The sequence below is a fragment of the Sphingopyxis sp. P1IMeth2 genome (assembly GCF_900185685.1).
GTDB lineage: Bacteria > Pseudomonadota > Alphaproteobacteria > Sphingomonadales > Sphingomonadaceae > Sphingopyxis > Sphingopyxis terrae_A.
In genome coordinates, this window is sequence record NZ_FYAT01000013.1 from 1 (window position 1) to 54,357 (window position 54,357).

A 54,357-nucleotide genomic window follows, 5' to 3' on the forward strand; every position below is an offset into this window, starting at 1 on the left:
CGCCTCGTCGACGCAGGAAAACCCCCAAAGCTCATCATCGTCGCCATCATCCGAAAACTCGTCGTCGCGCTCAACGCCATCATCCGAGATGAGCAGCCTTGGAAAGCTTGAAGACGGTTGCTCCCCATGGCTTCGCCAAAGGGAGGATCGGGTGGGACTGTTGCTGTGTGCCCCGGCCTTCGCCTGGGATCACGGGGCCGGGGGCGTGGAAACGGGAAGCGGCGGGGTTGCGCTGGCGGGGCTGGCGTCGGGGCGCAGCTGTCCCTATTTGTGCGGTTGATGAGCAATGGGGACAGAAGGATCGTCGTGATCGCGCGGCTGAAGCCCAAACCGCTGCTGGCGGGGGCGATCGTTTGCGCGCTGATATTGGCGGCGCTGGCGCTGGGGCAGGCGGAGCCGGTGCGCGGCGACGGCATGGGCGCGATGCTGCGGAACCTGGTCTTCGGCGATGCGGTGGCGACGACGGCGATGATCGCCGCGGCGATCGGCCTGTCGACCTGTTTCCGCCTGTGGCGCCAGCGCGACGCCTGGATCTTTCACGACGGTATGCGCCTCTATCGCGGCAACAGCCTGTCGTGGCCTCTGGCGACAATCCGCGATGTGGTTGTTGAACGCAGTGACATCGGCATCGCCTCGCTGCGGCTGGTCGTAGACGACGACAGCGAGACAACGCGCGAGCTGGTGAAGCTGCCGCTGCTCGAAGGCTCCCCCGAAGCGGTGCGCGGTGGCGTGCTGTTCGCGGCGGCGGGGGTGAAAGCGGTGCCGAGCGGGGTCACGGTGAATTGAGGGTGGCCGGGGGCGGGCCTTTCGGATTTCACACGAAGACGCTAAGCGGTCTGGCTTCCTCCCCATCGTCATTCCGGACTTGATCCGGCATCCATGGGCCATTGCGTCGGCTATAATGTCATGTCTGCCGCAATAACCGTCGCAGGTTTCGGATCAAACCGAAAACCCGCCCTTGTTCCGCCGGTTCGACCCCGCCGCCAGCACCTTCTTGCCCGTCGGGGTCAGCGTCCATTTCGCGCCCTGTTGCGCCACCAGACCCAGCTCGACGAGTTCGTCGCGGACGGGGTCGGTGGGGAGTTGGGGGCGGCGGTTCGACAGACCCTCCAGGCAGGCGCGTTGCGGCTGGCTGAGGATCAGCAATTTCAGTTTTTTCTTGTCGGTCATTTGCGACTTCTCTTTTCGATCATCGTTTCGTGCCGTGTGGCCCACCCCGCTTCGTCAAGCCAGCAAGCCGGCAAGCTTCGCTGCTCTTCCCCCCGGCCTGCGCCGGGGCAGGCTCTGAAGGAGAGGGGTTCGTTGGTTACTCCGCGGCGATGCCGGCCTGTTTGAACATGTCGTCGCCGCCATCGTCACTGCTCGCGGCGGCCGGGTCGTCGTTCGCCTTGGCCTTCTTGCGGCTGTCGAAGCTGGTCCACACGGTGTTCCAGTCGCCGCGCGTCGCGGCCTTCGAATATTCGGTGGCGCGCGTTTCGAAGAAATTGGCATGCTCGACGCCGTTCAGCAGCGGGGCGAGCCAGGGCAGCGGGTGTTCGTCGATCATGTAGATCGGCTGGAAACCGAGCTGTCCCAGGCGCCAGTCGGCGATGTAGCGGATGTAGCGCTTGATCTCTTTGGGCGTCATGCCGGGAACCGGGCCCTGTTCGAAGGCAAGGTCGATGAACGCATCCTCGAGCCGCACGGTCTTCTGGCAGCAATCGATGATGTCTTCCTTCACCGTCTTGGTCAGGCAGTCGCGTTCCTTGACGAAGGCGTGGAACAGGCGCGTGATGCCTTCGCAGTGCAGGCTTTCGTCGCGCACCGACCAGCTGACGATCTGGCCCATGCCCTTCATCTTGTTGAAGCGCGGGAAGTTCATCAGCATCGCGAAGCTGGCGAACAGCTGCAGCCCCTCGGTAAAGCCGCCGAACATCGCGAGCGTGCGCGCAATATCCTCGTCGCTGTCGACGCCGAAGGTGCCGAGATAGTCGTGCTTGGCGCGCATCTCGTCATATTCGAGGAACATGCCATATTCGCTTTCGGGCATGCCGATCGTGTCGAGCAGGTGCGAATAAGCGGCGATGTGAACGGTTTCCATGTTGCTGAACGCGGTCAGCATCATCTTGACCTCGGTCGGCTTGAACACGCGGCCGTACTTGTCGTGGTAGCAATCCTGCACCTCGACATCGGCCTGGGTGAAGAAGCGGAAGATCTGGGTGAGCAGATTGCGTTCATGGTCGCTGATCTTCTGCGCCCAGTCGCGGCAATCCTCGCCCAGCGGCACTTCCTCGGGCATCCAGTGGATCTGCTGCTGGCGCTTCCAGAAATCATAGGCCCAGGGATATTCGAAGGGCTTGTAGGTTTTGCGGGCTTCGAGCAATGGCATCGGCGTTTCCTCGGATCAGAATGGCGTGTGATTATTGGTCAAGACGACGTGACTCGGTGACGGGCAAACCCGCCTCGGTCGGAACATAGATCAGGCTGGCCTTGGTCCCTTCGAGCGCCTGAATTTGAAGGTAGCGCAGATACCCCTCGGGGCCACCAAGGCTGTTCTGCAGGATAGCGTTAGCCTGAGCGGCGCCCTTGGCACGAATAACCTCAGCATCGGCGAGCGAGATGGCGCTTTCCTTTTTTGCGCGAGCTTCAAGTATTGCGACTTGGCGCGAGGATTGCGCCTCGGCTAGCGCCGCCTCGCCCGCCAGGCGTTGCGAATAGACGCGATACTGCGGATAGCCGATCAGGAAGACGAGCAGTAGAATGATCGCTGCTCCGACCGCCGCGAGGGTACAACCCGCATTCTTGTTCATGGGGTTAGATCCTTATTGGCAGGCCAGACACTCGTCATAATCGGTGCTCTCGGCCGAAAGCTCGAACTTCGCCGCCTCGGGCGTGTTGTCGGCCTCGACCCCGCCCGCGAAGCCGGCGCGCTGGACCGATTTCGAGCGGAGATAATAGAGCGATTTGATGCCGAGTTCCCACGCGCGGTAGTGGAGCATGAGCAGATCCCATTTCTCGACGTCCGCCGGGATGAACAGGTTAAGCGACGCCGCCTGGTCGATATAGGGCGTGCGGTCGGCGGCGAGTTCGAGCAGCCAGCGCTGGTCGATTTCGAAGCTCGTCTTGAACACATCCTTTTCGTCCTGCGTCAGGAAGTCGAGGTGCTGGACGCTGCCGCCGCGCTCGAGGATCGAGTTCCAGATATTGTCGCTGTTCTTCGCCTTGTCGACGAGCAGGGCTTCGAGGTGCGGGTTGCGGATCGAGAAGCTGCCCGAGAGCGTCTTATGCGTGTAGATGTTCGCCGGGATCGGCTCGATACACGCGCTGGTGCCGCCGCAGATGATGCTGATCGACGCGGTCGGCGCGATCGCCATCTTGCACGAAAAACGCTCCATCACGCCCTGGTCGGCGGCGTCGGGGCAGGGGCCGCGCTCGTTGGCGAGCAGCATCGACGCCTGATCGACCTGCGCGCGGATATGCTTGAAGATACGCAGGTTCGACGACTTCGCCATCGCCCCCTCGAACGGCAGGCCGCGCGCCTGGAGGAAGCTGTGGAAGCCCATGACGCCGAGGCCGACCGAGCGTTCGCGGCTGGCGCTATATTTGGCGCGCGCCATTTCGGGCGGCGCGCGGTCGATATAGTCTTGGAGGACATTGTCGAGCATGCGCATGACATCTTCGATGAAGCGCTTGTCGCCGTTCCACTCGTCCCAGGTTTCGAGGTTGAGCGACGAGAGGCAGCAGACCGCGGTGCGATCGTTGCCGAGATGGTCGCGGCCCGTCGGCAGCGTGATTTCCGAGCAGAGGTTCGAGGTCGACACCTTGAGCCCGAGATCGCGATGATGCTTGGGCATCATGCGGTTCACCTGGTCGATGAAGATGATGTAGGGCTCGCCCGTCGCGAGGCGCGTCTCGACGAGCTTCTGGAACAGGCTGCGCGCGTCGACGGTGCCGCGGACGCTCTGGTCCTTGGGCGAGCGGAGGTTGAATTCCTTGCCGTCGCGCACCGCTTCCATGAATTCGTCGGTGATGAGGACGCCGTGGTGGAGGTTCAGCGCCTTGCGGTTGAAGTCGCCCGACGGCTTGCGGACCTCGAGGAACTCCTCGATCTCGGGGTGCGAGATGTCGAGATAGCAGGCGGCCGAGCCGCGGCGAAGGCTGCCCTGCGAGATGGCGAGGGTGAGCGAGTCCATCACGCGGACGAAGGGGATGATACCGCTGGTCTTGCCGTTGAGGCCCACGGGTTCACCGATGCCGCGCACCGCGCCCCAATAGGTGCCGATGCCGCCGCCGCGCGACGCGAGCCAGACATTCTCGTTCCAAGTGCCGACGATCCCTTCGAGGCTGTCGTCGACCGAATTGAGGTAGCAGCTGATCGGCAGGCCGCGGCCGGTGCCGCCGTTCGAAAGAACGGGGGTCGCGGGCATGAACCACAGCTTCGAGATATAGTCGTAGAGGCGCTGCGCATGCTCGGCATCATCGGCATAGGCCGAGGCGACGCGGGCAAAGAGATCCTGATAGGATTCGCCGGGGAGCAGATAACGGTCCTGCAAGGTTTCCTTGCCGAAATCGGTCAGCAGCGAATCGCGCGACGAATCAGTGACGACCTCGAATCGGCGCGCATGCACCTTGGGCTCCGACGAATCGTTGAGCTTTGCGGCGGGTGCCGCAGCCTTTGATTCGGCACCCGATTCGGGCGCTGCCGGAGCGTCATTCTTTGTCAGTTCCACCGTCGCCACGTCGCTTGTCTCCACCCGTTCGGTCTCGCGAAAATCCATGTTTCAATGCCCCGTTTTCCGACCGCGCAGCGGCGCAGTCTGTTCCCGTCTTGTTCGACTCAGGGCGAAGCCCCAGCCTAGCACCATTCGACCGCCGGGTGGCACTTATTTTCGGACGCAAAAAGCTGCTTCCCGCCCCCATATGGGATGGAGCGCGGAAATCCGCCACTTTCGGCCGCATACTAATTCTTGGGGTGCCCCCGTGGTCTACCCACCATCTATAGTGCCACGTCGGCGCGACGATGCAAGAGAGTAAATGACAGATTAGGGACTCGGTTCGTCGCTGATTTGATTCAACTCGTCGATGGAAAAGCACGCCTCAGGGAGCGATCGCCAGCGTTTCCGCGGGGTTCGGCCATATGTGGCGAAAGAGCATCGCTGTCGCAAAAAATCGGTGCGGCGGCACAAGATGTCGGGTGCCTCGGGAGAAGGGCTTTACCCCAAAAAGAAAAGGCCCCGGCAATGCCGAGGCCCAATCTTTGAAATTCGTTCGGGTTAAGCCGACGTGCCGCCGTTGCCGGAGCCGCCGCCACCCAGGAATCGCCAAAACCAACCCATGTCAGATCTCCTGTCGGTACTGCCCACGAAGAACAGTTAACGGAGCATATACCTTAATCGACATGGTAAATCGAGTCTTAACTATAAATTCCCGGCCAATCTGGCAGCTTAGGCGCGGCGGCTGTCGGAGGGGGTGGAGAGGCTGGCGAGCAGGTCGCTAATTAGCTGTGGTTTGCCAAGCAGATAGCCCTGGCCGATATCGCAGCCAAGCTGGTCGAGGAGCGCCATTGTCTGCGCATCTTCGATGCCTTCGGCGACTGCGGTGGCGCCCAGGCGGTGGGCGAGATCGATGGTCGATTTGACCACTTCGAGGTTGCGCTGCGAATCGCGCATGGTCATGACGAATCGCTTGTCGATCTTGATCTCGTCAGCCTCGATTTCGGTCAGATATTCGAGGTTTGACTGCCCCGTGCCATAGTCGTCGATCGACAGGCGCATGCCGGCGCGGCGGATCTGCGCGAGCGTCTGACGCGCCTGGAGGCTGTTTTCGATCTGCGCGGTTTCGGTGATTTCGATGGTCAGCCGTTCGGGCGGCAGATGATGCGCGCTAAGCATGACGCGGATCGTCGAGACGAGATCCTTGTGATCGAGTAGGGTCGCAGAGAGATTAACCGACATGTGAATTTCGGTGCCGAGTTTCTGCAACTGCGCCGCCGAACGGATCGCCTGGTCCATGACGAACAGGGTCAGGCGATAGATGTCCTGGCTCTTTTCGGCCTGGACGATGAATTCGTCGGGCGAGATCGGTCCGCGCGTGGGGTGCGTCCAGCGCACGAGCGCCTCGACCCCGACGAGCTGCCGCGTCGCGATTTGATATTGCGGCTGGAAGGCGACCCAGATGTCGCCAGCATTCAGCGCATCCTCGAGCTGCGAGTGGAAGCTGAGCTGCCAACCCGCATCGTCTTTTTGCTGCGGCGTATATTTGGTCCACAGGACGCGGCTGCGGATCGATTTTTCGGCGGCGACGAGCGCGGCGGCGAGACGCTGCGCGTTCGAGCCTTCGAACTCGTCATTGACCCCGAAAGCCATCGACACGTCGACCTTCAACTCGTCGATCGTCAGCGGCGCGTTGAACAGCGCGGCGAGCCCCATGAGTTGCGTCTCGATCTGGCTGTGCTGATAATAGGGGACGAGCCACGCGAAGGTGCCGTCGAGATCGTGATAGAGGGTGGTTCCTTGCGATGCGAGCTGAAGCCGGCGGGTCACCTGCCCGACGAGCTTGCTCAGTCCCTCGCCTGGAATGAAGGCGGCAAGGTCTTCGAAATTTACGACCTTAGCGGATATTACGGTCGCACTGCCGAAAGACTGCTGGGTGCGCAGTGCCTCGAAATTGGGCAAGCCGGACAAAGGATTCTCACGCTGCGCCGACCGGCGACGCCTCGACCGCGAAACATTGGCAGTAACAGTCGCAACGAAAAACAGGCCAGCACCAATCGAACTGCTGATCAGCATCGTCATCAAAACAAACTTGCCAACGATCAACGCCGAAACCGTGGCGGCGACTGCAAGATTGTACCACCGCGTCTGGCGTAGTGACAAGGCGGTGATAAGGGCGATGGCGGCGAGCGCGAAGGCCGGCGTCCAACCGATGTCGAACGGCGTGCCGCGCTTCAATGTTTCGGCGCCGACGACATGAACATAGGCGCCGGGCACGCGATCTTTGCCGGGCAGATAATGGATGTCCTGAAATGCTTCGGCTGTCGCGGCAAAGATGACATCCTTGCCCGCCAGTTCGCGCCTGCCGACCTTGCCCGAAAGCAGGTCAGCCGCGCTGTAGGTCGGAATGGAATCGACATTGTACGAATAGTCGAGCGCATAGACGCTCGCGGCAAGAGGATGATAATGCGCCATCATTGCCGAAAAGCTGGGCATCAACCGCCCGTCGACCGTTACCGCCGCAGGAATTCGCCAGACCTGCCAAAACGCGAATTCCCAGCCTATAACGCCAACCTGAAATTCATTTCCGAATGCTGGACCAGGCAGTTTATTCAGCTCGGCCGTCGTCCCGCGGACCGATTTTGTGGCCGCGGCAAGGATGATACGGTCATGCATTCGTTTTACGGCATTGGTAAGCAGCGGAAGGTCGCGATCGTTGCGGCGCCGTTCGTAGGTAAAGTCGACAAACAGCCGGTTGGCGCCGGCCCGGTCGACTGCATCAATGACTTGAGCGTGGCGTCCGACTGAAAAATCGTCACGGCCATATTTTTCGATTGTCCGGTCGTCGAGGGCGACGACGACGATGTCGCCCGACACTGGGCGCCAAGCGACAGCACCGACGGCGCTTTCTAGGATGCGGTCGACGGGTTCGGCGATCGACGACAGGCCCGCGGCCACGCTGAGCAACAGCGCCAGCGCGATCGTTCGCCAACTGATGAAAAGGCTCTTGACCTTAACTGGCACGCACGGGTCTCCAAAATGACCCGTTGGCATTAACTGAACCTGGTTAGCATCGCGTTAATCATGCCGGGAAACCGCGCCGCCCGATCGCGGTGCGCGGCGCGGCTTTTCCGGCGTCAACCAAGGCGCGGCAGTGGCTCCAGCGCGGCGTCGCCGGCGAGCGCCGAGGGCGCGAGGCCGGTGGCCGCGGGGACGATCTGTTGCAGATAGAAGCGCGTCGAGGCGATTTTCGCTTCGAGGAAGGCGGTATCGCTATCGCCCGCGTCGAGCGCGGCGCGCGCGCCCTGCTGCTCGACGGCCATCAGCCAGCCGCAGGTCGCGGTCGCGAGCATGGTGAGATAGGGGTAGCTGCCCGCGAGCCGGTCGGGCGCGTTCGCCTGTTCGAGCCAGTCGGTGACCGCGGTGCATGCCGCGGCAAGGTCGGCGAGTTCGGGATGGCCGGCGGCGCCGTGCGTGATGTCGGCGAGCAGGCTGCGCACGCCTTCGCCGCCCGCCATCCCGAGCTTGCGCCCGACGAGGTCGGCGGCCTGGATGCCGTTGGTGCCTTCATAGATCGGCGCGATGCGCGCGTCGCGATAATGCTGCGCGGCGCCGGTTTCCTCGATGAAGCCCATGCCGCCATGCACCTGCACGCCGAGGCTGGCGACCTCGCAGCCGATGTCAGTTGCGTGCGCCTTTGCCAGCGGAATGAGGACTTCGGCGCGCAGCGCGGCGGCTTCGTCGCCGAGTTTGCCGAAATCGGTCTGTGCCGACGCATAATAGATGAGCGCGCGCGCCGCCTCGGTCTGGGCGCGCATCCGCCACAGCATGCGCTTGACGTCGGGGTGGTGCTCGATCGTGACTGGGGTGCGGTCGGCGCTGCCTGCGAGCGATGACTGGACGCGCTCGGCGGCGTAGCGCTGCGCCTGCTGCGTCGCGCGCTCGGCGATCTGGACGCCCTGGCAGCCGACCATCAGGCGCGCGTTGTTCATCATCACGAACATCGCCTTCATACCGCCCATCTCGTCGCCGACGATCTCGCCTAGGCAATCCTCACCTTCGCCATAGACCATCACCGCTGTGGGCGACCCGTGGATACCGAGCTTGTGCTCGATCGAGGCGCAATGGACGCCGTTTGAGATGGTGGGATTGCCGGCGTCGTCGAGGCGGTATTTGGGCACGAGGAAGAGCGAGATGCCGCGCGTTCCTTCGGGCGCACCGGGTGTGCGGGCGAGAACGAGGTGGACGATATTGTCGGTGAGGTCATGCTCGCCGAAGGTGATGAAGATTTTCTGGCCCTTGATCTTGTAGAGGCCCGCATTGGGGCCTTCGGTAACCTTTTCCGCGGTCGAGCGCAGCGCGCCGACGTCGCTGCCCGCGGCAGGCTCGGTCAGGTTCATCGTCCCGTTCCATTCGCCGGTGACGAGCTTAGGCAGCCAGGTCTGGCGCTGCTCCTCGGTACCATAGGCAATCAGCGCGTGGATCGCGCCGGGGGTCAGGATGTTGCAAAGGGTGAAGCCCATGTCGGCGCTGCCCAGCGCTTCGATGATCACCGTCGCGAGGGTGAAGGGCAGATCCTGTCCGCCATAGGCGGCGGGGCCGTCGATGCTGCCCCAGCCGGCCTCGACGAACTGCTTATAGGCTTCCTTGAAGCCCGGGGGCATCGTGACCTTGCCGTCCTGCCATATCGGGTTCTGGACGTCGCCGACGCGGTTGAGCGGCGCATAGACCTCGGCCGCGAAGTCGCCGATGCCGGTGACGATCGCCTCGACCATGTCGGGAGTCGCCGCGGCAAAGCGGTCGTGCTGCGCCATCGCATCGATGCGCGCGATATGCTGGAGGACAAAGAGCTGTTCGGTGGTCGGCGCCGTATAGGTCATGGGGTTTCCCGCTTTTGGGGGTGATTCCGTTGCGCCCGGCGCTATAGCGCGGCATGGCCGAGCGTCAAAACGAGAGTGTGGCAACAAAGGTCGCGCCCTACGGGGCCGATGCCATTGCGCGCGCTGCGGAGCTTGTCGCGGCAGGGCGGCCGGTCGCGGTGCCGACCGAGACCGTCTATGGGCTTGCCGCCGACGCGCGCAACCCGCAAGCCGTCGCGCGCATCTATGCCGCGAAGGGGCGCCCCGATTTCAACCCGCTGATCGTCCATGTCCCCGACTTGGCGGCGGCCGAGCGACTGGGCGTGTTCGGCGCGACCGAGCGGGCGCTCGCGGCGGCGTTCTGGCCGGGGCCGCTGACGCTGGTGGTGCCGCGCACGGCCGATTGTCCGGTGGCGCGTATCGCGACGGCGGGGCTCGATACCATCGCGCTGCGTGTGCCGGAACACCGCGCGATGCAGGCATTGCTCGCCGCGACTGGCGCGCCGCTCGCCGCGCCGAGCGCCAATGCGAGCGGCCGCGTGAGCCCGACCAAGGCGGAGCATGTGCTGGCGAGCCTCGACGGCCGGGTCGCGCTGGTGATCGACGACGGCGCGACGCGCGCCGGGGTCGAATCGACGATCGCGCGGGTGAAAGACGGCGCGGCCGAGATGCTGCGGCCGGGGCCGGTGACCGCCGCGATGCTGGGCGCGGCGAGCGGCCTGCCGGTGACGGGCGTTGCGGGACCGGAGATCGTCGCGCCGGGGATGCTCGCTAGCCATTATGCGCCAGGCAAGCCCGTGCGGCTGGGCGCACACGACTTCGCGGCGGACGAATATGGCATCGGCTTCGGCGCGCTGGCCGGCGACTATAATCTGAGCGCGGCGGGCGACCTGACCGAGGCTGCGGCGCATCTGTTCGATGCGCTGCACGCGGGGGCGGCGAGCGCGAAGCCGCGCATCGCGGTGGCGGCGATCCCGGCCGAAGGGCTGGGCGCGGCGATCAACGACCGGCTGGCGCGCGCGGCGGTCTAGGCAGCCGCCGGCTCGATCGGATCGAGCTGCGGGGTCTTGCGCGCGACGATCAGGCAGGCGGCGACGATCAGCAGCGCGCCGGCGATGGTCGGCAGCGTCACCGGTTCGGCGTAGAAATACCAGCCGAACATCATCGCCCAGAGGAAGCCGGTATATTCGGTCGTCGCAAGGATCTGCGCCTCGGCGCGGGCATAGGCCCAGCTCAGGAGCAGCAGCGAGATCGTCGCGAGAATCGCGGCGCCGACGATGTGCGGCGCATGGGCGCTGCCCGGCGGCAATGCGAACCACGGCGCGCCGAGGCCGAGGAACAGGGTGACGAACAGATTCTGGTAGAAGGCGATTTCCATCGGTTCGGCCATCTTGGCCTGCCGCCGCGCGAGGATGAGGTTGTAGGCATAGAAGATCGCCGACAGGAACACCGCACCGACCGCGAGCAACGCCTCCGCCTCATATTGCCCCTGTCCGAGCTTGCCCGCGACGATGACCACGACGCCGACCAGCCCGAGCAACGAAGCGGCGATCGATCGCGGGCCGATCTTCTCTCCCAAGAAGATCGCCGCCATGTAGAGCGTCATCAGCGGCGCCACGAAGGCAAGGGCGATCGCTTCGGCCATCGGCAACCGCGCGAGCGCCCAGAAGAAGGTGATTGCCATCCCCGCGACGAACAGCGCGCGCACCGCGTGGATCTTCATCGTCGCGGTATCGGGCCAGGCGGCCGGTCGAGAGGCGAGGTAGAGAAGGCCGCTAAACAGGGTGCCGGCGCCGGTCCGCCAGAGCACGGCATTATAGGCGCCGATGTCGATCGACAGCCCCTTCATCAGCACATCCATCGCCGAAAAGGTCGCGATCCCCGCGCAGGCGATCAGGAAGGGGATGACGGGCGAGGGCGAATCGGGGCGCATGGGTGGTGCTGTAGAGCCGGATGACATGGGTTGGAATCGTCATTGCGAGCGACGCTAAGCAATCTCAAGCTATCGGCCTTGTACAAGGCCGATAGCTTGAGATTGCCGCGTCGCCTTCGGCTCCTCGCAATGACGAGCTGAATAAGTCGAGCGGCGCTTTCTAATCGATCCCGTCGGTCCCGCGGATGAAGGCCGCGGCGTCGTCGTGCATCTCGCCGAGCAGCGCGGGGTTCACGTAAACCATGTGGCCCGAGGGGTAATATTTATAGACTATGTTCGCCTGCAATTGCTTGGGTACGGGCAAGTGCGCGAGTTCGTAGCGGCCGGCGAAATAGGGCGTCGAAATGTCGAAATAGCCGCCCGTTACCAGCAGCTTCAGCTTCGGATTCTGCTTCATCGCGACCGCCAGGTCGGGGAGGACGTTGGGGAGCGCGATCAGCGGCTGGCCGGCGCCGGGCGGCTGGTGCTTGTAATCCCAGCTGCCATAGACATCGAGCCCGCCTTCATAATGCTTGCCTGCGCCATAGCCCAGGGTGCCGCGGACATAATCGTTGAACGCGGCGGTGTAGGCGGCGCCGATCGCGCTGCCCTGCGGATCGTAGGATGCGGTCTTGCTCAAGGGATCAAGCGTTGCCCCGGTGAAGCGGGTGTCGAGCGTGCCGGTGGTTTCGCTCTTGTCGGCGAGCAGCTCCTTTTGCAGCGCGCCATATTCGATGCGCAAATTGGTCTTGAGCAGATAGTCGACCGGCAGGCCGGTATATCCGTGGAGCCTGGCCGCCATCGCCTGTCGTTCGGCATCGGGCAGGTTATTGCCCTTGAGCAGCGCGAGCGCATAGTCGCCGGTCGCAAAGGCCTCGACCTCTTTCAAAAACGGCGCGAGCTCGCGTCCCGCGCCCGCGCGCTTGTGATACCAGGCGGTCGCGGCATAAGTCGGCAGCGAGACGATATAGGGAAGGTCCACCCCCGGATTGACTTGCGGATCGTCGGGAACGAGATCCCAGTTCAAAATGTCCGAAAGCAGGATCACGCCGTTGAGGTCGATGTCCTGCCGTTGCAGCGCCAGCGTCATCCCGGCGGCGCGCATCGTCCCATAGCTTTCGCCGTAAAGATATTTGGGCGATTTCCAGCGGCCGTATTTCGACAGGAAATCGCGGACGAAGACCGTGAAGGCGTGGATATCCTGATCGACGCCGAACCATGCCTTTTCCTTGTCCTTGCCGGCGACGCGGCTGAAGCCGGTGCCGGGGGCATCGATAAAGACGAGGTCGGAGACGTCGAGCAGGCTGTGCTCGTTGGGAACTGTGCGATAGGGCGCGCTGCCATGAGCAAGATCGGGGGTTTCGACGCGCTGGGGGCCATAGGCGCCCATGTGGAGCCACAAGGTCGGCGATCCGGGCCCGCCGTTGAACAGAAAGGTGATCGGCCGCGTTTCGGCGGGCGCGCCCTCTTTGAAATAGGCGGTGTAGAACATTGAGGCTTCGGACGCCGGAACCTCGGCGGCTGCATCCTTGTTGCGCTTGCGTTCGATGGCGACGGTGTCGTCCCAGCCCCTGGGGTGGACGATCAGCGTGCCCGCGACGGCGCGATAGGGGATGGCGACGCCGCCGACCTCCACCGAACCGCGGCTTTCGACCTCGGTGGGGGTGAACATCGGTTCGTCGGGGGCGGGACTCTCGGCGGCTGCGCGCGGTTCGCGCGACTGCGCCGTGGTACAGCCGGCGAGGGTGAGCGCGAGCGCGGCGGCGGCGATGAATTTCATACGGTCGATCTCTGCATTAGGTCGTCATTGCGAACGGAGCGAAGCAATCCAGGGTGGTTTGCACTACTCTCGATTGCCACGTGGCTCCGCCGCTCGCAATGACGAGAAGGGCCTATCGGAAAGTCGCCTGCCCCGCGCCGTCGATGTTGAGTTTCTGACCCGAGCAATAGGGGTTGGCATCGCTGACGAACCAGAGCACCGCCGCAGCGACGTCGGAGGGATCGGACACGCGGCCGAAGGGGAATTTGGCGTCGAGATGGTGAATGTCCGGATTACCCGTGATCGCCTGCGCCAGTCGTTCGCCCATGTCGCTGATCGTCAGGCCCGGAGCGACAATATTGACGCGCACGCCGTTCCGCAGTTCTTCCTTGGCAAGCGCGAGGGCGAGCGCTTCGCCCGCGACCTTGGCCATGGTGTAGGGCGCGCTGTTGGCGCTGTGCTGGAGCGTGGCGACGCTGGAAATGACGATCACGTCGCTGCGCGCATGCTGGCGAAGCTGCGGCAGCGCGAGGCGGCTCAGCCGGTGCGCGCCGACCGCGTGGACGGCAAGGAGTTTTTCGACCTCGGCGGCGTCGGTGTCGGCGACCGTCCGGCCGCGGCTGGCGATGCCGGCATTGTTGATGAGGATCGACATCGGCCCGAAATCATCCTCGATCGCAGCGACCATCGCGGCACTCGCCGCCTCGTCGGTGACCGACGCCTGATAGGCCTTGGCCTTGCGGCCGAGCGCCTGGATCGCCGCGACGGTTTCGGCTGCGGCGTCCGCGTCGCGGGTGTAGTTGACCGCAACGTCGGCGCCCGCCCCGGCGAGCGCCAGCGCGATGCCGCGTCCGATCCCCCGCGATGCCCCGGTGACGAGCGCGGTGCGACCGCCAAGGTTCATATCCGCCATCAGTTTTCCTCTCCCATAAGTTCGTTATAGATGTCGTCGTCGCTGCGGCTCGCGGCGTTGCGCCATCTGGGCGCCGCCTTGCGGTTGAGCACGCGGCCGTCGCCGTCGAGGATCGCGACGGTCGGGGTGCCCTTGATCTTGAAGCGGAAGCGCGCCGGAACGTCGGGATGCCGGACCAGGCCGGCGTGCGGCATCCCGACATCGGCGAACACGACGATATAGCGGCTCCGCACCGGGGCGAACCGATCTGTCGCGAGCAGATTGGCGAGCCACGCGCTGTCGTGGCAGGTGCCCGTCCCCATGACGAGCAGCACGTGCTTGCCCGCTGCTCTGGCGGCAGCGAGCGCGGCGTCGATGGCGGTCATCGGATCGTCGTCGGGATGGAAAGCGTCGGTCTTGTAGGGTTCGGCAAAACCGGGCATCGCGCGCGCCGCCGCTGCGGCGGAAAGAGGGGATGTCAGAGCGAGCGCGGCGGCAAGCGCGAGGGCGAAGCGGCGGGTCATCGCGCGACGGTAGCAGCGCGCGCGAAGAATCGGAATGACGTTTCCGTCAACGTAAGCTAGCCTGATCGGCATGAGCTGGAAAAAGGAAGTCGACGAGCTTTCCGCGCGGCGCGCGATGGCCGAAAAGATGGGCGGCGAAGAGAAGGTCGCGCGCCAGCACAGCCGCGGCAAGATGGACGCGCGCGCGCGGCTCGCCGCGATCGTCGATCCGGGCAGCTTTCGCGAGATCGGCAAGATCGCGGGGCGGGGGGCTTATGGCCCCGACGGCACCCTTGAAGACCTCGCCGCGTCCAATTTCATCTTCGGGCGGGCCAATATCGACGGGCGGCCGGTGGTCGCGAGTGCCGACGATTTCACCGTGCGCGGCGGCGCGGCCGATGCGGCGCTGCACCGCAAGTTCATCCAGTGCGAGGCGATGGCGCACGAATATCGCCTGCCGCTGATCCGCATGATCGACGGCACCGGCGGCGGCGGGTCGGTGAAGACGCTGGAGGATATGGGCTATACCTATATCCCGCACGTACCCGGCTGGGACGAGATCATCGCCAATCTCGATGCCGTGCCGGTCGTCGCGCTGGCGCTGGGGCCGACCGCAGGACTGGGTGCCGCGCGCGTCGTCGCGAGCCACTACAGCGTGATGGTACGCGGGCTGTCGCAATTATTCGCGGCGGGGCCCGCGGTCGCCGCGGCGATCGGCGACACGCTCGACCGCGAGGAGCTGGGCGGGGTCGACGTCCATACGCGCAACGGCGTCGTCGACGACGAGGTGGCGTCCGAGGCCGAGGCCTTTGCGCGGGCGCGCTGGTTCCTGTCCTACCTGCCGTCGTCGATCCATGAGCGCGCGACGCGGACGCCGTGCAGCGACCCGGTCGTCCGACGCGACGAGGCGCTGCTGTCGGTCGTTCCGCGCGAGGCAAAGCAGGTCTATTCGATGCGGCGCATCGCGGGAGCGGTGTTCGACCAGGGCAGCTTCTTCGAAATGGGCGCGCGTTGGGGGCGAGCGGTGATCACCGCATTTGCGCGATTGGACGGTTATCCGGTCGCGGTGCTGGCGAGCGATCCCACCTATCTGGGCGGATCGTGGGACGCCAAGACGAGCGAGAAGGCCGAGCGCTTCGTGAAGCTCGCCGACCAGTTCCGGCTGCCGATCGTCCATCTGGTCGATAATCCGGGCTTCATGATCGGCGGCGAGGCCGAGCGGACGGGGACGATCCGCTATGGCGTGCAGGCGATGAACGCAATCTACCGCGCGAGCGTGCCGCTGGCGTCGGTTGTGGTGCGGCGGGCCTATGGCATCGCGGGCAGCGCGATGTCGAACGCCGAGCGCTTCCAGTACCGCTTTGCGTGGCCCTCGGGCGACTGGGGCAGCCTGCCGATCGAGGGCGGGGTCGAGGTCGCGTACAAGAGCGAGCTCGAGGCGGCGGAGGATCCAGCGGCGCATCTGGAAGCGATCCGCGAACGGCTCAACCTCGTCCGCTCGCCGTTCCGCACCGCTGAGAAATTCGGGGTCGAGGACATCATCGATCCCAGGGATACGCGGCCGCTGCTTTGCGAGTTCGCCGAGCTGGCGTGGCGGGTGCTCGATTAAGGCGTTTCAGCCCTCCAGCTTCTCCCGAAACCGCCGGCTGCCGCGGAGCATCTCGCCGCTTTCCATCTCGACCTCGAAATCGCCGCTCTTATGTGTGACGACGCGCCGGACCGCCTGTTTGCGGACGATGCGTCCGCGGTGGATGCGGACGAAACCCGCGTGGGCCAGTTCGGCTTCGATCGCGCTCAATGTCGCGCGGTGGAGCAGGCGCTGGCCACGCCATGCGATCTCGACATAATTGCCCGCTGCGGTGACATGCTCGATCTCGGCGACCGGCAAGTGGTGCGTTACCGATCCGTCGCCGACCGCGAGCGTCGTCGGCGCGACGATTGCGACCGGCGGCATGGCGTAACGGTCGATCAGCCACTGCATCAGGAACATGAGCAGGATCAGCTCGGCATAAGTCGCCAGATCCTTGCGCAATTCATAGAAGACCGGCGTCCCGTCGGGCGATTCAAAATGATAGGTGCCACCCGATAGCCGCCACGCGAGCATGCGAAAGCCGACCATCAGCGCGATATGCGCGAGCGACACAGGAAAGGCGAGCGCGGCATGGATCGCGACCGCCGTGCGCCAGCCGAAGCGCGGTGGGCGGACGGTGCGGACGCTGAACCAGCAGACGATCATCATCAACGCCCAGGCGAGCAGACTGGTGCTTTCGTAAGTCCATGCGGTCGCCGCGGTCACATCGACGCCCGCCGCGCGGCGGTCGGCAAGATAGGAATAGACGTTCGAGGTGATACGGATGAGTCCGTAGGCAAGCAGCGCCCCGAAGGCGAGCAAGGTCAGCGCGCGCGGGCCGAAACCGCTCGTCCCGGTCGCGCCGCCGCTCGTCCCTCGCCCGTCCTTCTCCGTCACATCGGCTCCGCAATTCGTCCCGCCGCCGTCGCCCGGCTGCCGCCATCCCGATTAGCGGCTGCGGCGGGGCCCGGCAAAGGAGATTTGGGTATGGTGACGACACGGCATTATGGGATGGACTGGTTGCGCATCGGCGCGTTCGCGTTGCTCATCCTCTATCATATCGGGATGTATTTCGTGCCTTGGGGGTGGCATGTCAAAACGCCGCATCCGATGGACTGGGTGCAAATCCCGATGATGGCGACGAACAGTTGGCGATTGCCGCTGCTCTTCCTCGTGTCGGGTTATGCCAGCGCCGCGCTGTTCGCCAAGCTCGGCGGCGCGGGGGCATTCCTGCGGTCGCGTAGCGCACGGCTGCTGATCCCGCTCGCCTTCGGGATCATCGTCGTCATTCCGGTGCAGCCGTGGATCGAGTTGGCGACCCAGCATGGTTATGCGCATGGTTTCGGCTACTTCTGGGTCCACGACTATTTCCGCTTCGGAACGCTCGACGGGATCGTGCTGCCGACGTGGCAGCATCTGTGGTTCGTCGTCTATCTGTTCGCTTACACGCTGCTCGCGGTCGCGGCTCTTGTGCTGGTGCCCGAGCGGGCGCGGACCAAGATCGCCGATGGTGCGGCGCGGTTGTGTGGCGGCTGGGGGTTGCTGATTGCGCCGCTCGCTATATGGCTCGCCATCCTGTTCGCCTTTCCTGGCTATCACGAGACGCACGCGCTGGTCGACGACGGGCCGAACCATCTCCATTACCTGGTTCCCTTCTTTATCGGCTGGCTACTTCGCGAGCGGCCGGTGCTTTTCGAAAGCGTCGCGCGCCGCTGGCCGGCGGCGGCGCTGCTCGCGGTCGCCGCCTATGGCTATATCGCCTGGGCGATGTGGAGCACGCCGGACGAAGGCCCGGTCCCGGCGGGAATCGTGACGATCTTCATGGTCGTGCGACTGGTGCAGGGCTGGGCGACGATCGTCGCGCTGGTCGGGATTGCCGACCGCTTTGCGAACCGCGACCATCCAAGGCGCGCCATGCTCGCCGAGGCGGTGTTCCCCTTTTACATCATCCATCAGACGATCATCGTCGTCGTCGGCTGGTGGCTGTTGCAGGGGCAGGTCGCGGCGTTGCCGGCCTTCCTGATCCTCGTCGCGGCGACGGTCGCGGGATGCTGGGCCTTTTATCTCGGCGGACGGCGGATCGACTGGCTGCGGCCGCTGATCGGGCTTCAGCGCCGCGCGTGACAGCGGCGCGGCTTTGTGTCAGCTTCCCTGCAAGAAAAAGGGGAGGCTGACATGCAGATCGTTAGAGGATTGGCGGCGATCGTCGGGGTCGCGATGGTGCTGATGGGCTTGCTGTGGATATTGCAGGGACTCGACATCGTGCGCTGGCCCGCGAGCAGTTTCATGCTGGGCGACATCGTGTGGACGCGCAACGGCGCAGTCCTGGCGGTGCTGGGCGTCGTCCTGATCTGGGTGGGGCGCAAACGCGCCTGATCATCCATCGACTACAATTGTAGTTGATCTGTATTGCAGATATGATACAGCTTCGTCGGACGGCGCGGCGCCGGACGGGGACCGGTCGCGCCGAATATCCTTTCGATGGAGACCGATATGATGCCTGGCCGTTTTCCCCTGTCCCTGCTGTTGCTCGCGGCGAGCCCCGCGGCACTAATGCTGCCTATACCCGCCGCGATGGCGGCCGATGCCGGTGCGGCGGTGCCGTCCGACGTCGTCGCCGAACATTATGCCGCGCAGCTCCAAGCCAATTATGTCTATCCCGATATCGGCAAGCGTTACGCCGCTGCCCTGCGCGCCGGGATTGCGGCGGGGCGCTATGCCCCCCTGACCGGCGCGGCGCTCGCCGAGGCGCTGGGCGCGGCGGTGCAGGGCGTGTCGCCCGACGGGCATCTGCGCGTGAAGCCGCCCGAGGGCGCGGATGCGGCGCCCGGAACGCCCGCCGCGCCGCGCCCGCAAAAGCCCGCGATCGAACAGCCCGGCTGGATCGCGCCGGGCATCGCCTTCATCCGCTTCAACGTCTTTCCGGACGACGCGGCGGTCACGCAGGCGGCGGCGCAGTTCATGGCCGATCACGCCGACGCCAAGGCGATCATCTTCGACATAAGGTCGCACAATGGCGGCGGGATCGAGCAGATGGACGTCATCTTTCCCTGGCTGTTCGCCAAGCCGACGCGGCTCGTCGCGATGGCAACGCGCGCATCGGTCGACGCCGAAGGCGGCTCGCCGATTGACGGCATTTCCTCGATGCGGCCGGTCGCAGGCGACCCGGCCATGGTGACGCGCGAACATTGGGCGATGCCGAACGGCGACCCGCGGCTGACGCAGGCGAAAGTCTATGTGCTTACGTCCGGCGCGAGCGCGTCAGCGGCTGAACATTTCGCGCTGGCGATGAAGGCGAGCGGGCGCGGGGTGCTGATCGGCGCGCCGACCGGCGGCGCCAATCATTTCGAGCGCGGCGAAGAACTGGGCGGTGGTTTTACCGCCTTCATCCCGGTCGGGCGGACCTATGATCCGGCGACGGGCAAGGATTGGGAAGGCGCAGGGGTGCAGCCCGATATCGCGGTTCCGGCTGCGGCGGCGCTGGAGCGCGCGCTGACCGAATTGGGGATTGCGCCGGGCGAGGCGAAGCGCCTGTCCGACGCGCACATGCCGAGCTGGCCGATGGAGCGGCGCCGCCGCCCCGGTGCGTCAGGCAGCTGACGGCGCAGCGCGGGCGAGGGCGGGAAGCGCGTCGCCATCGACGCGCATCACCGTCCATTCGTCCATCATCCGCGCGCCGAGGCTATGGTAGAAGCCGATGGCGGGGGCGTTCCAATCGAGCACCGACCATTCGAGACGCGCGCAGTCGCGCTCCACGCAAAGCTGCGCCAGATGCGCGAGCAGCGCCTTGCCGAGTCCGGCGCCGCGCGCTTCGGGACGGACGAACAAATCTTCGAGATAGATGCCCGGCTTGCCCTCGAAGGTCGAAAAATTGTGGAAGAAGAGCGCGAAACCTTGCGCCACGCCATCGACCTCGCCGATCACTACTTCGGCATAAGGGCGTTCGCCGAACAGCTTGGCACCGAGTGTGGCGTCGTCGAAGCGGACTTCGTGGGCTAGCTTTTCATAGTCGGCGAGCGCGCGAATCAAGTCGGCGATCAACGGCAGGTCGGCGCGGGTGGCGGAGCGTATGGCAAGGGTCATGCCGGCGCTTTGTCGGGCAGCAGAGCGGTTGTCAATTTTCGGGGGCGGGGATGTCTGGAAACGACCGATACTGTTGAAAAGTCGGCCGCCGCACGGCGCCCGTCGAATTTTAGTAATAATGATTCATGAAGTCCCGGCTGCGCGAACGATCGATGCGCATAGGTAAATAACTTGATTCCAATATTGCCCGCCAAAACCCCTTTCGGACTTTTTCAACAGCATCGACCGATTGCGGACATTGCAGCTTCCGCTACGCTATGCGGATGACAGAATGTCCAGATACCGAGGCAATCGCGGAAGCGTGGATAGCCGAGAGACTTGCAAACCTCACGGTCGCTCAAGGAGAGCCCATTGAGGTTGAGTATACAGATTTGCTCGATGGACTGATATTCGCGCAACCCTCTATGGCATGGGAGGCCCTCAAAAACATCTCACGCGATGAGCGGGTAGACCCGGTCGACGATGTTTTTGGAATGGGGCCGCTCAGCTCGTTCATTTTTCAGTGCGGCGTCGACTTCCGCGAAGAGATTCATGATTTCTGGAAGCTAAATTACAGATTCCGAGAGCAATATAAGATGGTGGTGTTTAGGGATATTGCTGAGGCAATCATTGCGCCAGACAGCATTGTGGGTGCTGCCTAAAACGTATGATATATCAATGTCAGCTTTCCACGGTGGGTTCAACGGGTCGCCGCAACACGCTCGGCGAACATTTCAGCTGGTGTCTGGTACATCAAGGTTTTTCTTGGTCGCTCGTTGAGCTGGCGAGCGATGGCGCTGAGTTTGGCCTGGCTGTGCAAGGAGAGCTCGGTTCCCTTGGGCAGGTACTGGCGCAGCAGGCGATTGGTGTTTTCGTTGGTGCCGCGCTGCCACGGGCTTTGGGGATCGCAAAAATAGACTTCGACCTCGGTAGCCAAGGTGAAGCGCCGCGGTGATCGGCAAGCTCCTTGCCGCGGTCCCAGGTCAGCGACTGATAGAGCTCGCGAGGCAGTTTGCGCGCCTGTTTGATCAGGGCCGTGACGACGCTGGCGGCATCCTTGTTCGCCACCTTGGCCAGGATCACATAGCGCGACTGGCGTTCGACCAGCGTCACGATATGGCTGTTTCGCGCGCCCGAGATGAGATCGCCCTCCCAATGTCCGGGCACGGCGCGGTCCTCGACCGAAGCGGGGCGCTCGCTGATCGATATCGCATCCTTGATTTGGCCAAGCCCGTCGCTCTTCAAGCTGGCGTGTCGCGAGCGGCGGATCGTGCGCTTCGCCCGCAGATGCTCGAGCAACTGCTTCTTCAGGACGTCGCGCGCCTGGATGAACAGGCTTTTGTAGATCGTCTCGTGTGACACGCGGTGCTGCTCTCCGTCGGGAAAGCCGCGCTTTAGCCAGCCAGCGATCTGCTCGGGCGACCAACTGCGGCGCAGCTTGCGCGATACTGTTCGGCGCAAGGCGGGATAGCAAGCCAGCTTGCACCGCTTGGGCCGCAGCGCGCGGTCCCACGCCGCCTGATCCGAAACGGTCCCGCGATACCGATCGCGACCGCCACCCCGCCCGACCTCCCGACTGATCGTCGAAGGCGCCCGACCAAGCTCGGCTGCGATCGCTCGGAGCGAGCGGCCGGCGACAAGGCCTCTTGATATCTCCTCGCGCTCGCTCAGGCTGAGCGATCGCTCCGACCGCTTGCGCTCCGACGGACGAATGCCGCCCGACGGCGACAGCACCGAGAAAATCGACGACGACTGCCGATCAAACCGCCGCCCGATCGAACTCATCGACTCCCCGCGCTGCCACCGGTCCCAAATCTCGGATCGCTGTGCCGCCGAGTAATAAATCCGCTGACGCTGCTTCATCCCAACACTCCTTCTCCTCAAAGAATGAAGTGTTGCGACGACCCGTTGAACCCACCACCCGATTCTGTTGAAAAAGTCGGCCGCGGCGACGCGCACATCGATTCTCAGCAAGAATGATTCACGGCTGCTCGGGCTCGCGAATGATTGATGCTCACAATGCACTAGGCCGATTCCGATGTTGCCCGTCAAAACCCCCTTCGGACTTTTTCAACAGCATCCACCCCATTTCAGCCGTTCGTCGCCGAAATGGAAAGCACGACCGGAAGCGACCGATTGCGGAACTTACACCCCAATGCGAAGAGGGGCCGCATGGACCTAATTCACGAAATGATCAGTCCGAACGGCGAGAGGAAGGTGCGCGTCTACAAACGGACGGATGGCTTTTTCGAGTATGAAGAGGTTTTTGAAGCGTTCGATCAGATCGCCGGGACCTACTGGTCGTCCGGATATCAATCCGGTATGTTCGGCACAGAAGGCGCCGCGATGGCGGAGATTACTGCAACGACGCCTTGGCTTCGGAGCGGCGCCTGACGACCGATTGCAGACATGTTTGGCCCCGGTAATGTCGATATGGAAATCTTGATCGTAGATCTTGCACAAACGGCCATTGAGCATGTGGACGACCGCCATGGTCGCGCGGCAGCTTGGATCGTCGCAATTTTAAGCATTTCGGTCCTGATTAGCGTACCCGTTTCAATCGTGCTGTATCTCATAAACTAACGTCCGCTCCCACCCCAAACTGCCACCCCGCGACCGTCAGAACTGCCGCGCCACCCTTTCGGCGACGTCCGGCGCAACGCCGGCGCTGTTGAACACTTCGTGCGCGAGGCCGGCGGCGAGGGGAAGGTCGGCTTGTTCGCGGTACAGCCGCTTGTAGGCGAGGACGCTGTGGCGCGACTGGGCGGCGATGGCTTCGGCGAGGGTGCGGGCTACAAGGTCGAGCCGCTCGTCGGCGACGCAATGATTGGCGAGGCCGATGCGGGCCGCCTCGTGCCCGTCGACCGGCAACCCGGTGAAGCTCATCTCCCGCGCCTTCCATTCGCCCACGCGGCGCGGCAGGCGCTGGCTCATCCCCCAGATGGGGACGAGCCCGAACTTGCCGTGCGTATCGGCGAAATGCGCGCTTTCCGCCGCGATGATGATGTCGCCGGCCAGCGCCAGTTCGAGCCCGCCGGTAAAGCAGCCGCCCTGCACCGCGACGATCACCGGTTGCGGCAGCTCGGCGAGGCGGGTGACGATCGACGCCTGATAATGCAGCCGCGGCGCTTCGACCCCGCGTTCCTTCAGGTCGTTGCCGGCGCAGAAAACCGGCCCGTTCGCGCGCAAAATGACCGCTCCGATCGCATCGCCCGCGGCCGCGAGGTTCGAAATATGCGCGTCGAGTTCAGCCCATAGCGCGAGGTTCAGCGCATTGCGCTTGTCGGCTCGATTGAGCGTCAGCGTCGCGATCCCGCCTTCGTCGGCGCGCAATACCAGATCCGTCATCACCCGATCTCCATCCCGTTTCGCGCCAGCATGGGCGGTCGCTGTGGGCAAGTCCAGTCGGTGCCGACGACGACGCCGACGGCGCCGCTCGCGGCGGCGGACCCGGTGGGCGCATGGCGGCGCGTGCTTAACGCTCTTTTCAGCATGCGGCGCTATTTAGACAAGCGAGGGACCGCTCGACTGGAGGGTGGTTCATGCCTTTGACGCAGGAAATGCGCCGATTGCGCGCCGAACATGCGGCGCTCGTCACCCTGTCGGGTTTCATGATCGAATTTGTTGCAGCGCGGCGCCCGCCGCGGCCGACCGAGCTGGCCGCGGTGCGCGGCATGTTTCGCGACACGCTGGTGCGCCATCTGAAGTGCGAGGATTGGGCGCTATATCCGCGGTTGCAGGCGAAGAGCGAGCCGGTGCTTGCCGAACTTGCCGCGCGCTTCGTCGACGAGATGGGCCATATCGCCGAGGCGTTCGAGGCCTATGACAGCTATTGGACCCAATTGCGCGTCGAGGCCGACTGGCCTGGCTTCTGCGGCGAAACGCGCGCGATCCTCACCGCGCTGGGCGACCGGATCGCGCGCGAGGAAAGCGAGCTTTACCCGGTGGCCGAAACGCTGTTCAAGGCCGAGGCGCCGCCACCCCGCGAGCGTGGGCGCCGCACGGCCTGAGAGCGCCGGTCAGGGGCGGATCGACACTTTCCAGGCGAGCGCGACGCGCCAACCCTGATCGAAGCCGGGGGTGGGCTGGTTCCACGCATCGGCGAACTCGACCCCGATCGTCGCATTGTCGCGGTAGGACAGGCGCACCCCGCCGCCCCAGCTTCCCAGATCGAACCGGCTGCGCGATGTCGTGGGGCGCGCGAGCAGCGTCACATCGGCATAGTCGGCGAAGGCATAGACCTCGCTCTTCGCCAGCGCGCCCTTCGCCAGCGGGCGCAGCGCCAGTTCTCCGAAGCCTGCATAGCCGCGGTCGCCGCTAACCAGCCCGTCGTCGAAGGCGCGCCCGAAGCTGGCGCCGCCGACGCTGAAGCGCTGTGCCGCCGGCAGGCGGTCCCGCGTCCAGCGTCCGGTGGCGGCCGCGCGCAGCACGACGCGCTTGCCGATCGCCTGATTCGCCTCGACCGCTGCGTCGGCATGGAGGAACCCCGCTTCCCCCACCGCCGGATCGACGTGCGCGCCCGCAATGTCGAGGCCGCGCGAGACGCCGAGGTGGGCGCCGACGACGCTGCGGTCCTCGGTCAGGCGAAAGGCCAGCGCGCCGCTCGCGGTCCAGCTTTTCTCCGCCGCGAGAGTGGTGCCGAACAGGGCGTTGCGCGAATCGAGATAGTCGAGCCGCCCCGACAGGGTGAGCGTGCGCCGCGTGCTGCGGATCAGCGGGTGGGTGACCGCCAGCCCGCCGCTCCACGCCTTGCCGTCGATGGCGAGCGCACGCGGCCGGGTGCGCAGCGCCGCGACCGACAGCTCGGCGCGCGTGCCCGCGGCGCCCAGCGGCGTCGAATGGCGCGCGGTGATATAGAGCAGCGATTTGAAATCGACCGCCGCCGCGCCGCCGAGCTGGCTCTCGTCGCCGCTGCGCAGGAGGCTGTAGCCGCGCGCGGTCGCCTCGACGATGCCGTCGCGGACATAGGGGCTCGACCGCGTCGTGAAGCCGACGCCGAGCGTCGGGCGGCTGGCGTCGACCGCCAGATCGAGCGCCACCGCGCCGGGGCTGTCGCCGAGCGCCAGCGTCGGGGTGACCTTGGTGCCCGGAATGTCGGCGATAGTGCCGAGCGCGCGTTCGAACCGGGCGCGCGGCAATGGGGCTTGCCCTGGCAGTGGTGCGGCCATGCGCGCGATTAGCGGGGCGGGGCCGCCCTTCGCATCGCCGCTGATCGTCACGCGGCTTATATGCCCCTCGGCCGAGGCGACGGTGACGACGCCGTCCGCAAAATCCTGTTCGGGGATGACGAGCGTGAACAGCGCGACGCTCGACCGGTTGTAGGCGCGCGTCATCGCGGCGGCGAGGCGCTTCAGATTTTCGGTCGAGGCGGGGCGGCCGATATAGCGCTCGGCTGCCTTGGCGACATTGGCGGGAACGCCTGCCCCGATGAAGCGGACTTTGCGGATCGCGATGTCGGGGCGCCCCTGCGGCGCCGTGCGTGCCGGCGACGGCGCTGCGATCTGGGGATCGGGAAGCGGGAAAGGCCGGTCGCTGGTCGGGGACAGCGGCGGGCGCCCCGGTTCGAGCGGGGTGGTCGACGATTGGGCGGCGGACGCCGCGGCGGGCAGGAGCATCGCTGCTGCCAACGCCGCGGCGCCGCACCGGTTCGGGCTGCGCATGATCGCGATCAATCCCCGCGCGGCGGCTTCAACCCGCCGAGGAGGCCGCCGACACCCTGGGTGACGCCCGAGACCAGACCGCCTTTTTCGGTGCCTGAACCCCCGGCCTGACCGCCTGCCTGACCGACTACGCCGCCGACGGTGGTGCCGACCGTGCTGGTCAGCGTGCCGACCAGATTGCCCGCCCCGCTGCCCGGTGTGCCGGTCCCCGGCACCGCGCCGCCAAGACCTCCGAGCAGATTGCCGCTGCCGCCGGGTTGCAGCGTCACGAGGTTGCCGTTCGACCCGACCCCGACGGTCAGCAGCGATCCGTTGGTCTGGCCGGGCGATAGGATGCTCGCCCCGATCAGCGGCGAGGCGTCGGGCGACCCGATCGCGGTGGCTTTGCCGATCGTCGCGGTGACAAGTTCGCCGGGCGCGGCGGCAAGGCCGTCGAGCAGATATTGCTGGCCGTTGCCCGTCTGGACGAGCGCGACGCCGGTGCTCTTGACCACGCCGACGACCGTGCCGACGAGGTTGGTGCCGCCGGGCAATTTGCTGTCGACCGCATTGGCGAGGAGCAACGTCTTGTCGGCGACGACATTGACGAGGCCGCTCGATTTGACGAGCACGCCGCCGATCACCGGATTGACGTTCGCAGGGTCGCCGGTGTTGGCAAGCAGGCCGGTGCCCGCGATACCGCCCGGCCCGACCAGACCGCCGACAGCCAGCGCGCCCGCATCCCCAAGGCCGAGCGCGCCGCCGGCGGGGCCAGCGGGGCCTTGCGGTCCGGCGGGCCCTTCGGGGCCTTGCGGGCCGGCAGCGCCGGTCGGTCCGGCCGGGCCGACCGCGCCGACGCGGTAGCTTCCCGACGATTCGCAGGCGCCGAGCGCCAGACAGACGGGCAGGGCGATGAGCAAGGAAATGCGACGATCAAGACGCGTCGAAACCATGGACGTTCTCCTTCACGCGTGGATATGGTCCCTGTCCAGAAGACGCCGCCTCCCCGAAAAAAGTTTCGTCTTTTCCAATGGTTAATTCGGATTTCGGCGCGCATGTTGCCGCTTGGGCCAAGCAAATGCGCGCCATTCGGCCGGTTCCGGAAATATCGGGCATTAACCCTCTATTTCGCGACGGGACGTTGCGCGCGCGGCGCGGGGTAGCGCTTCTGTTCCGCTATGGCACGCAAGGCGCGGCGGCATGGCAGGGCGCCGCGGCGCTTGATTTGCGAGGCTGGCTCGCCTAGCGGCAGCGGCCAGAACACGGAGATTTCAGATGACCGATACGCCCCCCGACCGCCTGTCGACCAACCCCCGCTCGCCTCATTTCGACATGGAGGTGCTGCAACGCGGCATCGGCATCCGGTTCAAGGGCCAGGAACGTACCGACGTCGAGGAATATTCGATCTCGGAAGGCTGGATCCGCGTCGCGGCGGGCAAGTCGAAGGATCGTTTCGGCCAGCCGATGACGATCAAGCTGTCGGGCCCGGTCGAAGCCTGGTTCGAAGATGCCGGGGCCGAGAGCGACGAAGCGTCGGACGACTGAACGGCCTTTCGCCATTGCAAGCGCAGCGAAGCAATCTCCGGCTGTCGATCTGGAGATTGCTTCGCTGCGCTTGCAATGACGATTAGCGGTTAGACTTTGCTCAGTTCAACTCAGCGCAGCGAAGCGGCGACGACGTCGAGGCCGTTGCCCGGCTTCCAATTGTTGCTCGCCCACACCGGTGCGTCGAAGGTCGAGCTGTCGGGCGCGCTGTCGCTGTCGGGATAGATGAAGCCCTGCACCGGGTTGGCGCGCAGGCCGAGATCGCCGATCGGCGCATACCAGACGCGCACCGCGCTCCAGTCGCCAGCGTCGCTGACGTCGACGACGCGGACGTTGCGCTCGATCTGGCCGCGGCGGCCGTTGATCGGCGACCAATTGGCATGATCGATCAGGATTTCGCGGTCGCTGATGACCTTTTTCACGACGGCGACATGGCCCAGCGGCATGCCGCGGGTCGCGGCGAATGCCATGACGGCACCCTTCCGGGGTTCGTGGCCACGCTTATATTCACCGGCCGCCTGCGACCACCAGGTCTTGGCATTGCCGCGGATTTCGACACCCGATTCCGAACGGGCGAAGGGGACGCACTGGAGATAGCTCTGCGCGGCGGCAGGAAGGCTGACGAGCAGCGAAGCACACAACGCAAATGCACCCAGAAAGCGGCGATGAAGCATGAAAGGCGACCCCCCATTGGCTTGTCTTCAAGCGTTGCAGCGTCTCTGCCACAGGCTTTCGCAACCACCACCCGTCTAGCGGTGAGTTGCGCCGTTGGTGCGGTGGGTGGGGGAACCTTTTGTTAAGCCGTGCAATTCGTCGCTCAGGCTCTTCGCTTCGTCGCCGAACGGGCATTTCGGCGCCGCGGCGGACCGATGCGGAAGCGGTGAACCGAGGGCGCTCAGGCCGCCGCGGTCGCGATCGATTCGGGCGGCCGGAACAGCGTCAGCACGTCAGTTGCCGGCATCGGACGGCCATAATAATAGCCTTGGATATTGCTGCACCCGAGCGTGCGTAGCGTGTCGACCTCGACTTCGGTTTCGGCGCCTTCTGCGGTCGTAGACATGCCGAGGCTGTCGGCGAGCGCGACGACGGCGCGGATGATCGCGATCGATTCGATGCTGCCCTTTGCGGCGCCGACGACGAAGCTGCGGTCGACCTTGATGGTCGAGAATTGCGTCTTGCGCAGATAGCCGAGCGATGAATAGCCGGTGCCGAAATCGTCGAGCGACAGCCGGACGCCGAGGCCGATGAGTTGGTCGAGCAGCTGCGCTGCGCCGCCGCCGTCGCGCAAAAAGACGCTTTCGGTCACTTCGATCTCGAGCCGCTGTGGAGGCAGGCCGCTCTGCGCGAGCGCGGAGACGACAACCGAGGCGAAATTGGGATCGGTGAGCTGTTCGGCCGACACGTTGATCGCGATCTTCAGATTCGACGGCCAGCGCATCGCTTCGGCGCAGGCGGTGCGCAGCACCCATTCGCCGATCGGGCCGATCAGGCGGCTGTCCTCGGCCAGCGGAATGAAGCGGCCGGGCGATACGCTGCCGAGTTTCTGGTTGGTCCAGCGGATCAGGGCCTCAAAGCCGTTGAGCGTGCCGTCCTCGGCGGTGACGACGGGCTGGTAGTAGAGTTCGAACTCCTTGCGATCGAGCGCGCCGCGCAATTCCTGCTCCATCACGCGCCGTTCCTCGGCCTGGGCGTGAAGCGAGGCGACATAGGCGGCGACGACATTGCCGCCCTTGTCCTTCGACTTGTAGAGTGCAAGGTCGGCGTTGCGGGTCAGCGTTTCGACCGTATTGCCGTCCTGCGGCCCGATCGCATAGCCGACGCTGGCGCCGACGAAGAGCTGGTGATTGTCGACCACATAGGGCCGGCTGATCGTCGCGATGATCCGCCGCGCCAGATCCTCGATCTCCTTGGACGAGACGATATTGTGAAGCACGACCGCGAATTCGTCGCCGCCCAGGCGGCCGCAGGTCATGCCCTGTTCCATCATGCTCTTGAGCCGCGCGGCGACCTGCGCGAGCAATTTGTCGCCGACCGGATGGCCGAGCGTATCGTTCACCGCCTTGAAGCGATCGAGGTCGATCATCATCATTGCACAGCGTGATTTCGCCTCGAGCGCGTGGGTCAGTGCGCGCGCCAGGTCTTCGTGCAGGCTCAGCCGGTTGGGCAGGCCTGTCAGATTGTCGAAGCGCGCCATCTTGGCAATCTGTTCGGCGGTGGCATGTTGTTCGGTGACGTCTGATCCGACGCCGCGGAAGCCGAGGAACTTGCCGCTCTCGTCGAGGCGCGGCGATGCCGACAATTCCCACCAGCGGCGCTTGCCGGCGATCGTCACGGGGACGATCAGGTTTGAAAAGCTTTCGCGTCGCTTCATCCGTTCGGCCATGTCGTGCAGCGCCTTGGGAAAGGTCGCGCTTTCCCATGCGTCGCCCGACAGCGCCCGAAGCAGCGGAATGCCTTCGAGTGCCTCGGCGCTGCCGCCGAGCGCATAGGCAAGGCGCGGCGATACATGGACCAGCCGGCGCGAATTGTCGGTCTGCCACAGCCAGTCGGCCGAGGTGTCCTCGAACTCGCGCAGCAGCAGGCTGACCGTCTCGGACTTTTCGTGCAGCACCGTTTCGGCCCGGCGGATACGGATGTGCGTCTGCGCAAAGCGAAGGCAGAAGGTGGCGAGGAGCAGCCCCGCAACCATCGTCACGCCGGTCAGCTGCGGCGCGCCTGCCGCCGCGGTCGCGAGCGAGGCCGAAAGCGTGACGGGCGCGATATAGAGAATGCAGGTCAGCGGCATGCTGTGCGCGACCATCGTCAGCGCGAGCATCAGCAGCAGCGCGATCGTCCACAGCGAAAGGACGTGGTCGAGCGTGGGCGTCAGACCCTGCAACCAGAAGGCGCCGCCCCAGAGCAGCGCCGAATACAGCGCATGGCGATGACAAAGGCGAAACTCTGCCGCGGTCGCGAATTTGGGATCGTCGAGCGGCAACCTGTCGAAGGTGCGGAACGACCATATCGAAAAGGCGAGCGTGACGAGGAGCCACCCGACGACGACCGGCCACGCCGTTTCCATCATCATGGTGAACCCCGCGACCAGCGCCATACCCCCGTTGAGAAGGAGGCGCAGTGCGCCCCGGCCGCGCAGCGGCGCGATCTGGAGCTGGCGCAGGTCGCCGACCGCTTCGTCCTGCCGGGTCAGGCCCAACAGGGTGCGCAGCGGAAGATCATCGTCCGAAATCTGGTCGCTAAACAGGCTTTTCACGCCGCTTGCATAGCGAAAGCGGGTTACCCGAAAGTAACCGCGCGCTTCGCTTCGTCGCATTTTCTGTACCGAAGCGGAACAGAATTGGCGCTGCGCACCGTTCGGCTCAGGCGGCGATCCGGAAGGGCTGGATCTCGCCCGCCAGATATTGCGCGCGCGCCTTCGAGCGGCTGAGCTTGCCCGAGCTGGTTCGCGGCAGCGTGCGCGGCGGGATCAGCTCGACGAGGCAGTTCATGCCGGTGATCGCGCGGACCCGGTCGCGGATCGTTTCGTGCAGCGCCGCGCGTTCCTTTTCGTCGCTGGTGCGGCATTGGACGAGCACCGCCGGCGTCTCTTCACCGCCCGGCGTGGTGATCGCGAAGGCGGCGATGTCGCCCGACTTGAAGCCCGGCAATTGTTCGACCGCCCATTCGATATCCTGCGGCCAGTGATTCTTGCCGTTGATGATGATCATGTCCTTGGCGCGGCCGACGATATAGATGTAACCATCTGACAGATAACCCATATCGCCGGTATCGAGCCAGCCGTCCTTCATGCAGGCGGCGGTCGATTCGGGATCGCGATAATAGCCGGTCATCAGCGACGGGCCGGTGCACCACACCTTGCCGACGGTCTGGTCGGGAAGGATATTGCCGTCCTCGTCGCGAACCTCGATCGTCATGTCGCGCACCGCGCGGCCGCAATTGACGATCGCGCGGTAGCGGGTCGGACGTCCGGCGTCGCCGCTGGCCCCCGACAATTCGGTTTCCTCGACCAGTTCGACGACGATCCCCTCGCCCGGCGGCATGATGCTGACCGCCAGCGTCGCTTCGGCGAGGCCGTAGCTCGGCAGAAAAGCGCTCGCCTTGAAACCCGCGTCGGCGAAGGCGTCGACGAAGCTTTGCATCACGTCGGGGCGGATCATGTCGGCGCCGTTGCCGGCGACGCGCCAACGCGACAGGTCGAAGCGGTCGGCGACATGCGTCTGACTGGAAATACGGCGCGCGCAGATGTCGTAGCCGAAGGTCGGCGAATAGCTGAGCGTCGTGCCGCTGTTCCGGCTGATGAGATCGAGCCAGGCGAGCGGACGGCGGGCGAAATCCTCGGTCTTCAGATAGTCGACCGAGACCTGGTTCGCGACCGGCGACAGGAAGCAGCCGACGAGCCCCATGTCGTGATACCAGGGCAGCCACGAAATGCAGCGGTCGCTGTCCCGCAATTCCATTCCGTGCGCGTGCGCCGCGAGATTGTTGAGCAGTGCCGCATGGGTGACGGCGACCCCGTGCGGGAAGCGCGTCGAGCCACTGCTATATTGCAGATAGCAGGTTTCGTCGGGCTTCTGTTCCGGCAGGTCCGCGACGGGGGCCGGGCGCGCCGCAAATTCGCTCCAGTCCATCGGCTGGACGCCGCGCTGTTCGGCGGCTTCGGTCGCCATGGCGGCGATTTCCGGCGGGAAGAACAGCATCTTGGGGTCGCAGCTCGTGAGCTGGACGACAAGCTGTCCGACATAGGAATCGCGCCCGCCGAAGCTGGTCGGCAGCGGCAGCGGCACCGGCCAGGCGCCGGCATAGATGGTGCCGAAGAACAGCGCGGCAAATTCGGCGCCGGTTTCGGCGACCAGCGCGATGCGGTCGCCGGGCTGTACCCCCGCCGCCACGAGGCGATAGGCAGCCTCGAGCGCATCGGCCTTGAGCTCGCTATAGGGATAGGGGCGGATCAGGCGCCCGCGCGGATCGTGAAAATTGAGCCCGCGCGTACCCGCGGCGGCATAGTCGAGCGCTTCGCCGACGGTGGCGAAGTTCGAAAAGCGGCGCGGCTGGGCGCATTCGGTCGGGGTGGGGACAAGCGCCTCCACCGCAGGAGCGGAATTTTCGGTCATAAGGGGTGTCGAATCCCGGGAAACGGGGGATGCGGCAACAAGCATGTCATCTTCCGGTGCCATGATGAGCGTGCGCGATCCCTGACTGTTTGAACATAATCGCCCATTTTTCCGGGCTTTCCGCCGGGCATAGGGGCTCTGATCGTTCTCAATCGGACCCGACTGTGGCATAAACATGGCATATGGCCAACCGCCGCACTCCGTCCGACCGAAGCAAAAAGCCGCTCGACGCATCGCGACTCGACGAATTGGCGCTCGCCTATGTGGCGCGATTCGCCACCAGCCGGGCGAAATTGCTGCGCTATCTGGGGCGCAAGCAGCGCGAGGCCGAATGGACCGATGCGGCCGATCCGCGTGCCGCTTGCGACGCGATCGCCGACCGTATGGAGCGGCTGCGCTACCTTGATGACCGGCAATACGCCGCGATGCGCGGCGCCGCGATGACGCGGCGCGGGCTGGGCGCGCGGCGCGTGCGCGCGCAGCTTTTCGTCGACGGCATCGACGAAGCGGATGCGGGCGAGGCGATCGACGCCGCCGAGGGCGCGGCGATGGCTTCAGCCCTCGGATTTGCGCGTCGCCGCCGCTTCGGTCCGTTCGCGCGCCAGCCGCTCGACGATCCCGCGCAGCGCGAGCGCCAGATGGCCGCCTTCGCGCGCGCCGGCCATTCGCCGGCGCTCGCGCGGCGCATCCTCGCTGTCCCGCCGGGGGACGCGGCGGCGCTGGCCGCGCTGGACGCCGAGGCGGCGCTCGATTAGGCAGCGGCGCTGAACGTCCGGTACCCCGAAACCGGCGACAAGAAGGCGACCAGAAAGTCGACAAGGAGATGCCGATGCGAGCCATGCTGACCGCCCTCATCCTGGCGCTCGCGCTACCCGTCGCGGGCTGCGACAAGGGCGCCGAGGCCGAAGCCGGCGCCGAGGCGACGGTGCCGCTGATCATCGCGATGGCGGGCACCACCCACCGCTTTCGCGTCGAGGTCGCGCGAACCGAGGCCGAACAGGAAAAGGGGCTGATGTTCCGCACGTCGCTGCCCGCCGATGGCGGCATGCTGTTTCCGTTCGCCAAGCCGAAGATCGCCAATTTCTGGATGAAGGACACGCTGATCCCGCTCGACATGATCTTCGTGCGCGCCGACGGCAGCATCGACCGGATCGCCGAAAACGCCATCCCCGAATCGCTCGATCCCGTCGTCAGCGGCGGCGAAGTGGCGGCGGTGCTCGAGCTGGCGGGCGGTACCGCGGCGAAGCTGGGGATCGATGAAAGCGCCAAGGTGACGTGGCAGGACGCAAAGTAGGGGCGGGGCAGGCGCTAATGGCGCCGCTTTTCGCCAAAGACCGCTTGCGAAGCCCGCACGCTTGCCTGTAAACGCCACCGCCATGAGCATCTTGGGCAAGATTTTCACCTGGTGGGACGGCGCGACCGTCGGCACGCTGCTGAGCAGCTGGAAAAATGGCGAGCAGGTAGGCGAGGACGGCCTTGGCAACCGCTATTTCCGGTCGCGCGACGGCAAGCGCCGCTGGGTGCTCTACAAGGGATCGAACGACGCGAGCCGCGTGCCGCCCGAATGGCACGGCTGGCTGCACGGCACCTTCGACGAACTGCCGTCCGACGTGCTGCCCGCGCCACGCCCCTGGCTCGCCGAGCCGACTGCAAATCTGACCGGCAGCCTGGGTGCCTATCGCCCCGCCGGCGCGCTCGAACGCGGCGGGCATCGCGCCGCCGCGACTGGCGATTACGAGGCCTGGCGGCCCGGCGCCGACTGAGCGCCGTGGCGACGCCGCTTTTCCGTTCCGCGCTGATCGCGCTGCTCGCGGCGACGACGCTGGCCGGCTGCGATCGCGGCAACCAGACCAAGACGACGAGCAACATCCCGCAGATCGCCAAGTCCGAAACCGTGCCGCAGGAAGTCGGCGGGATCGAAGGCGCGACCCCGATGGCCGAACGCGTTGCAGTGGTGGGCCTGCTCAACAAGCGCAACGGGCTGGTGCAGGATCTGACGATGAAGCCGGGCGATACCGCGCGTGTCGGCCGCGCGATCGTTCGCCTGCGCGCCTGCGAACAGACGGCGCCGTGGGAAGATCCCCCCGAAACCGGCGCCTTCGTGCAATTGTCGGTGCAGGATCAGCGCGACAATAAATGGTATCGCGTCTTTTCGGGCTGGGTGTTCAAGGAACGCCCCGAGCGCAATGTGATCCAGCACCCGATCTATGATGTCTTCGTCAAAAGCTGTGCGATGACATATCCGGGCGGCGAACCCGTCGCGCGCTCCGCACCCAAGGCAGTATCGGCGCCCAAGGCATCGAGCGCCGACCAGTCGCCCGCCGGGAATGGCGGCGAGGGTACTCCGGCTCCGGCCGCTCCCGCGGCGGCGCCCAAGGCCGCATCGCCGGCCCCCGACAGCACCGAGTAAAGCCGCGCGAGATAGGCGGCCTGGGGCATTTCGATCGCGCCCAGGCTGGCGAGGTGCGGCGTCATGAACTGGCAATCGAGCAGCTCGAAGCCCCCGGCACTGAGCCGCGCGACGAGATGCGCGAGCGCGATTTTCGAGGCGTCGCGCATCCGGCTGACCATCGACTCGCCGAAAAAGGCGCGCCCCAGCGACACGCCATAGAGGCCGCCGACCAACTCCCCGTCGTACCAGCATTCGACGCTATGGGCATGGCCCATGCGGAACAATCGTTCGTAGCTCGCACGGATCACCGGGTTGATCCACGTCGTCGGCCGGTCGTCGGCGGCTTCGGCGCACAGCGCCGTCATCGCGGGAAAGGCGGTGTCGGTGGTGACGCGGAAACGGTCGGCGAGCAGCAGCTTGCGCAGGCTGCGCGACAGGTGAAAGCCATCGAGCGGCAGGATCGCGCGCAGCCGCGGTTCGACCCAATGGACCGACGGGTCGTCCGCCCCGTCGGCCATCGGGAATATCCCCTGCGCATAGGCGCTGAGCAGCAGCGCGGGGTCGATCGTTTCGAGCGGCTTGCTCAGCTTGCCGGCTTCACGAACTTCAGCGTCATGCGGTCCGATTCGCCGATCGCGACATATTTTTCGCGGTCGATATCCTTGTTGGTCAGCGTCGGCGGCAGGCTCCACACGCCCTTTTCATAATCGTGCGTGTCCCGGGGGTTGGCGTTGACCTCGCTTTCGCCCGCCAGCGTGAAGCCGGCGGCTTCGGCAAAGGCGACGACCGACGAGCGCTTCATATCGCCGCTCTTTTCCTCGAGTGCCGAATCCATCGCCTCGGGCAGGCGGTGGTCGACGACGCCGAGTACGCCGCCGGGCTTCAGCATCGCATAGATTTGCTGGAATGCTTCGGCGGTCTTGTCCATGCCGCCGAAGCGCCAGTTGTGGACGTTGCGAAAGGTCAGCACCACGTCGGCGCTGCCGTCGGGCACTTTGGGTCCGGCACCGGTTGCAGGAAATTCGGCGAGCTTGACCGCGCCATAGGCGTCGGGCTTGGCCTCCTGCCATTTGCGGACCGTATTCAGCCCGCGCTCCCACGGGGCCGCGGCATAGAGCGTGCCGCCACCGCTTTGGGTCAGCGGCGCCAGAATCTCGGTATACCAGCCGCCGCCCGGCCACAGCTCGACGACCGTATCGCCCGGCTTCACGCCGAAGAAGGCTAGCGTTTCGGCGGGATGGCGCGCCGCGTCGCGCGCGACGTTGGCGGGGGTGCGGGTCGGCGCCGCCACCGCTGCGGCGATCGCGCCGTCCGGCGCGGCACCGTGTGCACCATGATCGCCATGTCCGGCGTGCGGATCGGCCATCGCGAACGCCGGAGCGGTGGCGGCAAGAAGAGCGGTTGCAATAATCGGAAGCGAACGCATATCGGCACCTCGTCACTGGGGGGGGGGGGGAAGATCCCCTGTTTGCGAAGGGTTGAGCGTCAATGCAAGTGTCGATGCTGTCGGTGAGCGTAACTGCTGCGATCCTGTTCGGTGTCGCCGAACTCGCCGAGTGGCGCCGCCGCAATCGCCACGACGTCGACAACGTCGGTTTCATGCCGTGGCGCGGCATCGCGCTGGTGAGCGTAGCGGTCGCGATCGTAGCGGCGGCGCTGGCGCTCAAGCCCTAAGCGTCACCTCCCCCCGCAGGCGGAGTTTACAGGCAGGCCTCGAGGTACGGCTGATCGAAGCCGTACTGGCGCGCCTTTTCCAGCGTATAGGGACGCAGGCCCATCGAGCGATATTCGCCGATGATCTTTCCGTCCTTGTCCTCGTCCAAATATTCGAACTTGAACAATTCTTGGGTGACGATGACGTCGCCTTCCATGCCGATTACCTCGGTCACGTTGGTCACGCGGCGCGAGCCATCGCGCAGACGCTTGATCTGGACGATCAGGTCGACCGAGTCGGCGATCTGTTTCGAGATCGCTTCCTTCGGAATCTTGATGTCGCCCATCAGCACCATATTTTCCATACGGCCAAGGCATTCGCGCGGGCTGTTCGAGTGCAGCGTACACATCGACCCGTCGTGACCGGTGTTCATCGCGGCGAGGAGGTCGAAACACTCCGCGCCGCGGACTTCGCCCATGATGATGCGGTCAGGACGCATACGCAGCGCGTTCTTCACAAGGTCGCCCATGTGAATGGCACCGTTGCCTTCAAGGTTCGCGGGGCGCGTTTCGAGCGGCAGCCAGTGCGGCTGCTGTAGCCGCAATTCGGCGGCATCCTCGATGGTCAGCACGCGCTCGCCGGGGTCGATCATCTTGGAGAGCGCGTTGAGCATCGTCGTCTTACCCGAACCCGTACCGCCCGAGATGACGATGTTGAACCGGCTCGCGCCTGCGATCTTCAGCGCGGTGCACATCTTCTGGCTCATCGCGCCCCACTGACAGAGCATGTCGAGCGTGATCGGCTTGGCCGAGAATTTACGAATCGAGATCGCGGTTCCGCGAAGCGAGAGCGGCGGCACGATCACGTTGACGCGGCTACCGTCCTTGAGACGGGCGTCGGCGAGCGGCGTTGTCTGGTCGACGCGGCGGCCGACCTGGTTACAGATGCGCTGGGCGATCTGGAAAAGATGCTGTTCATCGCGGAACTGGATCGGTGCGATGACGAGCTGGCCCTTGCGCTCGACATAGGTCTGATACGGGCCGTTGACCATGATGTCGCTGATGTCGGGGTCGGAGAGCAGCTCTTCGAGCGGGCCGAAGCCGAGCAATTCGTCGACGAGCACCTTTTCGAGCGCGAATTGCTCGCGGCGGTTGAGCGTGATGCGCAGCTCGGCGAGCACTTCGAGGATGATCGGGCGGAATTCCTCGGTCAACTCGTCCTTCGACAGCGTCGCCGCGGCCTCGGGATCGACGCGTTCGAGCAGGCGCGGCAGCACCTGTTCCTTGATTTTGTGGACGCTGGCTTCGAAGCCCTGCGCCTTTTCGGGCTCCATCGCCTCGGCGGTCGACCGCTGGTTCAGCCGCTCCATCGCCTCCATTTCGGGGCTCAGGTTCGACGGCGGCGGGGGTGCCTCGGCGGCCGGCGTGTCGATCGCAGGAAATTGCGCGCCGCCGGCCATGCCGGGGCCAGCCTGCATCGGCTTGGCCACGCCAAAGGCGGGGCGGCCTGCGGTTCCGGGACGGCGTCCGAATGCACTCATCGCTTCTTCCTGCTTCGACTCTACAGACTGGGAAATCGGCCACATTTGATGGCCAAACCCCCATTCGACACGGTGAATAAATCGGAAACTTTGATATTGTCCTAATGCGCCGCCCGGCTTTTCGGGAACCGACCGGCAAGGGGTGACGCGGCGTGCGGAAGCGCGCTATCAGGTCGCCGATGCGCGAGAAGGAATTACGCTTTGCCCTGATCTGCTACGGCGGCATCAGCCTTGCCGTCTACATGCACGGCATCACCAAGGAAGTGTGGCGGCTCGCGGCGGCGTCGCGCACCTTTCACGACGAGGCGGAACCGGCGGCGGTCGATGCCTATGGCGAATTGCTGGTCGCGCTCGCGGCGCGCAGCGGGATCAAGCTGCGCGTCCTTGCCGACATCATCGCGGGCGCCAGCGCGGGGGGGATCAACGGCATTTTCCTCGCGCGGGCAATGGCGACCGGCCAGTCGCTCGACCCGCTCACCGAATTATGGCTCGACGATGCCGATGTCGACCGGCTGATCGACCCGGATGCGCGGCCGTTGTCGGCGGCAACCAAATTCTGGGCGGTGCCGATCGCCGGCTGGGCGATGAAGCGGCGCGGCAATGTCATCGACCGCACGGTGGGCGAGGGCGCGCAGGACGAGGTGCGCGCCAAGCTGTCGCGCTTCGTGCGCGCGCGCTGGTTCGAACCGCCCTTCGGCGGACAGATTTTCTCCGGCCTGCTGCTCGATGCCTTCGATGCGATGGCGTCGGGGCCGCAGGGGCGGCCGCTGCTGCCGGCGGGTCAGCCGGTCGACCTGTTCGTCTCGGTGACCGACTATGCGGGGCACAGCATGCCGCTCGCGCTCAACAGTCCGCCGCGCGTGACCGAGCAGGAACACCGGCTGATCATGCATTTCCGGCAGGACGGCCGCGCGGGCAAGCGGCTCGACGACGTCCCCGGCCTCGCTGCCGCGGCGCGCGCGACCGCCAGCTTTCCCGGCGCCTTTCCGCCCTTCACGCTGCGCGAACTCGACAGCGTGCTCGAAAAGCGCGGCATCGCCTGGCCGGCGCGCGCCGATTTCGTCCGCGTCCAGCTTCCGACGGGGAGCGAGGCCGACCCCTCCGACCGGGTGCTCATCGACGGGTCGGTGCTCGCAAACGCGCCGTTCCGTCCGGCGATCGCGGCGCTCAAGCAGCGGCCGGCGCGGCGCGAGATCGACCGGCGCTTCGTCTATATCGATCCCAAGCCCGATTATCGCTCGATCAGCTTCGGCAAGCCTGGCGAGGCAGGCGAGGGCGAAGCGCGCCGCCCGCCGGGCTTTTTTTCGACCATCCTCGGCGCACTGTCCGAAATTCCGCGCGAACAGCCGATCCGCGACAGCGTCGAGGCGATCGAGAATATGTCGCGGCGCATCCGCCGCATGCAGCGCGTCGTCGATGCGATGAAGGTCGAGGTCGAGGAGCAGGTGGCGGCGCTGTTCGGCACGACCTTCTTCCTCAACACCCCGACCCCGGCGCGGCTCGACCGCTGGCGCGCAAAGGCGCAGGCCGAGGCGGCGGCGCGCGCCGGCTTCGCCTATGCGCCCTATGGCCACCTCAAGCTCTCGGCGGTGGTCGAGGAGCTGGTCGCGCTGATCGACCGGCTGGCACCGCCCGAGGGCGACATCCATCAGCGCAACCGGCGCGACGCCGTGTGGGACGAAATCCGCAGCCGCGGGCTCGACCGCATTTCGGGCAAGCGCGGTTCGGGCGCGAGCACCGACGCGATTGCCTTTTTCCGCACCCACGACCTTGGCTTTCGCATCCGGCGTCTGCGCTTCCTCGCGCGCGAACTCGACGCCGCGGTCGAGGCAAAGCGCGATGCGCCCGATCCGGCGTGCGAGACGATGCGAGGCGCGATCTACACCGCGCTCGGCCTCTATCTCGAACGCGAGGGCGACCAGTGGCTCGAGCGGCTCGACGTGCCCGCCGACGCCAGCGCGGCGCAGTGGATCGACGCGATCGCCGAACGGCGCGATCTGGTCAGCGTCGATGCCGATGCCGATATATTGATCGCCGCCGCGCTCGGCAGCCTGCCCAAGGACGACCGGCGCACGATGCTGCTCGCCTATCTCGGCTATCCTTTTTACGACATTGCCACCCTGCCGCTGTTGCAGGGCGAGGGGTTCGACGAATTCGATCCCATCAAGATCGACCGCATCTCGCCGTCGGACGCGACCGCGATCCGCACCGGCGGCGCGGCGTCGATGCTCAAGGGGATCGAGTTCAACAGCTTCGGCGCCTTCTTCAGCCGCGCCTATCGCGAGAATGACTATCTGTGGGGGCGGCTCCACGGTGCCGACCGGCTGATCGACATCGTCGCGTCGAGCGTCGGCGGCGAGGGTGCGCTGCGCACCGACGAACTGGCGGCGCTCAAACGCCGGGCTTTCTACGCGATCCTCGATGAAGAGGAACCGCGCCTACCCAAGGTCGCGGCGCTGATTGCCGAATTGCGGGGCCAGATTGGGTAACTCACCCGTCATTGCGAGCGAAGCGAAGCAATCTCCAGCTATCGAGGTGGTAGGACGATGGCTGGAGATTGCTTCGTCGCGGCGCTCCTCGCAATGACGAGGTGAGAAGTATGGAAGCCTAATCCGTCAGATCGTCCCACATTTCCTTGAGCCGTCCGAAAAAGCCCTGGCTTGCCGGGCATTCTTCGCCGGTCTCGGTTTCGCGGAACGCCTGCAGCAATTCCTTCTGCTTGGCATTCAGCCGCGTCGGGGTTTCGACGTCGATCTGAACCACCAGGTCCCCGTGGCCGCGACCGTTGAGCACGGGCATCCCGGCGCCGCGCTGACGAAGCTGCTTGCCCGACTGGATGCCCGCGGGAATGCTGATGTCATGCTTGCGCCCGTCGAGGCCGGGGATGGTGATGCAGCCGCCGAGCGCGGCGGTGGTGAAGCTGATCGGCGCGCGCGTGAACAACGTCGTGCCTTCGCGTTCGAACAGCTTGTGCCGCGCCATGTGGAGGAAGATGTAGAGGTCACCAGCCGCTGCGCCGCGCGCGCCGCTTTCGCCTTCGCCCTGCAGGCGGATGCGCGTGCCTTCATCGACGCCGGGCGGGATTTCGACGGTCAGCGTCTTGCGCCGGTCGACACGGCCTTCGCCGTGACAGGTGCCGCACGGGTCGGTGATGACCTCGCCCGATCCCTGGCAGTGCGGGCAGGTGCGCTCGACCATGAAAAAGCCCTGCTGCGCGCGGACCTTGCCGTGGCCGTTGCAGGTGGTGCAGCGGTGCGTCGCGGTGCCGGGCTTCGCGCCCGACCCGTCGCAGACGTCGCAGCGCGCAGCGACATCGACCTGAATCTCGCGGCTGCAGCCGCCAAAAGCGTCTTCGAGCCGGATTTCCATGTCGTAGCGCAGGTCGGCGCCGCGCGCGGGGCCGCGCTGCTGCTGCCGACCGCCGCCGAAAGCCGACCCGAAGATCGATTCGAAAATGTCGCCGATATCGCCGAATTCGGCGCCGCCACCGAAGCCGCCGCCCGGGCCGCCGCCATTCTGGAACGCCGCCTTGCCGAAGCGGTCGTAGGCTGCCCGCTTTTGCGGGTCTTTGAGGCAATCATAGGCTTCGTTGATTGCCTTGAACCGCGCTTCGCTGTCGCCGCACCCCGGATTCTTGTCGGGGTGGTATTTCATGGCGAGCTTGCGGTAGCTGGCTTTCAGCGTCGCGTCGTCGGCGCCGCGCTCGCATTCGAGCAGTTCGTAATAATCGATGTCGAGCGACATGGTCTATCGGCCCCCTCTGCCCCGCCGCGCCGGGAAGCGCGACGGGGAGAGTTTCATGCTTACTTCTTGTCGTCTTCGACTTCGGAGAATTCGGCATCGACGACATCGTCGTCGGCCTTCTTCTCGTCAGCATCGGCGGCGGGCGATGCCGCGGCCTGCTGTTCCTTTTCGTAGATCGCCTGGCCCAGCTTCATCGCGACCTGCGCCAGCGCCTGCGCCTTTTCGGTCATCGCAGCGCTGTCCCCGCCTTCGACGGCCGTCTTGGCTTCGGCGATCGCCGCTTCGATTTCCGACTTCAGCCCGGCGTCGATCTTGTCGCCATGCTCGGCGATCTGGCGCTCGGTCGTGTGGATCAGACTTTCGGCGTTGTTCTTCGCCTCGGCTGCCTCACGGCGCTTCTTGTCCTCTTCGGCGAACTGTTCGGCGTCCTTGACCATCTGGTCGATGTCAGCATCCGAAAGTCCGCCCGAAGCCTGGATCTTGATCTGCTGTTCCTTGCCGGTGCCCTTGTCCTTCGCGCTGACGTTGACGATACCGTTGGCGTCGATGTCGAAGGTCACCTCGATCTGCGGCACGCCGCGCGGCGCCGGCGGGATGCCGACCAGATCGAACTGGCCGAGCATCTTGTTGTCGGCGGCCATTTCGCGCTCGCCTTGGAACACGCGGATCGTCACCGCCGACTGATTGTCGTCGGCGGTCGAATAGACCTGGCTCTTTTTAGTCGGGATCGTCGTGTTGCGGTCGATCATGCGCGTGAACACGCCGCCCAGCGTCTCGATGCCGAGGCTCAGCGGGGTCACGTCGAGCAGCAGCACGTCCTTGACGTCGCCCTGCAGCACGCCCGCCTGGATCGCCGCGCCGATCGCGACGACTTCATCGGGGTTGACGCCGGTGTGCGGTTCCTTGCCGAAGAAATCCTTCACGACTTCGCGCACGCGCGGCATGCGGGTCATGCCGCCGACCAGCACGACTTCGTCGATCTGGCTAGCCGAAACGCCTGCGTCCTTGATCGCCTTCTTGCACGGTTCGAGGGTCCGCTTGATCAGCTCTTCGACCAGCTTTTCCAGATCGGAGCGGGTGATCGTCTTGACGAGGTGCTTCGGCCCGTTGGCGTCGGCGGTGATGAAGGGCAGGTTGACCTCGGTCGTCGCGGCCGATGACAGTTCGATCTTCGCCTTTTCGGCGGCTTCCTTCAGCCGCTGAAGCGCCAGCTTGTCGCCGCGCAGGTCGATGCCTTCGTCCTTCTTGAAGCCGTCGGCCAGATATTCGACGATCTTGCTGTCGAAATCCTCGCCGCCCAGGAAGGTGTCGCCGTTGGTCGACTTCACCTCGAACACGCCGTCGCCCACTTCGAGCACCGAGATGTCGAAGGTGCCGCCGCCAAGGTCATAGACCGCAATGGTCTTGTTCTCGCTCTTGTCGAGACCATAGGCGAGCGCGGCCGCGGTCGGCTCGTTGATGATGCGCAGCACTTCAAGGCCGGCGATCTTGCCGGCGTCCTTGGTCGCCTGGCGCTGCGCGTCGTTGAAGTAAGCCGGAACGGTGATCACCGCCTGCTCGACCTTTTCGCCCAGATAGGCTTCGGCGGTTTCCTTCATCTTCTGAAGGATGAAAGCGCTGATCTGCGACGGCGAATAATCTTCGCCGCCCGCCTTGACCCACGCGTCGCCGTTGGCGCCCTTGACGATGGTGTAGGGGACGAGTTCCATGTCCTTCTTGGTCATGGGGTCGTCAAAGCGGCGGCCGATCAGGCGCTTCACCGCAAAAATGGTGTTTTCGGGATTGGTGACGGCCTGGCGCTTTGCCGGCTGGCCGATCAGGCGCTCGCCATCCTTGGCGAAGGCGACGATCGACGGGGTCGTCCGCGTGCCTTCCACATTTTCGATAACCTTGGGCTTGCCGCCTTCCATCACCGCGACACAGCTGTTCGTGGTGCCGAGGTCGATCCCGATCACTTTGGCCATAGTCTCAACGTCCTTATCATTTTCCGGCGCCCTAAAGAGGCGCGCCGCACATGGGTTCCCTTGCGGGTTTGATGGGCGCGATATAGGTGCGCTAATCCTTGGCACAAGGGTTTTGACCGCTTACTGTGGATCGAAAATCGACGCATTTCGGGAGTCCCGCATCATGAAGCCTTTCGCCATCGCCGCCCTTGCAGCCAGCGCCCTCGCCCTCACCGGCTGCAACGGTAAAATCGGCAGCGACCCGCAGCTCGCGGTGGTCGCCGGCTATATTCAGATGGGCGCGACCCCCGACAGCCCCGCCGCGGGCTACTTCACGATCAAGGGCGGTCCGCAGGATGTCGAACTGGTCGCGGTGACCGCCGACCTCGCGCAGCGCGTCGAAATGCACGAAAGCGTCAAGGAAAATGGCGTGGTGACGATGAAGCCGCTGACCACGGCGACCGTCCCCGCGAAGGGCGAGCTGGAATTCAAGCCCGGCGGCAAGCATCTGATGATCTGGCACATCAACGGCGCCGCGGTGCGCGCCGGCAAGCTGCCGATGCAGTTCGTCTTCACCAATTATAACAATGACCGCATCCTCTTCGACCTGCCGATCAAGCCGGCGCCGGGCGCGAGCGCCGACGGCAGCGGCGACGCGCCGACGGGTGCGATGGCCGGGATGGAGTATGGCTCGATGGACCATGGCGCGGCCAACACGGACGCGGCGAAGAAGTAAGCACTCGTGGCAAGGCCGTCGCGGCCCCTGACGGCGGGCGAAATTGCGCTGGCCCGGTCGATCTTCGGCGATGCGATCGCCTATGACCGGGTGCGCATATGCCATCGCAAATGGATATTCTTCCAGCCGCGCCGCGTCGTGATGGCGCCGATGGGGTCGCTGCATTTCCACCCGCACGGCGATTTATACTGCGACGATTTCGCCGCCGCGTCGCGGTCGCTGAAGGGCCTGTTCGTCCACGAAATGACGCATGTGTGGCAGGCGCAGACGCGCGGGCGCTGGTATCTGGTGCTGATGCGCCATCCCTTCGCGAGCTATGGTTACAGCGTCAAGCCGGGCTGGCCGCTTGCACGCTACGGGCTCGAACAGCAGGCAGAGATCGTGCGCCATTACTGGCTGCTTACCCAAGGCGCGACGATCGCCGGCGCGCCGGGGGTAGAGGCCTATCGCGCGATCCTGCCCTTCGCGGACGGCGGGGCGGCGGCATAGGTGCCGCGCCGCGCGGCGTCAGGCAGCGATCAGCCGGAACTGTTCGCGAAAATCGGCGTCGCTGTCGATACGGCCGCGCATCGGGGTGACGACATCGCTGCCGTCACCCTCGCCCTCTTCGAACAGCGCACACGCAACGTCGCGGCCGCGCGCGACGCTGTAGCGCTGCGCGATCTGCCCCGTGGGACGGAAGCCCAGCTTGCGAAGCACCGCGCCCGAGGCCGGGTTGTCGAGGAAATGCCCCGCGGTCAGCTTCGGCAATTGCATCGCGCGCGCGATCCGGACGAGCTGGCGACCCGCTTCGGTCGCAAAGCCAAGGCCCCAATAGGGGCGGGCGATCCAATAGCCCATTTCGAGCGGACCTTCGGGGCTCGGCGCGATGCCGCAGCCGCCGACGAGGCGCGGGGCGCCGCCGGTGCGCGCGAAAATCAGGAAGCTCGGCTGCGCCGGATCGACCGGACGGCCGAGGAAGTCCTGCGCCTCGTCCATGCCATAGGGCCAGGGCGCCCGCGCCAGGTTGCGCACCACCGCTTCCTCGCCGATTGCACGGGCGAGTGCGGGGGCATCTTCGAGCCAGCCGGGCCGCAGCAACAGTCTTTCGGTACGCGCAAACATTTTCGTCACTCCCATTTGCCTGTCGCCGTGGCGCCAGATGGTGACGCTTTGACGACAGTCGAAATGCGAGGGAGATGGATGGCCCTGTTTTCGCGCCGGAAATTCAAAGGGACCGGGTTGGTCCGGATCCCGGGCAAGAAAAAAGGGAGACCGGGGGCGACCCGTCTCCCTCTTTTCGAACTTTGTTCCCGCCTGGGCGGAAAGGACCGTTCCGGGTCGTCCCTTGGTGGACGACCCTGGAAGATCGTCCTTATTCGGCGGCTTCCGCCATGGCGTCGACCGACACATATTTGCGGCCAAGCTTGCCATCGTGGAATCGGACGCGGCCGTCCGCGGTCGCGAACAGCGTGTGGTCCTTGCCGATGCCGACGTTGACGCCCGGGTACACCTTGGTGCCGCGCTGGCGCACGATGATGTTGCCGCCGATCACTTCCTGACCGCCGAACTTCTTCACGCCAAGGCGCTTGGCCTGCGAGTCGCGACCGTTGCGCGACGAACCGCCTGCTTTCTTATGTGCCATGACCTAAACTCCTTGTTTCGTTCTTCAGCCGAGCCGCGTGATCGCGCTCAGGCGTCCTTCTTGGGGGCCGCCTTCTTGGCAGCGGGCTTCTTTTCGGCGGCAGCTTCGGCCTTGAGCGCAGCGGCCTTCTTCGGCGCAGCAGCCTTCTTTTCGGGCGCGGGCGCAGCGGCGGCTTCTTCGGCCTTCGGCGCCGCTTCCTTCTTGGGAGCGGCCTTCTTGGCTTCGCCGATCGCGGTGATGCGCAGCAGCGTCAGCGACTGACGATGGCCGTTGCGGCGGCGATAATTGTGCCGGCGGCGCTTCTTGAAGACGATGACCTTGTCGCCGCGGGTCTGGGCGATGATCTCGGCCGAAACGGTCAGACCCTTCGCATCCTTCACATCGCCGCCGTCACCGGCCAGCAGAACGTCACCCAGCGACACGGTGTCACCGGCCGCGCCTTCGATCTTCTCGACGGCGATCTTGTCTCCAGCGGCGACGCGATACTGCTTGCCGCCCGTGCGCACGATTGCGAACATGGTCTTCCATCCAATCAGAAACTAAAACACCCGCGCTCCCGGTCAGCCGCCGAAGCGACCGATTTTTCCGGCATGCGGGAAAGTCAGCGCCACTAGCGGCGAACGGCGATGCTGTCAACCGCATATTTCCGCGCTTTTCATCGCGAAAGGGGCGGTTCGGGGCGCGCGGCGCCGCTCCTCCGATTCGGCTTGCTGCGATGCGTCTGCGCCCATATCAGGGGCGGCGATGAAGCCAATCCTTGCAATCCTGCCGCTGATGGCCGCAATCCCGCTGTCGGCCTGCGCCGCTGCACAGGGCGGCGACTATCCTTCGCTGGCGAAACGTCCGGTCGAGGGACGTTTCGACGTCGCGCCGCCGTCTGTCGTTGTGCCGCCGCCGGGGCCGCTGCCGACCGATCTGGCCGGGCGGCTGGCGCGGTGGGAATCGGACGCGGCGGGCGCGCAGCAGGCCTTCGCGCGCGAACGGGCGCCGACCGAGGCGGCCGTCACCGCAGCGGGCGGCGCGGCGATTTCCAGCGAAAGCTGGGTCGTGGCGCAACAGGCGATCTCGCGCCTTCAGGCGGCGCGCGCGCCGTTGACCGACGCGCTAGCGGACATCGACCGCCTCTATCTTGAACGCAGCATCGCCGAATCGGTCGACGGCCTGCCCGAAATCTATGCGCTGCGCGACAAGCTCGCGGCGATGCTGGCGGCGCAGGACGATGTCCTGGCCGCGCTCGAGCGGCGGCTGCCTGGGCAATAGCTCAGTTGTTGAGCCCGTGCTTTTTCAGCGCGTGGCGGATCTGGTCATAGCTCAGACCCAGCGCTTCGGCGGCGACCTTCTGGTTGAACCGGCAGCGCGCCATCGTGTCCGACAGGATTTGCCGTTCATAGGCATCGACCGCCGCGCGCAGATCGCTGACGGCGCCGCCGGTGGGCGGGGCCGGGGTTGCCATTGCGCTATCGTCACCGGGCGCGGAGGGGGCAGGGGGCGCCGCGTCGGCTTTCGCCTGCGTGTTGCGCACTGCGGGCTGCCACGGGCTGGCGAAGGGGTCGAAGCTCAGCGCGTCGACCGGACGCGTCGGGTCGGCCCAGCGATAGATGGCGCGCTCGATGACGTTGCGGAGTTCGCGGACATTGCCCGGCCAGTCGTGGCCCTCCATCGCCGCGAGCGCGCGCGGGCCGAAGCCCGGCCATTCGTCCCAGCCGAGCACCGCGGCCATGCGCTGTCCGAAATAGGTGGCGAGCACCTCGATATCGCCTTCGCGCGCGCGCAACGGGGGCAGGGTGATGACCTCGAACGACAGCCGGTCGAGCAGGTCGGCGCGAAAGCGGTTTTCATCGACCAGCGCGGGCAGATGCTCGTTGGTCGCGGCGACGATGCGGACGTCGACGCGGATCGGCCGCGACGAACCGACGCGCGTCACCTCGCCATATTCGACCGCGCGGAGCAGCCGCTCCTGCGCGCCCATCGACATTGTCGCGAGCTCGTCGAGGAACAAGGTGCCGCCGTCGGCCTCCTCGAAGCGCCCCGCGCGCGTCTTCGTCGCGCCGGTAAAGGCCCCCGCCTCATGCCCGAACAATTCGCTTTCGATCAGCGTCTCGGGCATCGCGGCGCAATTCATGATCACATAGGGCCGGTCCCAGCGCGCCGACAGGCGGTGCAGGCGTTCGGCGATCAGTTCCTTGCCGGTGCCGCGCTCGCCGATCACCAGCACCGGACGGTCAAGCGTCGCCGCCTGGCTCGCGCGTTCGACCGCATCCTGAAAGGCGACCGACTGGCCGATGAACTGCGTTTCGCGCTCCATTCCCAATCATTGGCAAAATTTCCCGCTGATTGGCAAGGCATTTTGTTCGGACGGGGTGATTCCGTGTGAATTTGGGCGCCTTTCCGCCGCTTTCGGCAATTGGCACGCCTCATGCATCGATATTTGCGAACCGGCGCAGAAAGCTCCGGTGCAGCGAAAAACAGGAAGGAACGATCATGAAGACGCTGTTTGCCCAGACTGCCACTTTCGCGCTCAGCGCGGTCGGTGCGCTGGCCATCCTTGTCGGGGTGATCGACCATCCGCAGGTCGTTTACGACGTCGCTGCTGCAACCCCGGCGGTCAGCCTCGTGGCCTGACCGAAAACTGGTGCCGGGGCACTCTCCCCCCTTGCCCCGCCCCGGCACCAGCCATTTTCGACGAATTTCGACAGGAGCATAGACCATGGGTATTTTTTCACGAACCCGCGACATCATCGCCGCCAACGTCACCGATCTGCTTGACCGTGCCGAAGATCCCGAAAAGATGATCCGCCAGATCATCTTCGAGATGAACGAAACCCTCGTCGAAGTCCGCGCCTCGGCCGCCCGCACCATCGCCGACCAGAAGGAAATGCGTCGCCACATCGCGAAGCTGGAAAGCCTTCAGGACAGCTGGAAGGAAAAGGCCGAACTGGCGCTGTCGAAAGATCGCGAAGACCTGGCCACCGCCGCGCTGGTCGAAAAGCAGAAGGCCGGCGACATGGCCGAAAAGCTGAAGGCCGAAATCGCCGTGCTCGACGATGCGCTCAAGGGCTATGAAGCCGACATCACCAAGTTGCAGAAGAAGCTCAGCGAAGCGCGCGCGCGTCAGTCGAGCGTCGTCAATCGCCTCGAAAGCGCCGAAAACCGCTATCGCCTGCGCGAAATGACCAATGGCGACCGCGTCCAGGACGCCTTCTCGCGCTTCGAAACGCTCGAACGCCGCGTCGACGAAGCCGAAGGCCGTGCCGACGCGCTGGGCCTCGGCTACAAGAAGTCGCTCGACGAAGAAATCGCCGAGCTGCAGGCGGCCGACAAGGTTGCCGACGAACTCGCCGCGCTGAAAGCCGCGCAGGGCAAGAACTAAGGAGCCGGACCGATGGAAGAAGTGATCATTGTCCCGATCGTCATCGGCACGCTCTTCCTCGGTCTGCCCTGGCTGATCCTCCACTACATAACCAAGTGGAAGCAGGCCAAGACATTGACCGGAGAGGATGAACAGCTGCTCGACGAAATGTATGACACGGCGCGCCGTCTCGAAGCCCGCCTGCATACCGTCGAACGGATCATCAGCGCCGACCATCCCGATTTCCGCCCCGCGGTTCGCAGCGATGAAGATCTGGCGCAGCTTGAAAACATCAGCAGGAGGAACTGAGATGTCCGCTAGCCGCACGAAATTCTATCTCGACAAACAGAACGCCAAATGGAGCGGCGTCTGTGCGGGCATCGCCGACTATAGCGGGATCGACGCCCTGTGGGTCCGCGTCGGCGCGGTGCTGCTGACGCTAATGGGGGGCTTCCCCTGGACACTGATCGCCTATTGGCTCGTTGCCTGGATGGCGCAGCCGAAGCCCTTCGCGCTCTATGGCTCGCAGGAAGAGGCGAAATTCTGGCAGGGCGTGCGCTCGAACCCCAGCGCCTCCACCCGCGACATCCGCTCGCGCTTCCGCGACATCGATCGCCGGCTTGCCGACATCGAACTTTACTACACGAGCCACAACCGCCGCCTCGCCGACGAGATCGACGCACTGCGCTGATCCCGGCGACGCCCGGAACCATGGCAACAGGGAGTTGAAACATGAATTTCGGTGGTCCCGCTTTCGTCCTCGCCATCATCGGTATCTCGATGGCCGGCTGGATGTTCACCACCTGGATCCGCGCCAAACACGGCTATCCGGTTGAAAATGAATGGGGTGGCACGGTTCATCGAACCGACGCCGACGCTGATCGAAAAATCGCACTGCTCGAAAGCGACAATGCCAAGCTCGCCGGCAAGATCGTCCGGCTGGAGGAACGCATCTCGGTTCTCGAACGCATTGCGACCGACACCAACGGACAGGCGGCGCAGCTCGCCAGTCAGATAGACAGCCTGCGCTGAGGGGAATAACCATGGACTTCATCATCCTGAAGGAAGCAATCGCGCCGGTCGCGGCGATCATCGGCCTCGCGGCAATCGGCGGCTGGATTTTCACCACCTGGCTGCGCATCAAGCACGGCTATCCCCTCGAAAACAGCTGGGGCAAGGCGATCTATCCCAAGACCAGCGACGAGGCGATGGAACGCGTCAAGCTGATCAGCCAGGAAAATGCCCAGCTTCGCGCCGAACTCGGATCGGTCAAGGATCGCCTGGCGGTGGTCGAACGCATCGTCACCGACGAAGGCCACCGGCTGGAGCGCGAGATCGAGGCGCTGCGGCGTCCGGCGAACTGAGGAAGGAGCAGCCGTCATGAGCGATACCATCTGGATCCTGATCCCGCTTGCCCCCTTTCTCCTCGGCGGCTTCGCCATCTGGTCCAAGCACCAGCAGAAGATGATCGAGAAGCAGTCCGAACTCACCGCCGAAAAGGCCGCGCAATATGCGGCGCAGACCGAGCGGCTGGAAGCGCGCGTCCGCGTCCTCGAACGCATCGTTACCGACAAGGGAATCGACGTCGCCGACGAGATCGAGAAGCTGCGCGAAGCCCCGCTGAACTGACAAGACAAGACAAGACCGAAAGGATCGCTCCCCATGAACCCCTTTGAAATGGTCATCGGCATCGTGCTGATCGTGACGATCGGCAGCATTGTCCGGGCGAAATATGGCGTCCACCGCGACCGCCGCGGCAACGAGTATTTCGTCGGCAACGCGAATCAGGATGCCGAGACCAAGGCGCTGCAAGCCGAAATCCGTCAATTGAAAGAGCGCATCCAGGTGCTCGAACGGATCGCCACCGACAATAATCGCGCCGTCAGCCTCGACGAGGAAATCGAGAAGCTGCGCGATCGTTCGCACCCCTGATGTGACGAAGAAGGAGCCCTGTCATGGCCGCCATCACTTCTGACCTCGCAACCAATCTTGTCACCGCCGCAGTGGCGCTGTCCGCTCTCGGCATCGTCAGCCTCGCCGCGCTGCGCGGCTGGCGCGACTGGATCCAGCTCAAGCGCGAAGAACTCGCCATCTGCCACAGCGTCGGCCAGGACCCTGCGGTGCCGAACGCCGGATCGCGGATCGAGATCGCCGACCTCAAGGAACGGCTGCGCAAGCTCGAAGCCATTGCGGCGGGGGTCGATCTTTGATCAGCCTGCCTCCGTCATTGCGAGCGTAGCGAAGCGACCCAGGGCGGCCCACGCTTCCTCCGGATGGCTTCGCCACGCTCGCAATGACGCCGTGAGAGAGGCTTTCCTTCCAACGCGCTTTCTGCCACGGCCGCGACCATGCGCAGCCTCGACGACATTTTCGAAGAATATGACTTCCTCGACGGCGACGATCGTTATCGCCTGCTGATCGATCTCGGTCGCGAACTGGAGCCGATGCCCGATCCGCTCAAGACCGACGCGACGCTGGTCCGCGGCTGCTCGGCGAGCGTCTGGGTCTACCCGCTGCCGCATGACGGCGACCGGTTGCACTTCCTTGCCGACAGCAATGCCGCGATCACCAAGGGGATCGTCGCGCTCGTACTCGCCGCGGTGCAGGACAAGCCCGCGGCAGAGGTCGCCGCGATGGACATCGCCGCCGCGCTCGCCCCGTTCGACCTGACCCGCCAGCTGTCGTCGAACCGCACGCAGGGCGTCCCCAACATGATTGCCTTGGTCCAGGACACGGCGCGGCGCATCGCCGGCGCCTGAGCATCCCGATTCAACTATCCATCGCCAACGAGGTCGGCACGTCCTACTGACAAGCACGAAAAAGGGCGCGGGAGTTTCCTCCCGCGCCCTGATTTTCGCATACTGCTGGGGGCTTAGAAGCCGACGGTCAGCGTGCCGCTGATCGTGCGCGGTGCGCCGATCTGGGCGAACGGCGGCGACGACGTGCCCTGAGCGAGCGACGTCGTGTAGCTGCCGACGTAGAGCTTGTCGAACAGGTTGTAGACGTTGAGCTGGAAGAAGGTCTTGTCGTTCAGACCCAGGAATTCCAGGCTCAGGCGCGCATCGAGGTTGACCAGCCAATACGCATTGGTCTTGGCCGGATAGACTTCAACACTGGTTCCATTGACCGTCGCCGTGACCGGCAGGTTGGTGTCGTAGATGTAACGGCCACCGGTGCGCTTCGCCGTGACGCCCAGTTCGACCGGGCCGAGGGTGCCGCGCGCCGAGCCACCGAAGGTGTAGGCGGGCGCTCCCGATTCGCGCTTGCCGGCGGTCGGTGCGAAAACCGGATCGCCATTGCCATCCACGCCCGACTGGACGTCGTCCTTGATGTCCGACTTCAGGTACGAACCGAACACATAGAGCGCGAGGTTCGATACCGGCTGATAGGCGATGCTGCCATCGATGCCATATTTGTCGACGCGGCCGAGGTTGCGGTACACGTTGCGTTCGGTGACGGGGTCATAAGCCGAAGCCAGACGATCGCTGTACTTCGTGAACCAGCCCGAAAGCTGCGCCTGAACCTGACCGGTGCGATAGCGAACGCCAAGGTCGAAGTTATCCGACTTTTCAGGCATCGGACGCGCCGATGCGGTGTTCGGTGCAAAGAAGAACGCGTTGTAAAGCGAGTCCGTGCCCGGAACCTGCAGACCCTTCGAATAGTTCGCAAAGATCGACATGCGGTTGCTCGGCTTGAACAGCAGGCCGACGTTCGGAAGAATGTCGTCATACTTGAGCACGCGGCGCTGCGGACCCTGAACTGCCGGGTTCGCGGCCGCGTAGATCGCGTTCGACGCGGCATTCTGACCGAAGCAATCGAGGAAGCCGGAGTCGCTGGTCGTGAAGCAGTAGTTATTCAGGTCGCGCTTGAAGAAAGGCGCACGAATGCCGAGCGTGGTGACGAGCGAGCCGTCCATCCATTCGCCGCGATATTCGCCCGAAATCTGGTTCAGCGTCGCGTAGGACAGGCGATCGCGCTTCTGCATGACGGTGCCGGTCGAATCGATCAGCGGATTGTTGACCGGGAAGACGTCAAGCGGTTCGCCATTCTGCTGGAGCCCCAGGACCTGACCCGTCTGACGGTGACGCGCGCGGTCGAAGGTGTAGCCGATACGAACGGTCTGACCGTCCGAAATATCCCAACGCAGGTTGGCGATCACGCCATAGCGGTGCGTCTGGGTCTGGCTCGGTGCAAGCAGCGTGACCTGATCGAGCAGATCGCCGTCGCCGTTGAGGTCAACGCCGAAATAATAGCGGCCGCCGACGAAGCCGGGGATGTTTGTGCCACCGACGTTGCGGAGGTCTTCGCGGCCGGTAACCGTGCCGCCGCCGTTCGCCTTCACATACTGGTAGCTCGGATCGACGGTCAGGGTGAGGCCGTCCGACAGGGTGAACTTCGATGCGCCGCGAATGTTTCCGGTGTTCGACGGGTTGTAGCGACGATCGAATTCGGTGCCGCAGCCGTTGGTGGAGTCAGGAGCGCCGGCCTGCGGCGTGTCGATCGTGCACGGATAGTTGATGTTATATTCGCGCTCGTCGGAGGACTGCGGGAAGCCCGAGGGAACGGCGCGATCGTTACGCAGGCTAACCGAACCGAAGAAGTTGTTGCGGTTCTCGTTATAGTGACCGGCCACCGAGATGAAGTCGCCGTTGCTGCCGATCGGCTGCCAGATGCGGCCGTTGAACTGCTTCTTGCGAACGCGGCCATAGTTGTTGAACGGATTGTCGTTCGATGCGCTCGAAGCCGAGATGAAGGCGCGGGTGCCGAACGGCGTGAATTCGCCGGTGTTGATCAGGCCGAAAACGCGGAAGAAGCTGTATTCGCCCGCCGAACCC

The 54,357-nt window shown here is 65.0% G+C and carries 56 protein-coding genes and 2 pseudogenes (1 of these 58 only partly in view); 29 read left to right on the forward strand and 29 right to left on the reverse strand.

Annotation, left to right across the window (positions count from 1 at the left end; all coding sequences use genetic code 11):
• Positions 1-279: 279 nt before the first annotated feature.
• Positions 280-786 (forward strand): hypothetical protein, encoded by a 507-nt coding sequence (locus P1IM2_RS11335; protein ID WP_234178538.1) that lies wholly within the window; start codon positions 280-282, stop codon positions 784-786.
• Positions 787-939: 153 nt separating this feature from the next.
• Here the strand turns inward: P1IM2_RS11335 and P1IM2_RS11340 are convergent, their stop codons facing one another.
• The 6 genes from P1IM2_RS11340 to P1IM2_RS11365 all read right to left on the reverse strand — a co-directional run bounded on the left by P1IM2_RS11340 (position 940) and on the right by P1IM2_RS11365 (position 9,571).
• Positions 940-1,170 (reverse strand): hypothetical protein, encoded by a 231-nt coding sequence (locus P1IM2_RS11340; protein ID WP_003038743.1) that lies wholly within the window; start codon positions 1,168-1,170, stop codon positions 940-942.
• Between the two features lie 136 nt (positions 1,171-1,306).
• On the reverse strand, positions 1,307-2,368 hold the full coding sequence (locus P1IM2_RS11345) for a ribonucleotide-diphosphate reductase subunit beta (protein WP_062900734.1): 1,062 nt from the start codon (positions 2,366-2,368) through the stop codon (positions 1,307-1,309).
• A 31-nt stretch (positions 2,369-2,399) separates the two neighbouring features.
• Positions 2,400-2,789, reverse strand: a complete 390-nt coding sequence (locus P1IM2_RS11350) for a hypothetical protein (protein ID WP_062900733.1) — start codon at positions 2,787-2,789, stop codon at positions 2,400-2,402.
• A 12-nt stretch (positions 2,790-2,801) separates the two neighbouring features.
• Positions 2,802-4,757 carry a ribonucleoside-diphosphate reductase subunit alpha gene (locus P1IM2_RS11355; RefSeq protein WP_062900732.1) on the reverse strand — a complete coding sequence of 652 codons (1,956 nt, stop codon included), beginning with the start codon at positions 4,755-4,757 and terminating at the stop codon, positions 2,802-2,804.
• Positions 4,758-5,423: 666 nt separating this feature from the next.
• On the reverse strand, positions 5,424-7,715 hold the full coding sequence (locus P1IM2_RS11360; RefSeq protein WP_062900731.1) for an EAL domain-containing protein: 2,292 nt from the start codon (positions 7,713-7,715) through the stop codon (positions 5,424-5,426).
• 113 nt (positions 7,716-7,828) lie between these two features.
• Complete coding sequence (locus tag P1IM2_RS11365) at positions 7,829-9,571, reverse strand: acyl-CoA dehydrogenase (RefSeq protein WP_186402558.1); 1,743 nt, start codon at positions 9,569-9,571, stop codon at positions 7,829-7,831.
• A 53-nt stretch (positions 9,572-9,624) separates the two neighbouring features.
• Here P1IM2_RS11365 and P1IM2_RS11370 point away from each other — a divergent pair, with 53 nt between their 5' ends.
• Positions 9,625-10,581: an L-threonylcarbamoyladenylate synthase gene (locus P1IM2_RS11370; protein WP_062900729.1), complete on the forward strand. Its 957-nt coding sequence runs from the start codon at positions 9,625-9,627 to the stop codon at positions 10,579-10,581.
• On the opposite strand, the gene P1IM2_RS11375 is transcribed toward P1IM2_RS11370, so the two are convergent.
• The 4 genes from P1IM2_RS11375 to P1IM2_RS11390 form a co-directional block, all read right to left on the reverse strand.
• Positions 10,578-11,483: a DMT family transporter gene (locus tag P1IM2_RS11375; RefSeq protein ID WP_062900728.1), complete on the reverse strand. Its 906-nt coding sequence runs from the start codon at positions 11,481-11,483 to the stop codon at positions 10,578-10,580. The two genes, P1IM2_RS11370 and P1IM2_RS11375, sit on opposite strands and share 4 nt — an antisense overlap.
• A 160-nt stretch (positions 11,484-11,643) precedes the next feature.
• Complete coding sequence (locus P1IM2_RS11380; RefSeq protein ID WP_186402559.1) at positions 11,644-13,242, reverse strand: S10 family peptidase; 1,599 nt, start codon at positions 13,240-13,242, stop codon at positions 11,644-11,646.
• Between the two features lie 112 nt (positions 13,243-13,354).
• Positions 13,355-14,134 carry an SDR family NAD(P)-dependent oxidoreductase gene (locus P1IM2_RS11385; protein ID WP_062900726.1) on the reverse strand — a complete coding sequence of 260 codons (780 nt, stop codon included), beginning with the start codon at positions 14,132-14,134 and terminating at the stop codon, positions 13,355-13,357.
• Positions 14,134-14,637 (reverse strand): thioredoxin family protein, encoded by a 504-nt coding sequence (locus P1IM2_RS11390; protein WP_186402560.1) that lies wholly within the window; start codon positions 14,635-14,637, stop codon positions 14,134-14,136. The genes P1IM2_RS11385 and P1IM2_RS11390 overlap by 1 nt, the downstream gene beginning before the upstream one ends.
• 70 nt (positions 14,638-14,707) lie before the next feature.
• Between P1IM2_RS11390 and P1IM2_RS11395 the strand changes: the two genes are divergently transcribed.
• Complete coding sequence (locus tag P1IM2_RS11395; RefSeq protein ID WP_062900724.1) at positions 14,708-16,225, forward strand: acyl-CoA carboxylase subunit beta; 1,518 nt, start codon at positions 14,708-14,710, stop codon at positions 16,223-16,225.
• Between the two features lie 6 nt (positions 16,226-16,231).
• Here the strand turns inward: P1IM2_RS11395 and P1IM2_RS11400 are convergent, their stop codons facing one another.
• A complete protein-coding gene (locus tag P1IM2_RS11400) occupies positions 16,232-17,083 on the reverse strand; it encodes a LytTR family DNA-binding domain-containing protein (RefSeq protein WP_062900723.1) in 852 nt (283 codons plus the stop codon).
• 90 nt (positions 17,084-17,173) lie between these two features.
• Here P1IM2_RS11400 and P1IM2_RS11405 point away from each other — a divergent pair, with 90 nt between their 5' ends.
• The 3 genes from P1IM2_RS11405 (at position 17,174) to P1IM2_RS11415 (ending at position 19,786) form a co-directional block, all read left to right on the forward strand.
• Complete coding sequence (locus P1IM2_RS11405) at positions 17,174-18,310, forward strand: acyltransferase family protein (protein WP_186402561.1); 1,137 nt, start codon at positions 17,174-17,176, stop codon at positions 18,308-18,310.
• A gap of 51 nt (positions 18,311-18,361) precedes the next feature.
• The gene (locus P1IM2_RS11410; RefSeq protein ID WP_062900721.1) at positions 18,362-18,562 is read left to right on the forward strand and encodes a hypothetical protein; all 201 of its coding nucleotides are present in this window, start codon (positions 18,362-18,364) and stop codon (positions 18,560-18,562) included.
• Positions 18,563-18,679: 117 nt separating this feature from the next.
• Positions 18,680-19,786 carry a S41 family peptidase gene (locus P1IM2_RS11415; protein WP_186402562.1) on the forward strand — a complete coding sequence of 369 codons (1,107 nt, stop codon included), beginning with the start codon at positions 18,680-18,682 and terminating at the stop codon, positions 19,784-19,786.
• On the opposite strand, the gene P1IM2_RS11420 is transcribed toward P1IM2_RS11415, so the two are convergent.
• Positions 19,775-20,269 carry a GNAT family N-acetyltransferase gene (locus P1IM2_RS11420; protein WP_062900719.1) on the reverse strand — a complete coding sequence of 165 codons (495 nt, stop codon included), beginning with the start codon at positions 20,267-20,269 and terminating at the stop codon, positions 19,775-19,777. The two genes, P1IM2_RS11415 and P1IM2_RS11420, sit on opposite strands and share 12 nt — an antisense overlap.
• 257 nt (positions 20,270-20,526) lie before the next feature.
• Here P1IM2_RS11420 and P1IM2_RS11425 point away from each other — a divergent pair, with 257 nt between their 5' ends.
• Complete coding sequence (locus tag P1IM2_RS11425) at positions 20,527-20,910, forward strand: hypothetical protein (RefSeq protein WP_186402563.1); 384 nt, start codon at positions 20,527-20,529, stop codon at positions 20,908-20,910.
• A 38-nt stretch (positions 20,911-20,948) separates the two neighbouring features.
• Here the strand turns inward: P1IM2_RS11425 and P1IM2_RS11430 are convergent.
• Positions 20,949-22,111 (reverse strand): annotated as a pseudogene (locus P1IM2_RS11430) (IS30 family transposase).
• Between the two features lie 327 nt (positions 22,112-22,438).
• Here P1IM2_RS11430 and P1IM2_RS11435 point away from each other — a divergent pair.
• The gene (locus P1IM2_RS11435; protein WP_186402564.1) at positions 22,439-22,642 is read left to right on the forward strand and encodes a hypothetical protein; all 204 of its coding nucleotides are present in this window, start codon (positions 22,439-22,441) and stop codon (positions 22,640-22,642) included.
• A 225-nt stretch (positions 22,643-22,867) separates the two neighbouring features.
• Here the strand turns inward: P1IM2_RS11435 and P1IM2_RS11440 are convergent, their stop codons facing one another.
• Complete coding sequence (locus P1IM2_RS11440; RefSeq protein ID WP_062900716.1) at positions 22,868-23,596, reverse strand: enoyl-CoA hydratase/isomerase family protein; 729 nt, start codon at positions 23,594-23,596, stop codon at positions 22,868-22,870.
• A gap of 194 nt (positions 23,597-23,790) precedes the next feature.
• Between P1IM2_RS11440 and P1IM2_RS11445 the strand changes: the two genes are divergently transcribed.
• Positions 23,791-24,258: a hemerythrin domain-containing protein gene (locus P1IM2_RS11445; RefSeq protein ID WP_082819801.1), complete on the forward strand. Its 468-nt coding sequence runs from the start codon at positions 23,791-23,793 to the stop codon at positions 24,256-24,258.
• Positions 24,259-24,267: 9 nt separating this feature from the next.
• On the opposite strand, the gene P1IM2_RS11450 is transcribed toward P1IM2_RS11445, so the two are convergent.
• Complete coding sequence (locus P1IM2_RS11450; RefSeq protein WP_186402565.1) at positions 24,268-25,908, reverse strand: ShlB/FhaC/HecB family hemolysin secretion/activation protein; 1,641 nt, start codon at positions 25,906-25,908, stop codon at positions 24,268-24,270.
• An 8-nt stretch (positions 25,909-25,916) separates the two neighbouring features.
• A complete protein-coding gene (locus tag P1IM2_RS11455) occupies positions 25,917-26,840 on the reverse strand; it encodes a hypothetical protein (RefSeq protein WP_186402566.1) in 924 nt (307 codons plus the stop codon).
• A gap of 322 nt (positions 26,841-27,162) precedes the next feature.
• Here P1IM2_RS11455 and P1IM2_RS11460 point away from each other — a divergent pair, with 322 nt between their 5' ends.
• Positions 27,163-27,432, forward strand: a complete 270-nt coding sequence (locus tag P1IM2_RS11460; RefSeq protein ID WP_186402567.1) for a DUF3297 family protein — start codon at positions 27,163-27,165, stop codon at positions 27,430-27,432.
• Positions 27,433-27,542: 110 nt separating this feature from the next.
• On the opposite strand, the gene P1IM2_RS11465 is transcribed toward P1IM2_RS11460, so the two are convergent.
• From P1IM2_RS11465 to P1IM2_RS11475, 3 genes are all read right to left on the reverse strand, one after another.
• Complete coding sequence (locus P1IM2_RS11465; protein WP_003040706.1) at positions 27,543-28,106, reverse strand: CHAP domain-containing protein; 564 nt, start codon at positions 28,104-28,106, stop codon at positions 27,543-27,545.
• A gap of 221 nt (positions 28,107-28,327) precedes the next feature.
• Positions 28,328-30,682, reverse strand: coding sequence for a putative bifunctional diguanylate cyclase/phosphodiesterase (locus tag P1IM2_RS11470; protein ID WP_062900712.1), 2,355 nt, complete (start codon positions 30,680-30,682; stop codon positions 28,328-28,330).
• A 106-nt stretch (positions 30,683-30,788) separates the two neighbouring features.
• Positions 30,789-32,540 carry a fatty acyl-AMP ligase gene (locus P1IM2_RS11475; RefSeq protein WP_062900711.1) on the reverse strand — a complete coding sequence of 584 codons (1,752 nt, stop codon included), beginning with the start codon at positions 32,538-32,540 and terminating at the stop codon, positions 30,789-30,791.
• Positions 32,541-32,722: 182 nt separating this feature from the next.
• On the opposite strand from P1IM2_RS11475, the gene P1IM2_RS11480 reads away from it, so the two are divergent.
• From P1IM2_RS11480 to P1IM2_RS18950, 4 genes and pseudogenes are all read left to right on the forward strand, one after another.
• A complete protein-coding gene (locus P1IM2_RS11480; protein ID WP_186402568.1) occupies positions 32,723-33,295 on the forward strand; it encodes a RecX family transcriptional regulator in 573 nt (190 codons plus the stop codon).
• A gap of 74 nt (positions 33,296-33,369) precedes the next feature.
• Positions 33,370-33,834 carry a DUF192 domain-containing protein gene (locus tag P1IM2_RS11485; protein WP_062902980.1) on the forward strand — a complete coding sequence of 155 codons (465 nt, stop codon included), beginning with the start codon at positions 33,370-33,372 and terminating at the stop codon, positions 33,832-33,834.
• Between the two features lie 82 nt (positions 33,835-33,916).
• Positions 33,917-34,303, forward strand: a complete 387-nt coding sequence (locus P1IM2_RS11490) for an NADH:ubiquinone oxidoreductase subunit NDUFA12 (RefSeq protein ID WP_003040693.1) — start codon at positions 33,917-33,919, stop codon at positions 34,301-34,303.
• 236 nt (positions 34,304-34,539) lie between these two features.
• Positions 34,540-34,710: pseudogene (locus P1IM2_RS18950) on the forward strand (DUF2155 domain-containing protein); the annotation flags it as partial.
• 35 nt (positions 34,711-34,745) lie between these two features.
• Here the strand turns inward: P1IM2_RS18950 and aat are convergent.
• Together aat and P1IM2_RS11505 are read right to left on the reverse strand one after the other, a co-directional pair.
• Positions 34,746-35,519, reverse strand: a complete 774-nt coding sequence (aat, locus tag P1IM2_RS11500) for a leucyl/phenylalanyl-tRNA--protein transferase (RefSeq protein WP_217373569.1) — start codon at positions 35,517-35,519, stop codon at positions 34,746-34,748.
• Positions 35,516-36,358 (reverse strand): class I SAM-dependent methyltransferase, encoded by an 843-nt coding sequence (locus P1IM2_RS11505; protein WP_186402569.1) that lies wholly within the window; start codon positions 36,356-36,358, stop codon positions 35,516-35,518. The genes aat and P1IM2_RS11505 overlap by 4 nt, the downstream gene beginning before the upstream one ends.
• Positions 36,359-36,420: 62 nt before the next feature.
• On the opposite strand from P1IM2_RS11505, the gene P1IM2_RS11510 reads away from it, so the two are divergent.
• On the forward strand, positions 36,421-36,606 hold the full coding sequence (locus tag P1IM2_RS11510) for a hypothetical protein (RefSeq protein ID WP_186402570.1): 186 nt from the start codon (positions 36,421-36,423) through the stop codon (positions 36,604-36,606).
• A 26-nt stretch (positions 36,607-36,632) separates the two neighbouring features.
• Here P1IM2_RS11510 and P1IM2_RS11515 read toward each other — a convergent pair whose 3' ends face one another.
• Positions 36,633-38,126 (reverse strand): CpaF family protein, encoded by a 1,494-nt coding sequence (locus P1IM2_RS11515; RefSeq protein WP_003040680.1) that lies wholly within the window; start codon positions 38,124-38,126, stop codon positions 36,633-36,635.
• 179 nt (positions 38,127-38,305) lie between these two features.
• Here P1IM2_RS11515 and P1IM2_RS11520 point away from each other — a divergent pair, with 179 nt between their 5' ends.
• Positions 38,306-40,615, forward strand: a complete 2,310-nt coding sequence (locus P1IM2_RS11520) for a patatin-like protein (RefSeq protein WP_062900708.1) — start codon at positions 38,306-38,308, stop codon at positions 40,613-40,615.
• A 118-nt stretch (positions 40,616-40,733) separates the two neighbouring features.
• Here the strand turns inward: P1IM2_RS11520 and dnaJ are convergent, their stop codons facing one another.
• Positions 40,734-41,870 carry a molecular chaperone DnaJ gene (gene dnaJ / locus P1IM2_RS11525; protein WP_186402571.1) on the reverse strand — a complete coding sequence of 379 codons (1,137 nt, stop codon included), beginning with the start codon at positions 41,868-41,870 and terminating at the stop codon, positions 40,734-40,736.
• A 59-nt stretch (positions 41,871-41,929) separates the two neighbouring features.
• Positions 41,930-43,834, reverse strand: a complete 1,905-nt coding sequence (dnaK, locus tag P1IM2_RS11530) for a molecular chaperone DnaK (RefSeq protein ID WP_062900706.1) — start codon at positions 43,832-43,834, stop codon at positions 41,930-41,932.
• 163 nt (positions 43,835-43,997) lie between these two features.
• Between dnaK and P1IM2_RS11535 the strand changes: the two genes are divergently transcribed.
• On the forward strand, positions 43,998-44,549 hold the full coding sequence (locus tag P1IM2_RS11535; RefSeq protein WP_186402572.1) for a copper chaperone PCu(A)C: 552 nt from the start codon (positions 43,998-44,000) through the stop codon (positions 44,547-44,549).
• A gap of 6 nt (positions 44,550-44,555) precedes the next feature.
• Positions 44,556-45,038, forward strand: coding sequence for a vgr related protein (locus P1IM2_RS11540; protein ID WP_186402573.1), 483 nt, complete (start codon positions 44,556-44,558; stop codon positions 45,036-45,038).
• Positions 45,039-45,056: 18 nt separating this feature from the next.
• Here P1IM2_RS11540 and P1IM2_RS11545 read toward each other — a convergent pair whose 3' ends face one another.
• The 3 genes from P1IM2_RS11545 to rplU all read right to left on the reverse strand — a co-directional run bounded on the left by P1IM2_RS11545 (position 45,057) and on the right by rplU (position 46,691).
• Entirely contained in the window at positions 45,057-45,653 is a 597-nt protein-coding gene (locus P1IM2_RS11545) for a GNAT family N-acetyltransferase (RefSeq protein WP_003040668.1), read from the reverse strand.
• A gap of 250 nt (positions 45,654-45,903) precedes the next feature.
• The gene (rpmA, locus tag P1IM2_RS11550) at positions 45,904-46,173 is read right to left on the reverse strand and encodes a 50S ribosomal protein L27 (RefSeq protein WP_003040665.1); all 270 of its coding nucleotides are present in this window, start codon (positions 46,171-46,173) and stop codon (positions 45,904-45,906) included.
• Between the two features lie 47 nt (positions 46,174-46,220).
• Positions 46,221-46,691, reverse strand: a complete 471-nt coding sequence (gene rplU, locus P1IM2_RS11555; protein WP_186402574.1) for a 50S ribosomal protein L21 — start codon at positions 46,689-46,691, stop codon at positions 46,221-46,223.
• 226 nt (positions 46,692-46,917) lie between these two features.
• On the opposite strand from rplU, the gene P1IM2_RS11560 reads away from it, so the two are divergent.
• Positions 46,918-47,433, forward strand: coding sequence for a hypothetical protein (locus tag P1IM2_RS11560; RefSeq protein ID WP_186402575.1), 516 nt, complete (start codon positions 46,918-46,920; stop codon positions 47,431-47,433).
• A 1-nt stretch (position 47,434) separates the two neighbouring features.
• On the opposite strand, the gene pspF is transcribed toward P1IM2_RS11560, so the two are convergent.
• Positions 47,435-48,478 (reverse strand): phage shock protein operon transcriptional activator, encoded by a 1,044-nt coding sequence (gene pspF, locus P1IM2_RS11565; RefSeq protein ID WP_186402576.1) that lies wholly within the window; start codon positions 48,476-48,478, stop codon positions 47,435-47,437.
• A 176-nt stretch (positions 48,479-48,654) separates the two neighbouring features.
• On the opposite strand from pspF, the gene P1IM2_RS11570 reads away from it, so the two are divergent.
• The 10 genes from P1IM2_RS11570 to P1IM2_RS11615 all read left to right on the forward strand — a co-directional run bounded on the left by P1IM2_RS11570 (position 48,655) and on the right by P1IM2_RS11615 (position 52,281).
• Positions 48,655-48,795 (forward strand): hypothetical protein, encoded by a 141-nt coding sequence (locus tag P1IM2_RS11570; RefSeq protein ID WP_156000919.1) that lies wholly within the window; start codon positions 48,655-48,657, stop codon positions 48,793-48,795.
• An 85-nt stretch (positions 48,796-48,880) separates the two neighbouring features.
• Positions 48,881-49,543: a phage shock protein PspA gene (gene pspA / locus P1IM2_RS11575; protein WP_003040658.1), complete on the forward strand. Its 663-nt coding sequence runs from the start codon at positions 48,881-48,883 to the stop codon at positions 49,541-49,543.
• Positions 49,544-49,555: 12 nt separating this feature from the next.
• On the forward strand, positions 49,556-49,831 hold the full coding sequence (gene pspB, locus P1IM2_RS11580; protein ID WP_003040657.1) for an envelope stress response membrane protein PspB: 276 nt from the start codon (positions 49,556-49,558) through the stop codon (positions 49,829-49,831).
• Position 49,832: 1 nt separating this feature from the next.
• Positions 49,833-50,213, forward strand: a complete 381-nt coding sequence (gene pspC / locus P1IM2_RS11585; protein WP_003040655.1) for an envelope stress response membrane protein PspC — start codon at positions 49,833-49,835, stop codon at positions 50,211-50,213.
• 41 nt (positions 50,214-50,254) lie between these two features.
• Positions 50,255-50,554 carry a hypothetical protein gene (locus P1IM2_RS11590; RefSeq protein ID WP_003040654.1) on the forward strand — a complete coding sequence of 100 codons (300 nt, stop codon included), beginning with the start codon at positions 50,255-50,257 and terminating at the stop codon, positions 50,552-50,554.
• A gap of 11 nt (positions 50,555-50,565) precedes the next feature.
• On the forward strand, positions 50,566-50,886 hold the full coding sequence (locus tag P1IM2_RS11595) for a hypothetical protein (protein ID WP_003040652.1): 321 nt from the start codon (positions 50,566-50,568) through the stop codon (positions 50,884-50,886).
• A gap of 16 nt (positions 50,887-50,902) precedes the next feature.
• Positions 50,903-51,151 (forward strand): hypothetical protein, encoded by a 249-nt coding sequence (locus P1IM2_RS11600; RefSeq protein WP_003040649.1) that lies wholly within the window; start codon positions 50,903-50,905, stop codon positions 51,149-51,151.
• Between the two features lie 33 nt (positions 51,152-51,184).
• Complete coding sequence (locus P1IM2_RS11605; RefSeq protein ID WP_003040647.1) at positions 51,185-51,454, forward strand: hypothetical protein; 270 nt, start codon at positions 51,185-51,187, stop codon at positions 51,452-51,454.
• Between the two features lie 23 nt (positions 51,455-51,477).
• Positions 51,478-51,732: a hypothetical protein gene (locus P1IM2_RS11610; protein WP_003040645.1), complete on the forward strand. Its 255-nt coding sequence runs from the start codon at positions 51,478-51,480 to the stop codon at positions 51,730-51,732.
• Between the two features lie 138 nt (positions 51,733-51,870).
• A complete protein-coding gene (locus P1IM2_RS11615) occupies positions 51,871-52,281 on the forward strand; it encodes a SufE family protein (protein ID WP_062900699.1) in 411 nt (136 codons plus the stop codon).
• A gap of 113 nt (positions 52,282-52,394) precedes the next feature.
• On the opposite strand, the gene P1IM2_RS11620 is transcribed toward P1IM2_RS11615, so the two are convergent.
• On the reverse strand, positions 52,395-54,357 hold the 3' portion of the coding sequence (locus tag P1IM2_RS11620) for a TonB-dependent receptor (RefSeq protein ID WP_062900698.1). Its footprint extends 536 nt past the window's final position; the window shows 1,963 of its 2,499 coding nt (coding positions 537-2,499); its start codon lies beyond the right edge, outside the window; it ends in the stop codon at positions 52,395-52,397.

Coding starts and splice junctions, on each gene's coding strand:
- P1IM2_RS11335 (WP_234178538.1), top strand. CDS start 280: ATGAGCAATGGGGACAGAAGGATCGTCGTGATCGCGCGGCTGAAGCCC.
- P1IM2_RS11340 (WP_003038743.1), bottom strand. CDS start 1,170: ATGACCGACAAGAAAAAACTGAAATTGCTGATCCTCAGCCAGCCGCAA.
- P1IM2_RS11345 (WP_062900734.1), bottom strand. CDS start 2,368: ATGCCATTGCTCGAAGCCCGCAAAACCTACAAGCCCTTCGAATATCCC.
- P1IM2_RS11350 (WP_062900733.1), bottom strand. CDS start 2,789: ATGAACAAGAATGCGGGTTGTACCCTCGCGGCGGTCGGAGCAGCGATC.
- P1IM2_RS11355 (WP_062900732.1), bottom strand. CDS start 4,757: ATGGATTTTCGCGAGACCGAACGGGTGGAGACAAGCGACGTGGCGACG.
- P1IM2_RS11365 (WP_186402558.1), bottom strand. CDS start 9,571: ATGACCTATACGGCGCCGACCACCGAACAGCTCTTTGTCCTCCAGCAT.
- P1IM2_RS11370 (WP_062900729.1), top strand. CDS start 9,625: ATGGCCGAGCGTCAAAACGAGAGTGTGGCAACAAAGGTCGCGCCCTAC.
- P1IM2_RS11375 (WP_062900728.1), bottom strand. CDS start 11,483: ATGCGCCCCGATTCGCCCTCGCCCGTCATCCCCTTCCTGATCGCCTGC.
- P1IM2_RS11380 (WP_186402559.1), bottom strand. CDS start 13,242: ATGAAATTCATCGCCGCCGCCGCGCTCGCGCTCACCCTCGCCGGCTGT.
- P1IM2_RS11385 (WP_062900726.1), bottom strand. CDS start 14,134: ATGGCGGATATGAACCTTGGCGGTCGCACCGCGCTCGTCACCGGGGCA.
- P1IM2_RS11390 (WP_186402560.1), bottom strand. CDS start 14,637: ATGACCCGCCGCTTCGCCCTCGCGCTTGCCGCCGCGCTCGCTCTGACA.
- P1IM2_RS11395 (WP_062900724.1), top strand. CDS start 14,708: ATGAGCTGGAAAAAGGAAGTCGACGAGCTTTCCGCGCGGCGCGCGATG.
- P1IM2_RS11405 (WP_186402561.1), top strand. CDS start 17,174: ATGGTGACGACACGGCATTATGGGATGGACTGGTTGCGCATCGGCGCG.
- P1IM2_RS11410 (WP_062900721.1), top strand. CDS start 18,362: ATGCAGATCGTTAGAGGATTGGCGGCGATCGTCGGGGTCGCGATGGTG.
- P1IM2_RS11415 (WP_186402562.1), top strand. CDS start 18,680: ATGATGCCTGGCCGTTTTCCCCTGTCCCTGCTGTTGCTCGCGGCGAGC.
- P1IM2_RS11420 (WP_062900719.1), bottom strand. CDS start 20,269: ATGACCCTTGCCATACGCTCCGCCACCCGCGCCGACCTGCCGTTGATC.
- P1IM2_RS11425 (WP_186402563.1), top strand. CDS start 20,527: ATGCGGATGACAGAATGTCCAGATACCGAGGCAATCGCGGAAGCGTGG.
- P1IM2_RS11435 (WP_186402564.1), top strand. CDS start 22,439: ATGATCAGTCCGAACGGCGAGAGGAAGGTGCGCGTCTACAAACGGACG.
- P1IM2_RS11440 (WP_062900716.1), bottom strand. CDS start 23,596: ATGACGGATCTGGTATTGCGCGCCGACGAAGGCGGGATCGCGACGCTG.
- P1IM2_RS11445 (WP_082819801.1), top strand. CDS start 23,791: ATGCCTTTGACGCAGGAAATGCGCCGATTGCGCGCCGAACATGCGGCG.
- P1IM2_RS11450 (WP_186402565.1), bottom strand. CDS start 25,908: ATGCGCAGCCCGAACCGGTGCGGCGCCGCGGCGTTGGCAGCAGCGATG.
- P1IM2_RS11455 (WP_186402566.1), bottom strand. CDS start 26,840: ATGGTTTCGACGCGTCTTGATCGTCGCATTTCCTTGCTCATCGCCCTG.
- P1IM2_RS11460 (WP_186402567.1), top strand. CDS start 27,163: ATGACCGATACGCCCCCCGACCGCCTGTCGACCAACCCCCGCTCGCCT.
- P1IM2_RS11465 (WP_003040706.1), bottom strand. CDS start 28,106: ATGCTTCATCGCCGCTTTCTGGGTGCATTTGCGTTGTGTGCTTCGCTG.
- P1IM2_RS11475 (WP_062900711.1), bottom strand. CDS start 32,540: ATGACCGAAAATTCCGCTCCTGCGGTGGAGGCGCTTGTCCCCACCCCG.
- P1IM2_RS11480 (WP_186402568.1), top strand. CDS start 32,723: ATGGCCAACCGCCGCACTCCGTCCGACCGAAGCAAAAAGCCGCTCGAC.
- P1IM2_RS11485 (WP_062902980.1), top strand. CDS start 33,370: ATGCGAGCCATGCTGACCGCCCTCATCCTGGCGCTCGCGCTACCCGTC.
- P1IM2_RS11490 (WP_003040693.1), top strand. CDS start 33,917: ATGAGCATCTTGGGCAAGATTTTCACCTGGTGGGACGGCGCGACCGTC.
- P1IM2_RS11505 (WP_186402569.1), bottom strand. CDS start 36,358: ATGCGTTCGCTTCCGATTATTGCAACCGCTCTTCTTGCCGCCACCGCT.
- P1IM2_RS11510 (WP_186402570.1), top strand. CDS start 36,421: ATGCAAGTGTCGATGCTGTCGGTGAGCGTAACTGCTGCGATCCTGTTC.
- P1IM2_RS11515 (WP_003040680.1), bottom strand. CDS start 38,126: ATGAGTGCATTCGGACGCCGTCCCGGAACCGCAGGCCGCCCCGCCTTT.
- P1IM2_RS11520 (WP_062900708.1), top strand. CDS start 38,306: ATGCGCGAGAAGGAATTACGCTTTGCCCTGATCTGCTACGGCGGCATC.
- dnaJ (WP_186402571.1), bottom strand. CDS start 41,870: ATGTCGCTCGACATCGATTATTACGAACTGCTCGAATGCGAGCGCGGC.
- dnaK (WP_062900706.1), bottom strand. CDS start 43,834: ATGGCCAAAGTGATCGGGATCGACCTCGGCACCACGAACAGCTGTGTC.
- P1IM2_RS11535 (WP_186402572.1), top strand. CDS start 43,998: ATGAAGCCTTTCGCCATCGCCGCCCTTGCAGCCAGCGCCCTCGCCCTC.
- P1IM2_RS11545 (WP_003040668.1), bottom strand. CDS start 45,653: ATGTTTGCGCGTACCGAAAGACTGTTGCTGCGGCCCGGCTGGCTCGAA.
- rpmA (WP_003040665.1), bottom strand. CDS start 46,173: ATGGCACATAAGAAAGCAGGCGGTTCGTCGCGCAACGGTCGCGACTCG.
- rplU (WP_186402574.1), bottom strand. CDS start 46,691: ATGTTCGCAATCGTGCGCACGGGCGGCAAGCAGTATCGCGTCGCCGCT.
- P1IM2_RS11560 (WP_186402575.1), top strand. CDS start 46,918: ATGAAGCCAATCCTTGCAATCCTGCCGCTGATGGCCGCAATCCCGCTG.
- pspF (WP_186402576.1), bottom strand. CDS start 48,478: ATGGAGCGCGAAACGCAGTTCATCGGCCAGTCGGTCGCCTTTCAGGAT.
- P1IM2_RS11570 (WP_156000919.1), top strand. CDS start 48,655: ATGAAGACGCTGTTTGCCCAGACTGCCACTTTCGCGCTCAGCGCGGTC.
- pspA (WP_003040658.1), top strand. CDS start 48,881: ATGGGTATTTTTTCACGAACCCGCGACATCATCGCCGCCAACGTCACC.
- pspB (WP_003040657.1), top strand. CDS start 49,556: ATGGAAGAAGTGATCATTGTCCCGATCGTCATCGGCACGCTCTTCCTC.
- pspC (WP_003040655.1), top strand. CDS start 49,833: ATGTCCGCTAGCCGCACGAAATTCTATCTCGACAAACAGAACGCCAAA.
- P1IM2_RS11590 (WP_003040654.1), top strand. CDS start 50,255: ATGAATTTCGGTGGTCCCGCTTTCGTCCTCGCCATCATCGGTATCTCG.
- P1IM2_RS11595 (WP_003040652.1), top strand. CDS start 50,566: ATGGACTTCATCATCCTGAAGGAAGCAATCGCGCCGGTCGCGGCGATC.
- P1IM2_RS11600 (WP_003040649.1), top strand. CDS start 50,903: ATGAGCGATACCATCTGGATCCTGATCCCGCTTGCCCCCTTTCTCCTC.
- P1IM2_RS11605 (WP_003040647.1), top strand. CDS start 51,185: ATGAACCCCTTTGAAATGGTCATCGGCATCGTGCTGATCGTGACGATC.
- P1IM2_RS11610 (WP_003040645.1), top strand. CDS start 51,478: ATGGCCGCCATCACTTCTGACCTCGCAACCAATCTTGTCACCGCCGCA.
- P1IM2_RS11615 (WP_062900699.1), top strand. CDS start 51,871: ATGCGCAGCCTCGACGACATTTTCGAAGAATATGACTTCCTCGACGGC.